52 protein-coding genes and 1 tRNA gene (1 of these 53 cut by a window edge) are annotated in these 57,671 nt (G+C 49.3%); 37 read left to right on the top strand and 16 right to left on the bottom strand.

What is annotated here, in order from left to right; translation table 11 throughout:
* The 8 genes from panB to D1627_RS14095 form a co-directional block, all read left to right on the top strand.
* Window positions 1–705, top strand: partial view of a 3-methyl-2-oxobutanoate hydroxymethyltransferase gene (panB, locus tag D1627_RS14130; RefSeq protein ID WP_119432892.1) — the 3' portion only. The gene continues 114 nt to the left of window position 1, outside the view; the window shows 705 of its 819 coding nt (coding positions 115–819); the start codon falls outside the window, past its left edge; its stop codon occupies window positions 703–705.
* 125 nt (window positions 706–830) lie between these two features.
* Window positions 831–1,502 carry an RluA family pseudouridine synthase gene (locus D1627_RS14125; RefSeq protein WP_119432891.1) on the top strand — a complete coding sequence of 224 codons (672 nt, stop codon included), beginning with the start codon at window positions 831–833 and terminating at the stop codon, window positions 1,500–1,502.
* Between the two features lie 168 nt (window positions 1,503–1,670).
* Window positions 1,671–2,435 (top strand): acyl-CoA desaturase, encoded by a 765-nt coding sequence (locus D1627_RS14120; RefSeq protein ID WP_119432890.1) that lies wholly within the window; start codon window positions 1,671–1,673, stop codon window positions 2,433–2,435.
* A 184-nt stretch (window positions 2,436–2,619) separates the two neighbouring features.
* Entirely contained in the window at window positions 2,620–3,162 is a 543-nt protein-coding gene (locus D1627_RS14115; RefSeq protein ID WP_119432889.1) for a 30S ribosomal protein S16, read from the top strand.
* A gap of 11 nt (window positions 3,163–3,173) precedes the next feature.
* On the top strand, window positions 3,174–3,761 hold the full coding sequence (gene rimM, locus D1627_RS14110; RefSeq protein WP_119432888.1) for a ribosome maturation factor RimM: 588 nt from the start codon (window positions 3,174–3,176) through the stop codon (window positions 3,759–3,761).
* Entirely contained in the window at window positions 3,761–4,441 is a 681-nt protein-coding gene (gene trmD / locus D1627_RS14105; RefSeq protein ID WP_119432887.1) for a tRNA (guanosine(37)-N1)-methyltransferase TrmD, read from the top strand. The genes rimM and trmD overlap by 1 nt, the downstream gene beginning before the upstream one ends.
* A 169-nt stretch (window positions 4,442–4,610) precedes the next feature.
* Window positions 4,611–4,964: a 50S ribosomal protein L19 gene (gene rplS, locus D1627_RS14100; RefSeq protein ID WP_119432886.1), complete on the top strand. Its 354-nt coding sequence runs from the start codon at window positions 4,611–4,613 to the stop codon at window positions 4,962–4,964.
* A 151-nt stretch (window positions 4,965–5,115) separates the two neighbouring features.
* Window positions 5,116–5,700 (top strand): inorganic diphosphatase, encoded by a 585-nt coding sequence (locus D1627_RS14095; RefSeq protein ID WP_119432885.1) that lies wholly within the window; start codon window positions 5,116–5,118, stop codon window positions 5,698–5,700.
* Window positions 5,701–5,818: 118 nt separating this feature from the next.
* On the opposite strand, the gene D1627_RS14090 is transcribed toward D1627_RS14095, so the two are convergent.
* Window positions 5,819–6,520, bottom strand: coding sequence for a DNA repair ATPase (locus D1627_RS14090; RefSeq protein ID WP_119432884.1), 702 nt, complete (start codon window positions 6,518–6,520; stop codon window positions 5,819–5,821).
* 212 nt (window positions 6,521–6,732) lie between these two features.
* Here D1627_RS14090 and D1627_RS14085 point away from each other — a divergent pair, with 212 nt between their 5' ends.
* The 3 genes from D1627_RS14085 (at window position 6,733) to D1627_RS14075 (ending at window position 8,839) form a co-directional block, all read left to right on the top strand.
* Window positions 6,733–7,140 (top strand): 6-pyruvoyl trahydropterin synthase family protein, encoded by a 408-nt coding sequence (locus D1627_RS14085; protein WP_119432883.1) that lies wholly within the window; start codon window positions 6,733–6,735, stop codon window positions 7,138–7,140.
* A complete protein-coding gene (gene folE, locus D1627_RS14080) occupies window positions 7,133–7,801 on the top strand; it encodes a GTP cyclohydrolase I FolE (RefSeq protein ID WP_119432882.1) in 669 nt (222 codons plus the stop codon). Before D1627_RS14085 ends, folE begins: the two co-directional genes overlap by 8 nt.
* Before the next feature lie 120 nt (window positions 7,802–7,921).
* Window positions 7,922–8,839 carry a TIGR01777 family oxidoreductase gene (locus tag D1627_RS14075; RefSeq protein ID WP_119432881.1) on the top strand — a complete coding sequence of 306 codons (918 nt, stop codon included), beginning with the start codon at window positions 7,922–7,924 and terminating at the stop codon, window positions 8,837–8,839.
* Between the two features lie 70 nt (window positions 8,840–8,909).
* On the opposite strand, the gene D1627_RS14070 is transcribed toward D1627_RS14075, so the two are convergent.
* Complete coding sequence (locus tag D1627_RS14070; RefSeq protein WP_119432880.1) at window positions 8,910–11,240, bottom strand: penicillin-binding protein 1A; 2,331 nt, start codon at window positions 11,238–11,240, stop codon at window positions 8,910–8,912.
* Between the two features lie 196 nt (window positions 11,241–11,436).
* Here D1627_RS14070 and D1627_RS14065 point away from each other — a divergent pair, with 196 nt between their 5' ends.
* The 4 genes from D1627_RS14065 (at window position 11,437) to D1627_RS14050 (ending at window position 14,270) form a co-directional block, all read left to right on the top strand.
* Window positions 11,437–11,943: a hypothetical protein gene (locus D1627_RS14065; RefSeq protein ID WP_119432879.1), complete on the top strand. Its 507-nt coding sequence runs from the start codon at window positions 11,437–11,439 to the stop codon at window positions 11,941–11,943.
* A 67-nt stretch (window positions 11,944–12,010) separates the two neighbouring features.
* The gene (locus D1627_RS14060; protein WP_119432878.1) at window positions 12,011–12,808 is read left to right on the top strand and encodes a class I SAM-dependent methyltransferase; all 798 of its coding nucleotides are present in this window, start codon (window positions 12,011–12,013) and stop codon (window positions 12,806–12,808) included.
* Window positions 12,809–12,866: 58 nt separating this feature from the next.
* Window positions 12,867–13,754: a UbiA family prenyltransferase gene (locus D1627_RS14055; RefSeq protein WP_233555637.1), complete on the top strand. Its 888-nt coding sequence runs from the start codon at window positions 12,867–12,869 to the stop codon at window positions 13,752–13,754.
* A gap of 42 nt (window positions 13,755–13,796) precedes the next feature.
* On the top strand, window positions 13,797–14,270 hold the full coding sequence (locus D1627_RS14050; protein WP_119432876.1) for a hypothetical protein: 474 nt from the start codon (window positions 13,797–13,799) through the stop codon (window positions 14,268–14,270).
* Window positions 14,271–14,777: 507 nt separating this feature from the next.
* Here the strand turns inward: D1627_RS14050 and rho are convergent.
* A complete protein-coding gene (gene rho, locus D1627_RS14045) occupies window positions 14,778–16,535 on the bottom strand; it encodes a transcription termination factor Rho (protein ID WP_119432875.1) in 1,758 nt (585 codons plus the stop codon).
* Between the two features lie 286 nt (window positions 16,536–16,821).
* On the opposite strand from rho, the gene serS reads away from it, so the two are divergent.
* Window positions 16,822–18,096: a serine--tRNA ligase gene (gene serS / locus D1627_RS14040; RefSeq protein ID WP_119432874.1), complete on the top strand. Its 1,275-nt coding sequence runs from the start codon at window positions 16,822–16,824 to the stop codon at window positions 18,094–18,096.
* Window positions 18,097–18,177: 81 nt separating this feature from the next.
* Here the strand turns inward: serS and D1627_RS14035 are convergent, their stop codons facing one another.
* A complete protein-coding gene (locus tag D1627_RS14035) occupies window positions 18,178–18,582 on the bottom strand; it encodes a hypothetical protein (RefSeq protein WP_119433041.1) in 405 nt (134 codons plus the stop codon).
* 107 nt (window positions 18,583–18,689) lie between these two features.
* Here D1627_RS14035 and D1627_RS14030 point away from each other — a divergent pair, with 107 nt between their 5' ends.
* On the top strand, window positions 18,690–19,793 hold the full coding sequence (locus tag D1627_RS14030; protein ID WP_147383313.1) for a PorT family protein: 1,104 nt from the start codon (window positions 18,690–18,692) through the stop codon (window positions 19,791–19,793).
* Window positions 19,790–21,517 (top strand): IPT/TIG domain-containing protein, encoded by a 1,728-nt coding sequence (locus D1627_RS14025; protein ID WP_119432872.1) that lies wholly within the window; start codon window positions 19,790–19,792, stop codon window positions 21,515–21,517. The genes D1627_RS14030 and D1627_RS14025 overlap by 4 nt, the downstream gene beginning before the upstream one ends.
* Here the strand turns inward: D1627_RS14025 and D1627_RS14020 are convergent, their stop codons facing one another.
* Window positions 21,518–22,489, bottom strand: coding sequence for a glycosyltransferase family 9 protein (locus tag D1627_RS14020; protein ID WP_119432871.1), 972 nt, complete (start codon window positions 22,487–22,489; stop codon window positions 21,518–21,520). It lies immediately after the preceding gene.
* A gap of 118 nt (window positions 22,490–22,607) precedes the next feature.
* Window positions 22,608–24,311, bottom strand: coding sequence for a DNA polymerase/3'-5' exonuclease PolX (polX, locus tag D1627_RS14015; protein WP_119432870.1), 1,704 nt, complete (start codon window positions 24,309–24,311; stop codon window positions 22,608–22,610).
* Between the two features lie 206 nt (window positions 24,312–24,517).
* Between polX and D1627_RS14010 the strand changes: the two genes are divergently transcribed.
* The 7 genes from D1627_RS14010 (at window position 24,518) to D1627_RS13980 (ending at window position 30,418) form a co-directional block, all read left to right on the top strand.
* On the top strand, window positions 24,518–24,910 hold the full coding sequence (locus tag D1627_RS14010; protein ID WP_119432869.1) for a hypothetical protein: 393 nt from the start codon (window positions 24,518–24,520) through the stop codon (window positions 24,908–24,910).
* On the top strand, window positions 24,903–25,349 hold the full coding sequence (locus D1627_RS14005; protein ID WP_147383311.1) for a hypothetical protein: 447 nt from the start codon (window positions 24,903–24,905) through the stop codon (window positions 25,347–25,349). The genes D1627_RS14010 and D1627_RS14005 overlap by 8 nt, the downstream gene beginning before the upstream one ends.
* Before the next feature lie 34 nt (window positions 25,350–25,383).
* A complete protein-coding gene (locus tag D1627_RS14000; protein ID WP_119432867.1) occupies window positions 25,384–25,794 on the top strand; it encodes an EVE domain-containing protein in 411 nt (136 codons plus the stop codon).
* 111 nt (window positions 25,795–25,905) lie between these two features.
* Window positions 25,906–27,393: a hypothetical protein gene (locus tag D1627_RS13995; protein WP_119432866.1), complete on the top strand. Its 1,488-nt coding sequence runs from the start codon at window positions 25,906–25,908 to the stop codon at window positions 27,391–27,393.
* A 202-nt stretch (window positions 27,394–27,595) separates the two neighbouring features.
* A complete protein-coding gene (pyrR, locus tag D1627_RS13990; protein WP_119432865.1) occupies window positions 27,596–28,144 on the top strand; it encodes a bifunctional pyr operon transcriptional regulator/uracil phosphoribosyltransferase PyrR in 549 nt (182 codons plus the stop codon).
* A 12-nt stretch (window positions 28,145–28,156) separates the two neighbouring features.
* Window positions 28,157–29,080 (top strand): aspartate carbamoyltransferase catalytic subunit, encoded by a 924-nt coding sequence (locus D1627_RS13985; RefSeq protein ID WP_119432864.1) that lies wholly within the window; start codon window positions 28,157–28,159, stop codon window positions 29,078–29,080.
* 321 nt (window positions 29,081–29,401) lie between these two features.
* The gene (locus D1627_RS13980; RefSeq protein WP_119432863.1) at window positions 29,402–30,418 is read left to right on the top strand and encodes an LLM class flavin-dependent oxidoreductase; all 1,017 of its coding nucleotides are present in this window, start codon (window positions 29,402–29,404) and stop codon (window positions 30,416–30,418) included.
* 191 nt (window positions 30,419–30,609) lie between these two features.
* On the opposite strand, the gene D1627_RS13975 is transcribed toward D1627_RS13980, so the two are convergent.
* The 3 genes from D1627_RS13975 to D1627_RS13960 form a co-directional block, all read right to left on the bottom strand.
* Window positions 30,610–32,028, bottom strand: a complete 1,419-nt coding sequence (locus tag D1627_RS13975; protein ID WP_158607189.1) for an OmpA family protein — start codon at window positions 32,026–32,028, stop codon at window positions 30,610–30,612.
* Between the two features lie 428 nt (window positions 32,029–32,456).
* On the bottom strand, window positions 32,457–33,746 hold the full coding sequence (locus D1627_RS13970; RefSeq protein WP_119432861.1) for an aminopeptidase P N-terminal domain-containing protein: 1,290 nt from the start codon (window positions 33,744–33,746) through the stop codon (window positions 32,457–32,459).
* A 640-nt stretch (window positions 33,747–34,386) separates the two neighbouring features.
* Window positions 34,387–35,391, bottom strand: a complete 1,005-nt coding sequence (locus D1627_RS13960; RefSeq protein ID WP_119432859.1) for a glycosyltransferase family 9 protein — start codon at window positions 35,389–35,391, stop codon at window positions 34,387–34,389.
* 173 nt (window positions 35,392–35,564) lie between these two features.
* On the opposite strand from D1627_RS13960, the gene D1627_RS13955 reads away from it, so the two are divergent.
* The 4 genes from D1627_RS13955 to D1627_RS13940 all read left to right on the top strand — a co-directional run bounded on the left by D1627_RS13955 (window position 35,565) and on the right by D1627_RS13940 (window position 41,004).
* Window positions 35,565–36,347, top strand: coding sequence for a hypothetical protein (locus D1627_RS13955; RefSeq protein WP_119432858.1), 783 nt, complete (start codon window positions 35,565–35,567; stop codon window positions 36,345–36,347).
* 97 nt (window positions 36,348–36,444) lie between these two features.
* A complete protein-coding gene (locus D1627_RS13950; protein WP_119432857.1) occupies window positions 36,445–37,677 on the top strand; it encodes a M16 family metallopeptidase in 1,233 nt (410 codons plus the stop codon).
* Between the two features lie 99 nt (window positions 37,678–37,776).
* Window positions 37,777–38,421, top strand: coding sequence for an O-methyltransferase (locus tag D1627_RS13945; protein WP_119433040.1), 645 nt, complete (start codon window positions 37,777–37,779; stop codon window positions 38,419–38,421).
* 300 nt (window positions 38,422–38,721) lie between these two features.
* On the top strand, window positions 38,722–41,004 hold the full coding sequence (locus D1627_RS13940; RefSeq protein WP_119432856.1) for a LysM peptidoglycan-binding domain-containing protein: 2,283 nt from the start codon (window positions 38,722–38,724) through the stop codon (window positions 41,002–41,004).
* 150 nt (window positions 41,005–41,154) lie between these two features.
* Here the strand turns inward: D1627_RS13940 and D1627_RS13935 are convergent, their stop codons facing one another.
* Window positions 41,155–42,483: an MFS transporter gene (locus D1627_RS13935; RefSeq protein WP_199688438.1), complete on the bottom strand. Its 1,329-nt coding sequence runs from the start codon at window positions 42,481–42,483 to the stop codon at window positions 41,155–41,157.
* Between the two features lie 421 nt (window positions 42,484–42,904).
* Between D1627_RS13935 and dnaE the strand changes: the two genes are divergently transcribed.
* Window positions 42,905–46,528, top strand: a complete 3,624-nt coding sequence (gene dnaE / locus D1627_RS13930; RefSeq protein WP_119432854.1) for a DNA polymerase III subunit alpha — start codon at window positions 42,905–42,907, stop codon at window positions 46,526–46,528.
* Between the two features lie 94 nt (window positions 46,529–46,622).
* On the opposite strand, the gene D1627_RS13925 is transcribed toward dnaE, so the two are convergent.
* A complete protein-coding gene (locus D1627_RS13925) occupies window positions 46,623–47,624 on the bottom strand; it encodes a hypothetical protein (RefSeq protein WP_119432853.1) in 1,002 nt (333 codons plus the stop codon).
* Between the two features lie 413 nt (window positions 47,625–48,037).
* Here D1627_RS13925 and trxA point away from each other — a divergent pair, with 413 nt between their 5' ends.
* On the top strand, window positions 48,038–48,364 hold the full coding sequence (trxA, locus tag D1627_RS13920) for a thioredoxin (RefSeq protein WP_114783039.1): 327 nt from the start codon (window positions 48,038–48,040) through the stop codon (window positions 48,362–48,364).
* Window positions 48,365–48,422: 58 nt separating this feature from the next.
* Here the strand turns inward: trxA and D1627_RS13915 are convergent, their stop codons facing one another.
* Both D1627_RS13915 and D1627_RS13910 read right to left on the bottom strand, forming a co-directional pair.
* Window positions 48,423–48,929 (bottom strand): DUF421 domain-containing protein, encoded by a 507-nt coding sequence (locus tag D1627_RS13915; RefSeq protein ID WP_233555636.1) that lies wholly within the window; start codon window positions 48,927–48,929, stop codon window positions 48,423–48,425.
* A gap of 42 nt (window positions 48,930–48,971) precedes the next feature.
* Window positions 48,972–50,903: a hypothetical protein gene (locus D1627_RS13910; RefSeq protein WP_233555635.1), complete on the bottom strand. Its 1,932-nt coding sequence runs from the start codon at window positions 50,901–50,903 to the stop codon at window positions 48,972–48,974.
* Between the two features lie 130 nt (window positions 50,904–51,033).
* On the opposite strand from D1627_RS13910, the gene D1627_RS13905 reads away from it, so the two are divergent.
* Complete coding sequence (locus D1627_RS13905; protein WP_119432852.1) at window positions 51,034–51,441, top strand: DUF5329 family protein; 408 nt, start codon at window positions 51,034–51,036, stop codon at window positions 51,439–51,441.
* A 68-nt stretch (window positions 51,442–51,509) separates the two neighbouring features.
* Window positions 51,510–51,866, top strand: a complete 357-nt coding sequence (locus tag D1627_RS13900) for a SpoIIAA family protein (RefSeq protein ID WP_119432851.1) — start codon at window positions 51,510–51,512, stop codon at window positions 51,864–51,866.
* Window positions 51,867–51,948: 82 nt separating this feature from the next.
* On the opposite strand, the gene D1627_RS13895 is transcribed toward D1627_RS13900, so the two are convergent.
* Window positions 51,949–52,980 carry an isoaspartyl peptidase/L-asparaginase family protein gene (locus tag D1627_RS13895; protein WP_119432850.1) on the bottom strand — a complete coding sequence of 344 codons (1,032 nt, stop codon included), beginning with the start codon at window positions 52,978–52,980 and terminating at the stop codon, window positions 51,949–51,951.
* Between the two features lie 103 nt (window positions 52,981–53,083).
* Between D1627_RS13895 and D1627_RS13890 the strand changes: the two genes are divergently transcribed.
* Together D1627_RS13890 and D1627_RS13885 are read left to right on the top strand one after the other, a co-directional pair.
* Window positions 53,084–53,632 (top strand): hypothetical protein, encoded by a 549-nt coding sequence (locus D1627_RS13890; RefSeq protein WP_119432849.1) that lies wholly within the window; start codon window positions 53,084–53,086, stop codon window positions 53,630–53,632.
* 191 nt (window positions 53,633–53,823) lie between these two features.
* A complete protein-coding gene (locus D1627_RS13885) occupies window positions 53,824–54,534 on the top strand; it encodes an OmpA/MotB family protein (RefSeq protein WP_119432848.1) in 711 nt (236 codons plus the stop codon).
* A 66-nt stretch (window positions 54,535–54,600) separates the two neighbouring features.
* On the opposite strand, the gene D1627_RS13880 is transcribed toward D1627_RS13885, so the two are convergent.
* Together D1627_RS13880 and D1627_RS13875 are read right to left on the bottom strand one after the other, a co-directional pair.
* The gene (locus D1627_RS13880) at window positions 54,601–55,119 is read right to left on the bottom strand and encodes a DUF6141 family protein (RefSeq protein ID WP_119432847.1); all 519 of its coding nucleotides are present in this window, start codon (window positions 55,117–55,119) and stop codon (window positions 54,601–54,603) included.
* A 122-nt stretch (window positions 55,120–55,241) separates the two neighbouring features.
* On the bottom strand, window positions 55,242–56,411 hold the full coding sequence (locus D1627_RS13875) for a cystathionine gamma-synthase (RefSeq protein WP_262697038.1): 1,170 nt from the start codon (window positions 56,409–56,411) through the stop codon (window positions 55,242–55,244).
* 196 nt (window positions 56,412–56,607) lie between these two features.
* Between D1627_RS13875 and D1627_RS13870 the strand changes: the two genes are divergently transcribed.
* Together D1627_RS13870 and D1627_RS13865 are read left to right on the top strand one after the other, a co-directional pair.
* On the top strand, window positions 56,608–57,330 hold the full coding sequence (locus D1627_RS13870) for a TVP38/TMEM64 family protein (RefSeq protein WP_119432845.1): 723 nt from the start codon (window positions 56,608–56,610) through the stop codon (window positions 57,328–57,330).
* Between the two features lie 64 nt (window positions 57,331–57,394).
* Window positions 57,395–57,468, top strand: a tRNA-Arg gene (locus D1627_RS13865).
* Window positions 57,469–57,671: the final 203 nt, after the last annotated feature.

Genomic DNA, 57,671 nt, shown 5'->3' with positions numbered 1-57,671 from the left:
ATTCTGGATGCGGCAGGTGTAGACGTATTATTGGTTGGCGACTCCGCCTCTAACGTGATGGCAGGCCACGAAACCACTCTGCCTATTACGCTGGACCAAATGATATACCATGCATCCTCTGTGGTGCGCGGTGTGAGCAGAGCTTTTGTAGTGGTTGATATGCCTTTCGGATCGTACCAGGGCAACTCTTCAGAGGCTTTGCGCTCAGCTATCCGGATCATGAAAGAGTCTGGTGGGCATGGTATAAAACTGGAAGGCGGCGCTGAGATAAAAGAATCTATTACGCGTATTTTGAGTGCGGGCGTGCCGGTGATGGGCCACTTAGGTCTAACGCCGCAGTCTATCTATAAGTTTGGCACTTACACCGTTCGTGCTAAGGAAGAAGCCGAGGCACAAAAATTGATTGAAGACGCACTGCTGCTTCAGGAACTTGGCTGCTTTGCCATTGTTCTGGAGAAAATTCCGTCGGAGCTTGCCAAGCGTGTGGCCGAGCAACTGACTATCCCGATTATTGGCATTGGCGCTGGCCCGCATGTAGATGGGCAGGTACTTGTAGTGCACGATATGCTGGGCATCAACAAAGAGTTTAAGCCTCGTTTCCTGCGCCGCTACGCCGACCTGCACACCATCATGACCGATGCCGTGCAGAACTATGTAAAAGACGTTAAGGCCAAGGATTTCCCAAGCGAGAAAGAAGCATACTAAAGTTTAGAAGTTAAAAAGTTAGAGAGTTACAGCCTGACATCTTTTGCGGTGTAGCTTTCTAACTCTATCCTATAATTTACCCCCTACAGCTATACTTTACCTTTTTCCGCTCCTGAATTATGCCTATGTTTTTAGACGTTCTTTTTGAAGACAACCATGTGCTGGCGGTAAACAAACCTGCAGGCCTGCTGGTGCACGGCGATGAGACTGGCGATGTAACATTAGCTGACCTTGCCAAAGAGTATATTAAGGAGAAGTATAACAAGCCTGGCAATGTGTTTATAGGCGTAGTGCACCGCCTGGACAGGCCGGTGAGCGGTGTGGTGCTACTGGCCAAAACTTCAAAAGCCCTCACGCGCCTGAACGAGCTTTTCCGGAGCAAGAAAACGGTTAAAACCTACTGGGCCGTGGTGCAAAACCGACCAAAGCAGGAACAGGGCAACCTGGTACACTGGCTAGTAAAAGACAGCTCGCGCAACGTAACAAAGGCTTTTGCCAAAGAGAATGCTGCCGGCTCACGCTCTGAGCTCAACTATAAACTGTTAAGCACAAACCAAGGCAAACACCTGCTGGAAGTAAACCCTATAACTGGCCGGCCCCACCAGATACGTGTGCAGCTCTCCTCGATGAACTGCCCGATTTTAGGCGATCTAAAGTATGGCGCAGCACAGCCCTTGCCCGATAAAAGTATAGCGCTGCATGCCCGCAAGCTGCAATTTGATCACCCTACGTTAAAAACACCTATAACTGTTAGTGCCCCACCACCGGCTGCTCCGGTTTGGGCTCCGTTCAGATAAAAGTTTAGGATAGCTACAACTAATGATTTTCGTCACTTTTCTGAACTTTTCATTAGGCATATCTATTTTACTATAAATTCGTGTTGTAGCTTTGCATTATAAGTGGCAGGGTTACCGCATGTCACCTATCGCACAAGAATCTTAACACACTATTTACCAGATACATTAATGGCAATACTCATCTTTTTTGTGGTGCACTGGTACCTGTCGCTTTTCGTTCAGACATTCTACCTGCACCGCTACGCAGCGCATAAAATGTTTACCATGAACCCATTCTGGGAGAAAGCATTTTACCTGCTCACCTACATTGCGCAGGGCTCCTCGTTCCTGTCGCCGCGTGCCTATGCTATTTTGCACCGCATGCACCACGCCTTCTCCGACACAGAGCGTGATCCGCACTCGCCGCACTTCTCTAACAACGCCTTCACGATGATGTGGAAGACGAAGGAGATTTACAATAACGTACTGAACCACCGCGTGGAGCCGGAGCGCCGTTTCGACGGAGACTATCCGGTATGGCCAGCTTTGGAAAAGCTAGGCGATTCATACTTCTCCCGCATAGGCTGGGGCGTATTTTACGTGTTGTTTTACATTGCCTTTGCCACGCAGTGGTGGATGTTCCTGCTGCTGCCGCTCCATTTCCTGATGGGCCCGGTACATGGCGCCATCGTAAACTGGAGCGGACACAAGTATGGCTACCAGAACTTCGATAACAACGATAAATCAAGAAACTCGCTTTTCTTCGACTTCCTGACAGGCGGTGAGCTGTTCCAGAACAACCACCATAAACTGCCTAACCGCGTAAACTTCGGAGTGAAGTGGTGGGAAGTAGACCCAACCTGGCCAGTTATCTGGACGCTCGATAAGCTAAGCATCATTAAGCTGAAGCCGGTGAAGGTGAAAGCTGAGAAACGAGCTAAAATAGCCGCTTAGGCTCTAACAAGTATAGAGAAAGCCCTCCCCCGAAACGGAGGGCTTTTTTCGTGCCTCATACTTTCCCTAATCCTCAGAGAATTAATAAATAACAAAGGGCTGTAGCTAATCAGAAATTATTTCCCTAATTTTGCGATTCTAAACAGGCGGACGGGTTCCGCCGACTGAAAAAACACATTATAAAATGGCAGTAAAAATCAGACTGGCCCGCAGAGGCCGCAAGAAAGCCGCTATCTACGATATCGTAGTAGCTGATGCTCGTGCACCACGTGATGGTAAATTTATCGAGAAACTGGGTACTTACAACCCTAACGCTAACCCTGCTTACATCGACTTCAACGAAGATAAAGCGTTCCAGTGGGTTATGAACGGTGCTCAGCCAACTGACACTGTAAAAGCAATGCTTTCTTACAGAGGTATCCTTTTCAAGAAACACCTGCAAATTGGTGTGGCGAAAGGCGCTATCACTCAGGAAACTGCTGATGCTCGTTTTAACGAGTGGAAAGAAACTAAAGACGCCAAAATCGAAGAGAAGCGCCAGAAACTGGGTTCTGAGAAAGAAGCCAAGCGTGCTACTGCTCTTGAGGCTGAGCGTAAAGTTAAAGAGGCTCGTGCAGAGGCTATCCGTCAGCGTGACGCTGAGAAAGCTGCTGCTAACGCTCCTGCTGCAGAGGCTACTGAAGCCCCAGCTGAAGGTGGCGAAGAGTCTACTGAAGAGCAAGCATAATTCGGTGTGCCATGCATATTGATGACTGCTTTCTATTAGGCTATATCGTCAAGACTCATGGCACCAAGGGGCAAGTAGTTGCGTTTTTCGACGTAGACTATCCTGAAGATTATGAAGATTTGGAATCAGTTTTCCTGGAGCAAAAGGGAAGACTGGTTCCTTTTTTTATAACGTCCGTTGAGACGCAGCCTAAAGGCCGGTTTATACTTAAGTTCGAGGACATACATACCATCGAACAGGCCGAGGCGCTACGCAACACCTCTATTTACCTGCCACTGGATGAGCTCCCGGAGCTTGAAGAAGGCCAGTTTTACTTCCATGATGTAATTGGCTACCAGGTAGTGGATGAGCAGCACGGCGCGATGGGAACCGTAAAAGAGTTTTACGACCTGCCACAGCAGCAGCTTATGGTAATGGAGTACCTGGACCAGGAAATGCTGGTACCGGTAATGGACGAGATCTTCCTGCACGCAGACCACGAGGCAAAGCAGCTGCACGTGAGCCTGCCAGAAGGCCTGCTGGAAGTATACACGCAGCCATCCAGCCCCGACGAAGCCGATGATATTGACGAAGAAGACACCGAGGAGGAGAAAAAATAATGCGCTTTGACATTATCAGTTGCCAGCCCGATTTGCTCGAAAGCCCCTTCAGCCATTCTATCCTGAAGAGAGCCCAGCAAAAAGGTTTGGTTGAGATCCACATCCACGACTTGCGTAAGTATGCCGTAAACAAGCATGGCCAGATTGATGACTATGCTTTTGGCGGTGGCGCGGGAATGGTAATGATGATCGAACCGATTGACAAGTGTATTTCGGAATTGCAGGCCGCGCGCACGTATGATGCCATCATCTACATGACGCCGGACGGGCAAACGCTTAACCAACGCATTGTAAACAAGTTTTCGCTGTTAGAGAACGTGATTATACTTTGCGGCCACTATAAAGGCGTGGATGAGCGTGTGCGCCAGCATTACGTTACGCACGAGATCAGCATTGGCGACTACGTACTATCGGGCGGAGAGCTTGGCGCAGCCGTTTTGGCAGACGCAATTATCCGCATTATTCCGGGGGTACTAAACGATGAATCATCAGCGCTTACAGATTCTTTCCAGGATGGGTTACTGGCACCGCCGGTATACACCCGCCCTGCTGAATACAAAGGCATGGCCGTGCCGGACATTCTTATGTCTGGCGACACGCCCAAGATTGAGCAGTGGCGATTTGAGCAAGCCATAGCGCGCACCAAACAGCGCCGCCCAGACCTGCTCAACGAGGAATAAGAATCTAAACCTAAACGGTTAAACAGAAAATACTTAGGCTATCCGCTTTATTTAGAAGATAGCCGCCAGAAATTACATTTTTTTTCTGCAAATGTTCTTATGTAATAAATATTTACATATCTTTGCAGTCCGAATTTTGAAGAAGATACTTTAAGAGAACATAGCCATCATGAGCGAACTAATTAAATTCATAGAGCAGGAATATACTGACAAGCGCGCCTCATTCCCAGCTTTTCAAGCGGGTGATACTGTAAACGTACACGTTAAAATCCGCGAGGGTAACAAAGAGCGTGTTCAGCAATTCCAAGGCGTTGTGATTCAGCGTAAAAACGTGAACACAAACGGTGAGACGTTCACAGTAAGAAAAGTATCTAACCAGATTGGCTTAGAGCGTATCTTCCCACTTCTGTCTCCATCTATCGAGAAGATCGAGCTGATCAGAAGAGGTAAAGTAAGAAGAGCAAGACTGTACTACCTGAGAGGACTTCAGGGCAAGGCTGCTCGTATCAAGGAAAGACGATAAGAATACCTGTTTTCATAAGTTTTCCATAATTATTGTGAAAAGGAGCCGATTCCCTCGGCTCCTTTTTTATTGCCCATGCTTCCGGTAAAGCCCTTTATACTTTATCACGCAGATCTGCTTACCTTTGTGGCCAAAGTATAAATCTACCCCCATGAAAGGCTACACATTTCTCCTGCTTTCGGCTTTTATCCTTCTATTGTCAGCCTGCAAAACCGACTATGCAAACTTACCAACCTACACAGGCAACAAGCAGCTACAGGCCGTAATCGAAACGCCTGCTGGTAATGCCCACAAGCTTATCTATGACTTAGAACAACAAGAGTTTATAGTTGACCAGGATGCCGGTAAGCAACGCGAGGTAAGCTTCCTGCCCTACCCCGCCAACTTCGGCTTTATACCATCCACGGAGATAGATAAAAGCGGAAAAGGCCTGGAAATAATAGTGCTCTCGGAACGCCAGGAGTCGGGCACGCAAATGGAGGTAATTGCCATTGGCCTGATGCAATTGGAAAACAAAGGGGAATTGCGTCATATTGTAGTGGCAGTGCCTGCGCGCCCAAGCGAAAGGCAAATACAGGCTACAAACTATAAGAGCTTCAGCACGGAATACCCGGGGGCAAAGGCCATACTTCAGATCTGGTTTTCAAACTATAATAAATCTGCCGGAACACGCTTTGTAGGCTGGCGCGATGAGAAGTTTGCGGAGAAAGAAATTCAGCGCTGGATGAAGCTGTAGGCACAGCAGGTCTATAGCAGTAGCTTACCACTCATAACAAGAGAAAAGGGCTGGTTTATACTTTATGGAAGTATAAACCAGCCCTTTTCTCTTGTTCACCAAGTATAAATTCTGCTGCCTAACGCGTTACTTCCAGTAATTTGGCACGCACGGCATCAACGGCCTTTTCCATGTCTTGCACCCGCTGGCGGCTTAGCTCCTGCTTTTGCAGATTTAGTTGCACGTTTTGCTCAAGCTGCTTCAGCTCGTCGGCGTTTTGTACTAACTCGGCTTCCAGCTCTTGCCGGCGCTGCTTATTCTTTTCTATACTTAGTTGTATGCTATTTGCTTCTTTTACCACGCGGTCTTGCTCGGCCTTGGTGGCTGCCAGTACATCCTCAGCAGCATTAATCTGCCGGAATACATCATCGCGGTAAAGCTTTTTCGCAAAGCCACGCAGGAAGTTCTCCGCTGCGGTATAGGCCTCTGGAGTTCCTGTTTTGTTAACGTAGGCCGTGCCCATGTCTAGGCTCCACCATACGTTGCTGCCCATGGCATCGCTGCTGACGGTGGAGAGCACCTGTATAGGCGCATCAGAAATTGTATCGATTACTGCATTTTCTACAGACAGCACACCTTTGCTACTCTTCACCCGGCCGGCCTTCTGCCCTAGGTAATCCTTCCATGTTTTCTCTACCGTTTTAGTATCCAGCTGCACCGAAAGCTGCTGCCCCCGCCTTTTAACGCCATTTACTTCCTGGTCTACCTCCTTCACCTGAACCGATTGCGCATGGCAGATACCAGTCATCATCAACAAAACCGCAAGTATAAATCCTCTCATGTGGCACTTAATTTATTGTACTATGTTTACTTCTGAATACGAAATTACAGAATACGGATGAGAAAGACCGAAGCCAAACGAATTAATTTAGCCTTGTTTTGGTTTGGGATTCGGGTTGACTGCACTAACTTTGTCAGCTTATAGCACCCGCAGTCAGAAGGTGGTCATACCTGGCGCCAAACATTGACACCATAATAGTTGTTAAACACACTATGAAAGTAACCGTTTGCCGAAAGGAACACTTTAACGCCGCACACAGACTTCACAACCCAGCCTGGACGGAAGAGGAAAACACCACGGTGTTTGGCTTATGCAATAACCCAAATTACCATGGGCATAACTATGAGCTAACCGTAAAGCTGAAAGGGTCGGTAGATCCTGAAACAGGCTATGTGTATGACATGAAGAAGCTGAGTACCCTAGTAAAGGAAGAGGTCATCAATAGATTTGATCATAAAAACCTGAACCTGGATGTTGAAGAGTTTAAGAACCTGAACCCTACCGCAGAAAATATTGCAGTAGTAATCTGGAACAAGCTCCGAGAAAAAATCAGCCCTGACTACGAGCTGGCTATTACCCTGTATGAGACAGAAAGAAACTTTGTGGAATATAATGGATAACCACGACCTGGAGAAAGAGGAGGCAATGGACGACCACATCATGAGCTCTTTGGAGACACCGTTGCGGGCTGACGCCTTTGACCTCTCTGATGACGAGAAAATTAAGATTATCGAGGGGCACTTCCGCGAGATCATGCATACGCTTGGCCTGGACCTGACAGACGACAGCCTGAAAGGTACGCCGCACCGCGTGGCTAAAATGTATGTGAAGGAAATCTTCCATGGCCTGCACCCGGATAACAAGCCGGTGGCGCGCCGCTTCGAGAATAAGTATAAATATCACAAAATGCTGGTGGAGCGCGATATTACCGTGTACTCTTCCTGCGAGCATCATTTTGTGCCAATTATTGGCAAGGCGCACGTAGCCTACATCCCGAACGAGCATGTAATTGGCCTGTCCAAGCTTAACCGTTTGGTGCACTACTATGCCCGCCGCCCGCAGGTGCAGGAGCGCCTTACCATGCAAATAGCCAACGAGCTAAAGCAGGCATTGCAAACCGAGAACGTGGCCGTACTGATTGAAGCCGACCACCTGTGTGTAATGAGCCGTGGCGTGAACGATGTGAGCAGCAGCACGGTAACCGCCGAGTACTCTGGCTTGTTTGAGCAAGAGCAGTACCGTGCCGAGTTTTTGGGCCACGTACGCGGCGGCAAACGTTAAGCCAAGCACAGGCCAGCTACCCTAAAATCCTGCTCTGTTTACTCCTAAGCTACATTAAAAAACTTAAATATACATAAGTTGCGTATAGGATAACTCCAGCGCAAAAATGCTTAAGATTCTATGCCAGGTAAGATATTAATTACAGGAGGTTCAGGTTTAGTAGGAATGCGTTTATCGGAAATGCTGATAGACCAGGGCTACGAAGTGGCGCACCTTAGCCGCAACCCAGAGAAAGTATCTACTTACAAGACTTTTCGATGGGATGTTGAAGCAGGCTATATAGATGAGAGCGCCGTTACCTACGCCGACTACATCATTAACCTGGCAGGAGCCAGTGTGGCCAGCGAGAAATGGAGCGAGGAGCGCAAAAAAGAGATCCTGCAGAGCCGCACCGAAAGCGTAAACCTGTTGCATAAGGCGCTAAGCAACGCCGAGCACCATGTAAAAGGCTTTATCTCTGCATCAGCCATTGGCATTTACGGCGACTCCGGCGACCAGCTTATGTCTGAAGAAAGCACCTACGCCGATGATTTTCTAGCTGAAGTATGCAAGGCATGGGAGGCTGCCGCCTGGCAAATGCGCGACCTACACCTGCGTACCGTTATTTTCAGGCTTGGCATTGTGCTAAGTATAAAAGGAGGCGCTTTGCCACAGATGGCGCGCCCCGTTAAGATGATGGCAGGCGCCCCGCTGGGCTCAGGCAAGCAGTACATGTCCTGGATTCATATTGATGATATGTGCAGCCTGTTTATCCGGGCCATAGAAGAAACCCAGTTTGAGGGTGTTTACAACGCCGTGGCGCCACATCCGGTTACAAACAAGGAGTTTACCAAGGAACTGGCCGAAGCCATGAAGAAGCCGCTTGTGCTGCCTAAGGTGCCAGCCTTTGCCATTAACCTGATGATGGGTGAGATGAGTGAGGTGGTGCTAGCTAGCCAGCGCGTTAGCGCCAATAAGGTACTGCACACTGGCTTTACCTTCGAGTACAACCATTTGGAGGAGGCACTGGAATCTTTTTACGAAGAGGAAAAAGATTAATCTCCCAAAGTATAAAAGCAAAGGGCCAGCTAAAGTATAGCTGGCCCTTCGCTTTTAGGCATAATTTCATTTAGAGCACATTCCCGATATTGAGCAGTTCCAGCACCGAATCCACAGCAGCAGAATCTGGGACGGTTTGCCTTGGCAGCACGGTGGTGCAGTTATACTTCTTGTTGATATCTACTGTTGGCTTCGGGAAACGGCCTAATGTATAGCCAAGCGCTTGGTCTTCGTAAATCCGCTCCATAAACAAGCCATAGATAGGCAAAGCGGTTTTAGAGCCCTCTCCGAGCTGCGACGTCCGGAAATGTATACTTCGGTCTTCGCCACCAACCCAAACGCCTGTCACTAAATCTTTGGTTACGCCCATGTACCAGCCATCCGAATGGTTAGAGGTAGTTCCTGTCTTGCCGCCAATCTCATTGCCTTGCTTCCAAAGGTCATATTCCCACAGCGCCTGCGAGGTACCACCGGGTTCTTCCATGCCGCCTTTCAGCATGTGCATCATCAGGAAAGCGGTTTCTTCGCTCAGGGCCTTTTTCTGTTTTGGGGTAAACTGATGCACTAAGTTGCCGTTTCGGTCCTCGATGCGGGTAATAAACATCGGCTCCGTATGGAAGCCATGGTTCGGAAATGTGCTGTATGCCCCTACCATCTCATACACTGAAACATCGCTTGGCCCAAGGCCGATAGACGGCACCGCCTGCAGCGGGCTGGTAATGCCAAGCTTGTGGGCATACTTTACGACCGTTTCCCAGCCAACTTTTTCGGTGAGCTGCGCGGTAACAGAATTAACGGATTTACCCATGGCACGGCGCAGGGTCATTGGGGCGCCCGTATACTCCCAATCCGCGTTGGTCGGTGACCAATCCTTCTTCTCGCCTTTCTCCACATAGTTTATAGTGATGCGCTTGTCCACGATCTTGTCGCAGGGTGCGTAACCGTTATCAATGGCCGCAACATACACAAAGGGCTTAAACGTGGAACCCGGCTGCCGGCGTGCCTGCTTTACGTGGTCATACTTAAAGTATTTAAAGTTGATGCCGCCTACCCAAGCCTTAATATGCCCGGTAAACGGGTCCATGGTCATCATGCCGCCGTGCAGGAAATGCTTGTAATACGCCAGCGAGTCTAGGGGGCTCATCGTCACGGTTTTCTCCAGCGAGTCGTTCTCCCAGGTAAACACCTTCATCTCGCGCGGCCTGTTCAACTCTCGGTTTATGGCGGCTACATCGTTGCCATACTTCTCTTTCAGGCGATGGTAGTAAGCAGTGCGCTTAATGGTTTCCTCAATGAAGCCCGGAATTTCTTGATCCTTCTCATCTACCCAGGGGTTGCGGCCTTTCCAATGGTTATCGAAGCGGCGCTGCAGCGAGCGCATGTGCTCTTCCATGGCCGCCTCAGCGTGCGCCTGTATCCTAGAGTCGATGGTAGTATAAATTTTGAGGCCGTCGCGGTAAAGGTCGTAGCCGTTCTCTTTGCACCACTCCTGAAGGTAATCGGCCACGGCTCCCCGGAAGTAGGTGGCAGGGCCATCGTAATGGTTCTCTACGCTGTAATCCAACACTAGTGGCAATTGGCTCAGCGAGTCGGCATCGGTTTTGGTCAAGTAGCCATACTTAGCCATCTGTCCCAGCACCGTGTTGCGGCGGCGCATGGCGTTTTTAGGGTTAAAGCGTGGACTGTAGTATGTTGGCGCTTTCAGCAAGCCTATCAGAATAGCGGCCTGCTCAACTTTCAGGCTATCCGGCGATGTATTGAAAAAGGTGTTGGAGGCCACTTTTATACCGAAGGAGTTTGATCCAAAATCCACCGTATTAAGGTACATGGCCAGTATTTCCTCTTTGGTATAACGTTGCTCCAATTTAATAGCCGTTAACCACTCCTTGGTTTTAGAGATAACGATGTTGAGGCCCGGCACATGGCCCAGCACGCCTTTCGAGTCGTTGGTTCTGGTTTTGTAGAGGTTTTTGGCCAGCTGCTGCGTAATGGTACTGGCGCCGCGGGCATCGCCCTTAAAGCTGCCATACACTGCAGACATAATCGCCTGTGGGTCGATGCCGGAATGCTCGTAAAAGCGTACATCCTCGGTGGCAACCAAAGCCTGTATGAGCTGCGGCGACATTTTACTGTAGCTGATAGGGCTACGGTTCTCCCGGAAGTATTTCCCGATCAGTTTGCCATCGGCAGTGTAAAGCTCCGAGGCTTGGTCGGAGCGCGGGTTTTCCAGCTTGTCAAGGCTTGGCGAGGCGCCAAATAAGTATAACAGGTTATACTCTACGCTCAGCAGGTACAGCAATACCACGGCAAAGCCCAGGAAAAACACTTTCCAGACAAAGCTTACTACCTTCCTGAATGCTGATATTTTAGGTTCTTGTACTTTCTCTTGCTCCTTCGGCATTGCTAACAAACAGAGGATTACCTCGTAAAATTCCCTTTCACACTTCAATCAAAACGACTGCAAAGATACTTTTTGTACACGATATCTAAGGATTATCGGATACAAAACTTAGCCAGAAGCTGTGCCTAAACTGGCATACTTAGGCATAGGCTAAGTATATTTGCCCCAGATGCTATCTTAAACATACTTTCAGGCCATGCAGCACACACTCCAGCAAGCTTTTGACAGGTTAATTGGGCTACCGCTTTCCAAAACCACGCGCACCGAAACTGTGCAGTATTTTCATTTTGGGCACACGCATTACGCTACGCCGCAAGGTTTGGTGCTGGATGTAGGCGAACTAACACTTGCCATAAACTGCGCCTGGCAACTGGAGCAGCCCGCAAACAATGTTATAAAGCATAGCGAAGTATATATCCGTAAGCGTGAGGCAGGCTTGCCCAACCCAGTCTGGGACTGGAAAAAGCCTGGCTCCAGCCTTTTAGACCAGCGCCTGATGGCCCTTGTAAATGATAATCCAAACCTGATTGTGGAGCGCGCCGAGCAGCAAGGCACATTTGGCCTGATGCTATACTTCAGTGATGGCACCACAATCTCGGTCATGCCTGAGCCAACCGAACAGGCGGCGGAGGAATCCTGGCAGTTTTTCAGCAACACCGGTGATGGCTTTAGCGTGGGCGCCAATAGCAACGGCATACAATAAGCTAACACGTTAGAAGCTGTGGGCAACCTTTAGCAAGGCGGTACAGTACGTTTACAAAAAAGAACGTTTGAAACTCCGCCTGCAACTTTTTGAACTGGAAGACCAGAAGTGGTTTCCGCATGTAATCCGTGAAGGCATGCAGGACTACCTGCGCTTCATGATTACTAAACTCAACACCTATGAGGCTGCATTGCCACAGCTGCAGGAATTACTGGAGCACTCGCGGCAACAACACATTACAGACCTTTGCTCTGGCGCAGGGGGCGGCATCGCCCCCATTCGGCTGGAGCTGAGCAAGCGCATGGGCACCTCGGTACACGTTACGCTCTCCGATCTCTATCCTAACATTGAAGCTTACCAGTATCTCAGCAACAGCTCATACGGCACCATCAACTTTATACCTGAACCCGTGGATTGCACCAATGTGCCGCCGCAGGTAAGCGGCGTAAGAACCATATTCTCATCCTTTCACCATTTCCCACCGGAAACCGCACAGGCCATACTTCAGGATGCTGTTGAGAAGGGCGCCTCCATCGGGATTTTTGAGGGCGCACGCAAAACCTGGGCCGAGCTGCTGCTTCTGTGGCTCGTCTTCCCGGTGATTATACTTTTAATCACGCCTTTTATCCGCCCTTTTAAGTTTAGCAGGTTGTTTTTCACGTATATCATTCCGCTTATTCCGCTCGGGATTATTTGGGATGGTACCGTGTCGCTGCTTCGCATATATCCTCCGGAGATGCTGAAACGCATGGTAGCAAACCTAAATGCCCCAGGCTATACTTGGCAGGCTGGTCGTGTTGGCTCTGAGTTGGGCAAGCATGTTATTTACCTAATAGGTTACCCAAAGGAGAAAGAGAATGTATAATGATGCCCTTGACCATGCGGCAAAAAAGCATACCAGAAAACCACTTAATCAGCACCCCTTGAAGTTCCCAGAAAAGTATAGCAGCGCCTTCACGCTTATGCGCATTCCGTTTTCGGTATACCTGATGCCCGTTTTCTGGTTTGCCTTAAGCACCCTGCAGCATGTCGTTTTTTGGCAAGCCGTAATCGTGTTCCTGATCTTGCATGTGTTGGTTTACCCGGCCAGCAACGGCTATAACTCATACTACGACCGCGACGAAGGCAGCATAGGAGGCCTTAAGAACCCGCCCAAAGTTAACCGGCAGCTGATGCATCTGGTGTTGCTGTTCGATGCACTGGCCATACTTTGCAGCCTATTGCTCTCGCCGCTGTTTGCTGCGCTTGTAGCTTTATACCTAGTTATCTCTAAGGCTTACAGCTACGAGGGCATCCGTCTGAAGAAATACCCTATCGCCAGCACCTTTGTGGTTACCTTTTTCCAGGGGGCCTTTACGTATGCGATGGTGCAGGTAGGGGCCGGGCTGTCATGGCACTTGGTGTTAGCGCAGCCCAATATCTGGTTTGCATTGGTGAGCACGCTTTTTTTGTGTGGCTCTTACCCCCTTACCCAGATTTACCAGCACACCGAAGACAGCCGCCGCGGCGACCGCACGCTTAGTTTGCTGCTAGGGATAAACGGCACTTATCTGTTTGCGGCGCTCAGTTTGCTGACAGGTTCCGGGCTGTTACTTTGGTTATACTTTAGTACCCACCAGGTGCAGAATATTATTGTTTTCTTGGTTTGCACCGCTCCTGTTTTATACTTCTTTACAGGATGGGTATTGCGTGCCCAAAAGGATGCAGGAGAAGTGAATTACGAAAACACCATGCTGATGAATAAAATATCCTCTCTGTGCATCAGTGCGGCCTTTCTATTGATGATTGCCTTAAAAATGTGGCAAACTTAACCTTGCTTGCGTAGTATGGAATAGCTCTAAAATGCTAAGCCTATGAAGTTTCTAGATGCTGTAGTAGCAGGCATCATCGGTACTGCCGCCATGACTGCCTTTTTATACTTGCTCTCGTTCATCACGCACCGTGTTATGAAAGTGGTACGCATCTTAGGCACCATGCTGCTTAACCGCACACAACCTGACGGCAGCCTCTCGCAACTGGCGGGCACTAAAGTGGCTGGTACTATCGCGCATTATGCAATAGGTATTTTCTTTGCGGTAATCTACCTTGCTCTCTGGGATTCTAGCGTTGGCTTGCCTACAGCCTCCTGGGGCCTGTTGTTTGGCCTGGCGCATGGCCTTATAGCTATGTTAGCGTGGTACCTATTCTTTATGGTGCATCCACACCCGCCGCTTATCACACTTAAAGTCTACCTCATCACACTGGTTTTCGCGCACATCGTATTTGGTTTCTTCGCATCCTACACCTACTATTTGCTGCTACGCCCAGGCTATGAGTTTTGGTGGTAAAAGATAAGCTCAGGTATTTGATTGGAACTTCTAGTCCGTCTGGCATCTCCCCTATCCGAATCAAATTCAGGTTCTGCAATGTATGAGTAGGGTTTGAGATAATCATGTTAATCTAAGTATAAGCTTTGTAGCTCGAGGTCTTGTGAAAGCTGCCCCGAATGGGAAACAGTTTACCCTAAGCATTTCGGGGAGCCCCTGCGGGCTTGAGCGCACCAAAGCAAGATATGAAACAACAGGCACTTAGGGCTGAGGATAAATAGTAGACAGAAAGTATAGCACAAGTATAAATACGCGGATTAGGAAATCCGCAGCAGGAAAGTTCCGCACAGGGCTGTCCGGATCAGCGGATATGATTGAAAGCTAATGTTACCTCACACTACCTTCATCAGGTACAGAAATCATACTTTGCTACATCTACACCCCAGACCAGCAAGTATAAAAAACAAAACAGCCTGCCATACACAAGGTATGGCAGGCTGTAAGTATATGACAAGCTAACGCTCGTTCTTATCCGTTCATCGAGATTAGGAACTCTTCGTTGCTCTTGGTACCCTTCATTCTTTCTTTTAGGAACTCCATAGCCTCGATTGAGTTCATGTCCGACATAAACTTGCGCAGAATCCAGATACGGTTCAGCTCGTCGCGATCCATGAGCAGGTCCTCGCGGCGTGTACCAGAAGCAGGCACATCGATAGCCGGGTAAACTCTGCGGTTGGCCAGTTTGCGGTCCAGCTGCAGTTCCATGTTACCGGTACCTTTAAACTCTTCGAAGATTACCTCATCCATCTTAGAGCCTGTATCGATCAGGGCTGTGGCGATGATGGTAAGCGAACCGCCGTTTTCCACGTTACGAGCCGCTCCGAAGAAGCGCTTCGGCTTATGCAGCGCGTTGGCATCCACACCACCTGATAGAATCTTACCAGATGAAGGCACTACGGTGTTATAGGCGCGCGCCAAACGCGTAATGGAGTCCAGGAGGATAACTACATCGTGGCCACATTCTACCATGCGCTTAGCTTTATCCAATACAATGCTGGATACTTTTACATGGCGCTCTGCGGTCTCATCAAACGTAGAAGCAATTACTTCCGCTTTCACGCTACGGGCCATATCGGTAACCTCTTCCGGGCGCTCGTCAATCAGCAGGATCATCAGGTATACTTCCGGGTGGTTTTCGGAGATAGCGTTGGCGATCTCTTTCAGCAACACGGTTTTACCTGTTTTAGGCTGCGCCACAATCATACCACGCTGGCCTTTACCGATTGGGGCAAAGAGGTCAAGAATACGGGTTGATAACTGGCTTGGGCGGGTTGTTAGTTTTAAACGCTCTTCCGGGAAAAGCGGCGTTAGGTGCTGGAACGGGATACGGTCGCGGATTTCCTCGGTGGTGCGTCCGTTTACTGTTTCAACCTTTAATAGGGCAAAATACTTTTCGCCTTCTTTTGGTGGGCGGATCTGGCCTTTCACGGTATCTCCTGTTTTCAGGCCAAAAAGCTTGATCTGGGAAGGCGATACATAAATATCATCCGGAGAGGCAAGGTAGTTATAATGCGTGGAGCGCAGGAAACCATACCCATCCTGCATCAGTTCCAGCACACCCTCGTTCAGGATAATGCCATCAAACTCTTTAAAGTTATTGGTGTTGGCAGCGTTTTGCTGGTTGCTACGGCGCGTGTTATCGCTGCTGCGGCTCTCTCTGCTGTCGTTGCCGCGGTTATCATTGCCACGGTTATCGTTGCGGTTATCGCGGCTATCGTTCCCACGGTTGTCGTGGCGATTCTCACGCTCTCCTTTGTTATCGTTGCGGGGTTGGGTTTCCCTGCTGGTATCTCTGTTATCGTTGCGGTTATCTTCTCTGTTCTCGTTACGGTTGTCGCGGCGTGGGCTGCGCTCGCGGTGATTTTGTGCGCCATGGTCTTTCACCGGAGATTCAGTAACGACAGCTGCCTGTGCGCGGTCTTCGCGGCGCGGCGCCGTTTGGATGCGTGCACGCTTCTCTTCCTTTGCAGGTGCAGGCGCTTCGGGTGCACTTTCTTCTACCACAACTGTACTTTCAACTGTTTCGGTGGTGCCAGAGGCGGCTGCTTGAGTAGCGGGCTTGTACTTTTTTGAGATGCTTTCGGGAGGAGTAACAGCTTGCTGATCTAGTATCTTATAGATGAGGTCTTGTTTGCTAAGTTTTTTAAAGTTCTTAACGCCCAGTTGTTCAGCAATTTCTTTGAGTTCTGAAAGAAGTCTATCTTTCAATTCTTCAATTTTGTACATAAATAATGGTATGGTAGTTAACTAACCTGCCAGGTTTCGCGGTTGGCGAACAAAGCGAGAGATTATCTTTTTAATTCAGGAAAACAGAATAGGTTGCGAAAGAGTCAGATAGGCACGGGAAAAAGGGCCTTCGTCAATTGTACCGCAATGTTATTGCAATGCCTCTTAATTAACAAATATTACGGGGTATTTTAGACAAAAAGTTTCAAAATCAGCTTAAAAGATTTGCAAAAAGCCGCTAAATACCCAAAAAAGTATATTTTTGTGTTCATACTTAACACAAAATATGCTACAGCTACCAGTTTTAAGAGAGCAGACCGAGCAGGTTATTGCCGGTTTGACCAAGAAAAACTACAAAAATGCGGCCACAGAAGTAGCCGCTCTGCTGGAGCTCGACCAGCAGCGACGCCAGATCCAGAACGAGCATGATTCACTTCAGAGCCGCGCCAACTCTATATCCAAAGAGATTGGTATGCTGATGAAGAACGGGGAACGTGAGAAGGCCGAAGCCGCCAAAGCCGAAACCTCTGAGCTTAAGCAGCAGACTAAATCTCTGGCTGAGCAACTCTCCTCGATAGAAGAAGACATTCAGAAAGCGCTTTATAAGTTGCCTAACCTGCCGCACGATAGCGTGCCCTTTGGCAGAAGTGCCGAAGACAATGAGGTTGTGCTGGAACATGGCCAGATTCCACAACTGCATGAAGGCGCGCAACCGCACTGGGAACTGATCCAGAAGTATGATATCATTGACTTTGAACTGGGCAACAAGGTAAGCGGCGCTGGTTTTCCGTTTTATAAGAAGCAGGGTGCCCGTTTACAGCGTGCCCTGATCAACTTCTTCCTGGACGAGGCCATGAAAGCGGGTTATATAGAGGTACAGCCACCTATTCTGGTAAACGAGGCTTCCGGGTACGGCACCGGTCAGTTGCCTGATAAGGATGGACAAATGTATCATGCCACGGCAGATAACCTGTACCTGATCCCGACGGCGGAGGTTCCTATTACGAACATGTACCGCGATGAAATCGTTCCGGTGGAGAAACTGCCGATCAAGAACACCGGCCATACGCCATGCTTCCGCCGCGAGGCTGGCTCTTGGGGTGCCGATGTGCGCGGCCTGAATCGCTTGCACCAGTTCGACAAGGTAGAGATTGTGCAGGTAACGCTGCCGGAGAAGTCTTATGAGGCGCTGGAGGATATGAGCAGCTACATACAGGGGCTGTTGCAGAAACTGGAGCTGCCTTATCGCGTGCTGCGCCTTTGCGGCGGCGATATGGGCTTTACCTCTGCCCTGACCTACGACATGGAAGTATACTCTGCCGCACAAAACCGCTGGCTGGAGGTAAGCTCGGCCTCTAACTTCGAGACCTACCAGGCCAACCGCCTGAAGCTGCGCTACAAAACCGAGAGTGGCAAAACACAGCTGCTGCATACGCTGAATGGCAGTGCCCTGGCCCTGCCACGCATTGTGGCCGCTATTCTGGAGAATAACCAGACGCCGGATGGCATTAACATGCCAAAGGTGCTGCACCCGTACTTAGGATTCGAGAAGATTTCTTAGTTCAGAGAAATTATAGCTTTATAAACAGAAGGGCCACTGAGTGATCAGTGGCCCTTCTGTTTATACTTTATTCCGTGTTACTTATTCTCCCCCGAACTGCTCCAGGTATGCCTCGTATTGGCTTTTGAGTTTATACTTCTTGATCAGGATTTTAGGCTCGTCCATGTTTTCGGCTTGCAGGCTTCTGCCTTTCAGCAATTGCATTAGGGCCTCTTCCTCATCTTCCGCGCCCATAATATCATCGTAATCCTGCATAAAGGCGGGCGTTAGAAGCAGCTTGTTTTTCTGGATCATCACATACCCAACCGACATCAGCTTTTCGAGCCCTTGCTCCAGTTCTTCATGCGTTAGTACGGTGCCATCCACGGCATCGGCCATCAGCAATATCTCCTGCAACGGAGCACCTCCCTCACCACCTGTTGCCAGCAGCAAGGCTTCGAGTAATTGCGCATCTGGCTTCTGCCATTCTAAGTTATACTTGGCCATAGTTTTCTTGTTCAATAGTGTTTCTATACCGTGCCGGCAGAAATATTTTCCTTGCAATATATAATTTTGTATCTATATTTATAGTTTATTACTAGCTCCAATACCACGTGTTACTATTCAGAAAACAAACAATTCTGCTGCTCCTTTTACTTACGCTGAGCTTTAATGTGCTGCAAAGCTACGGCCAGTCCAAGGGAACCATCATCATGAAGGATGGTCTTAAAAGCCAAGGGTTTATAGACTTTGATCCTAAATTGCCAGATCATGTGCAGTTCAGCCGCATGCGCAATGGTTCTTCTCTAACATACAACTTACAGGAACTTGAAGGGTTTACACTGCAAAACGGCAAAAAGTATGCTGTAAAAACCGTTAGCGTTGATGGCACCCCCCTGTCTCTTTTTGTAGAGGTTATAGGCGATAGTGCCTTTTTCTACCTTAAACGCGATAAAGTCTTCTTTAAACCATCTAATATTTCCGAGCAAATAACAGAAAAAGAGCTGTTGCCCTATCTTCAGTCAATCACAGCTTCTTCTGCCAAGTGGCATGATGACCTGCACCTGTTCAAACTTAAGCCTAATTCGCTGCGGTATTTCGCTAAAAACATAGAGGCAAGTAAATCGCCTACGGTTTTATTTCCCAGCGCAGGCGTGTTCTCTTCCTTCAACCGCTCTGTCATTACCATTCAGCACTCATGGCTTAATGTAGCTCCGCTAAGCCCGGCAGAGGCAACATCATACAACATCGGTGCGGGTGCCTTTGCAGACCTTCCTCTCTGGAAAGTTAACAACCTTTCGGTGCAAACCGAGGCTAGCTATGGCAAAATGAGGTTTAACGGAACCCTTGCCTCCGAAGATGCGCGCTATGATTATAAAGTAAACCTAGACTTTGCCATGCTCTCACTCCTGCCAAAGTATAGCCTTAGTTTGCCAAAGTTCCGTGTGTTTGCACAGGCAGGCCTGAATGTAATGCATATCCTGGAAAGTGATAGCCACGCGATGGAGGCGTTGACCGAGGGAGACAACGTATGGCTTCGCGACATATCATCTTCCCCAATTGAATCAGAGACCTTGTACGGGCTTGGAGTAAGTGCAGGTATCAGCTATTTCTACCGCCCCAAACATTACATATCGTTGGGGATAAGCCAAAATAAGTTTTATAGCAAGCATTTCAATATTAGCAACCAATCCGTAACGGCCAGCATCAACTTATGAAAACCCGCTTAACCTATTACCTGCTGTACCTGGCTTTGTTTTGCCTATACAGCTGCGCCAAGGAGGAAGAATTTCCGAATGCACTCGAGTACCCGTACTTGCAAATGCAATATGCCAACGCAGATAGCACAGGAATAAGAGTGTCGGCAGAGATTTTGCACCCCGGCAAAACCGCTGCAACAGAGTATGGCTTTGCTTATAAAGTTGTTTCCGCAGACCAGCAGTCGGAGATAAGAATACCCGCCCCTATGGTTAATAATGCCTTTAGCGCCGTGTTATCCGAGAGGCTCACCAAAAAAAGCACCTATGAGATACGAGCTTATGCCATTGTGAATGCGAAGACCGTATACAGCACGCTCCTGGTGGCCACAAGCACAATATTCAGCCCGCCTGTTATTACAGATTTCTTTCCTAAAGAGGGCCCTGACTTTACTGAGGTTACTATTTCTGGCTTTAACTTTGCATCGGATAAGTATAACCCCGAAGTCTATATTGGCTCTGTAAGAGCCTACCTATTATCAGCTACCCCCGACAAGCTGGTTATAAGAGTTCCTGAATCACAGACGTTCGGCTCTTTTCCTATTCAGATAAAGTGCAACGGCCAGACAACGGTATCAGAGGAGTCTTTTAAAATCTGGGGGCCTGAGATAACAAAAGTATCAAAGCTCGATGCCATACCCGGCGACACATTAACTATATTTGGCAAGCGTTTTAGTGGCGGCAGATGGGGGCCATATGTGACCGTTGGCGGAACAAGCTACAAGGTACTATCCTCCTCAGACACCAAAATACTCGTAGAGGTGCCCTTTCCTAAACCCGATCAGTTCGACAAGCCATTATCCATTTCGGTAAGAGCCGGTGAAAAAACAGCATTTTTTGGCTCTTACTTGTATATACACTCTAAATTTAGCCAAGTAACCTCACAGCCACAGTCATTTCAGTCATGGTATCTTCCGGCTTTTGAAGCTGATGGGAAAGGCTACTTTTTTGACCGCGATCGTGTGTTGAGCTATTCAACAGCTACTGGCACATGGCGTGAGGAGAGTAAGTTTCCTGGCCCGCCCCGTACTTACCCTATTTGGAACCGTGTGGGCGATAAGGCTTACCTGATAGGCGGCACTGAGGGGATTTACTACTATGGCGATGTATGGGAATATGATTTTAGAGCAGCAACCTGGCAGAAGAAAACAAGCCCTACATTTTCAGTGAAGCAGGCTGCCAGCTTTGTGCTGAACGGCAAAATATACTTTACAGGAGGCACCAACAGCCAAAGCGCCTATACTCTATTTCGTTACGACCCGAAAACAGATCAATTTACGGCACATAGCAGGGTGCCAGGCTATACTTCTTATGGCAAAGCTTTTATCCGCAGCGGCAAAGCTTATGTGCTAATTAACAATAATGTAATAGAGTATAACCCAATTCTGGATTCTTGGGAGACACACAGTCAGTTCAGCCAGAGCAGTACCTACGCATTTACTGTAGGGTACTCTGAGGCATATTTGCTCACTCAGTCACAGAACCCAACACTCTATCATTATCAGGCCTCCACTAACACGTGGGAGAAAGCTGCATTTTACCCAGGCTGTATGTCTGACCCATATAATAACAATGATGGCATGGCATTCGCCGGTTTCGCTACAGATAATACGCTGTATGTCGGCATGTTTAAGGTTAACTCAATGCTAAGCTGCTTTAACAGCTTTTATAAGTATACGCCTTAACTACAACGTATCAAACGAAATATCGCGCATGCATTTAAAATGCCCTTTGGGGCACTTGTTGTAACCGATTTTGGAGCAAGGGCGGCAGCTGAGGCCCTGCACCTCCAGCACTTTATACTTTGTCCGGAACGGGTACATGCCAAACTCCGGAATAGTGTTGCCCCACACGCTGATAATATCTTTGCGAAAAGCTGCCGCAATGTGCATCAGGCCGGTATCGTGGCTTACCACTTTGCTTGCCTGCCTCACCAACGAGGCAGAGCCGTTTAAGTTATACTTGCCGCAGGCGTTGTAAATGATTGTTGGTTGCTTGTTATTAACTGTTGAGAAATGCAAGGCAATCTCTTCGCCGGCAGCGGCGTCTTCCTTTCCGCCTAAAAGTATAACAGGCTGCTGCAGGCGCTCACACAGCTCAATTATGCGTTGGGTTGGCAAACGCTTGGTATAGTGCTGCGCCCCAATGGCAAAAGCCACATACCCATTCTGGAAGCCTTGAGGCAAGGTATGAACATCCACTTCGTCCTGCACCGGAATAAAGTAGTCTAACCCCTGTCCATCATCTTCTACGCCAAGCGCGGTGGCGGCATCCAGGTAGCGCTGTACAATATGCACGTCGGGCAGGCGGTTGCGTTTAAAGTTCACCATCAGCCACTTCTCGTAATTGAGTTTATTGAAACTGCTGCTTGGCTTGCCTAGCCTGGCCTTGATGATGCGGGTGCGCAGGTTGTTATGCAAATCCACCACGTAGTCAAAGTTTTCGGCTTTCAGGGTGCGTACCATTTCCTTCAGGCTATCGCCTAGTACATGCACCTTATCCACGTGCGGGTTATTGGCAAGTATACTTTGGAAGGCTTTTTTAGTGCAGTAATGCACTTCCGCCCCCGGCACCTGCTGCTTTATGCAACGGATAACCGGCGTTGTCAGCACAATATCGCCGATGGATGAAAAACGAAGTATGAGAATTTTGGGCATTTTATACTTACAACTATAGCGCAAGCGTCCGCTTGTGCTGCTAACTCTTGTCACCGTAACAAAGATAGAAACGGCACAAGCGGATGCGCTCGCCAGATCTAGGTTTATACTTTGCTAGTTACTTTACCTTTTCTTTCCGCTCCCTGAAATACTTCTCAACCTCCTCCGCTGATTTAGTATTAAAGGTCATTTCTTTGGTAAGCCCGCCTTTTCGGCCGACCAATACGCCATACTTCATGTCTGCGTAGCCGCTAGTGTGGTGGGCATCCGGGTTTATACTTAGCATCACGCCTTTTTCCAGGGCATACTGCACATGTCGCCAGTCCAAATCCAGGCGCCACGGGTTAGCGTTAATTTCAATGATGACATTATTGGCAGCGCAGGCATCAATTACCATTTTGTGGTTGATCGGGTAGCCCTCGCGGCGCAGCAGCAGCCTGCCTGTTGGGTGGCCAAGTATGGTGGTATAAGGATTCTCGATGGCAGTGATCAGACGCGTGGTGGCCTTTTTCTCATCCATGTTCAGGGTGCTATGGATGCTGGCCACTACAAAGTCAAAGGTTTTCAGGATATCCTCCGCATAATCCAGCGACCCGTCGCCCAGAATATCCGACTCAATGCCTTTGAATATCTTGAACGGGGCCAGTTTTTTATTGAGCTCGTCGATCTCTTTCTGCTGGCGTAGCACATCGCCCTCGCGCAAGCCACCGGCATAAGACGCGGTTTTGCTGTGGTCTGAGATGCCTAGGTACTCGTAGCCTTCATCCTTTAAGAAAGTTGCCATTTGCTCCAGGGTATGCGCCCCGTCAGAATAGGTACTGTGGTTGTGCAGGCTGCCTTTCAGGTCAGAGAGCTCCAGCAGTTTAGGCAGCTTGTTCTCCAGGGCCAGCGTTAGCTCGTTGGTGCCTTCGCGCAGTTCGGGTTCAATGTAGGCCATCCCCGCCGATTTGTAAATATCCGCTTCGGAGGCATAGCCTTGCTCGCGCGCCACAGTCAGCAGGTTAGTGCTGCTGGTAAAAAACTGCGCCAGGTGCGCTGGGGCAGCCGAGTGCAGTAATACTTCGTTTGCAAAACGCTCCGGTGCAACCAGCTTAATTTCTACATCCAGCTTGCTTGCCGTGTGGCTACCGCGCCAGGCAAAGGGCCCGGAGTTCTTTTCGTCCTCCTGCAATTCCGGCATCTTGTTCAGGGCCGCGTGGGCGCTTACCGGCGCATCGGTGGCAAGTATAAACTGCAAACTCTCCACAATCTCCATGCGGCGGCGCACCTCTCCCACCAGTTCTATCTGCGCATCGGGTGCGGCGTTTTTTATACTTTGCAGTAGGTCCAAAGCCATACTTTCGGCTTCGGCGTAAAGCAGTTTGCCACGGTTTTGCTGCGTGAAAAGTAGCGCCTGCTTTATGTTCTCCTGGGTTTTTGCCCCGAAGCCCTTTAGCTTGCTAACTTTATCCTGCTCGCAGGCTTCCAGCAGTTCTTCCACGGTCTCGGCGCCCAGCTCTTTCCAGAGGTTGCGTACCTTTTTCGGGCCGATGCCTTTGATGCGCAGCATCTCCACCACGCCCTGCGGCGTTACCTCCAGCATCTGGTCCAGCTCGGCAAAAGAGCCCTTTTCGTTTATCTCAATTATTTTGGCGGCAATGCCTTTGCCCACACCCTGAATGCCTTCCAGCTGGGCTTGCGCCATCCCTTCGAGTGGCTCCTCCACTAGTTCCAGGGCTCCCACGGCATTGGTGTAAGACCGGATCTTGAAAGGATTTTGGTCGTGCAGCTCCATTAGCTCGGCAGCCAGCTTAAACAGTTTTATGATCTTCTTATTTTCCAAAGCTTACGTCTTGTCTGTGCGTTACAAAGATAGGAAAAGCGACCGAACCTTGGCAGTTGCCCTCCGCTTGAATAGGCCCACAAGCGCCTGCTTTATAAAATCCAATTAATCTGCTTTTAATTTCCAACATACAAATAGTTACATTGCAATACTTACATGTGTAGCCAGAAATACCTATCTTAGCATATAAACTCATGATGGTCCCTATGAAATACGCTTCATTTATTTGCCTGATTGGCCTGCTGTTTATGGCCGTAACGTGCAAAAAAGGAGATAAGAAAGCTGCTGAACTAGTGGGCAAAACCTGGCTGCACTCTTTCGAGGAAGACGAAGATGGCGTATGGGTTTACCGCCCCAACACCTTCGACTTTCCTCCGTCTAGGGGCCGCACGGGGTTTAGCTTGGAACCGGGTGGCGTAATTAAGCGCTACGAGATTGCCCCAGCCGATGGCCTGCAGGAAGAGGAAGGAGAATGGGAGCAGCTAGATACAAACCTGTACCGCATACAAATGGGCGAAGGAAGCAACCCGCCCGTGCAGTATCAGATCAGGATTTTGGCGCAGGATAAGACTATCCTAAAGTTAAAGCGCATTGAGTAGAGAACTCTTCAACCAACCCGAAACGCTTATGCTGAACTACGAAAAGCTCACCAAATCAACCCGCACTATGGTTGCCACGGTTTTGCTGATGGTATTTATGGCGCTTGTGGTTACAGACCTTTTCATCAGTTTCTTTGGAGGTGTGCTACTGGGCGTGCTGCTGATGCAGTTTGCACTGGAGGTCCGCATATTTTTCAGGCACAGGTTACAAGGCACTGGCAGGCCATCCGTGCTAATCCGCTCCTACGAAAGCCTGCCAGATAAATACAGAAGGCTGCTGCGGCTTATGCTGCTGGCTCTATTAGTTGTCCTCGTTATTTTTGAGGTTGCAAATACTTTCTGGGGAGGCTTGGTGCTCGGTATACTTTCAGGCCTGATCGCTAACGAAATTCTAATGTACCGCCAGTCCCGCAACCCTAAGGCCATTGCACGTAAGTAATACCTAAAACTTTACATCTATAACAACTTTACTCATGCAACACTGGTTAGTAAAATCAGAACCTGAAGCATACTCCTGGGCTAATTTAGTGAAAGACGGCCGCACCATGTGGGACGGCGTGCGCAACTACCAAGCCCGCAACAACATGCAGCAAATGCAGCCCGGCGATCTGGTGCTGTTTTACCATAGCGTATCCGAAAAAGCCATTGTGGGCATTGCCAAGGTAGACAAGCCCGCCTATCCCGATCCAACCGCCGCAGAAGACAAAGGCAAATGGGTGGTAGTGGACCTGATACCTTTCCGGGATTTTAAGGAGCCTGTAACATTGGAGCAGATCAAAAAAGACGAACGCCTCCAAGACATCGCCTTGCTGCGCCAGTCGCGCCTCTCGGTGATGCCACTAAAACCCGAAGAGTTTGATATTTTGCTGGCAATGGGCAACTAAGCCACAAAAATGCTTGCATCAACAACGAATAGCAGCTATTTGCAGTAAAATGCAGTAGCTGCTATTTTTGTTATTATTCCGCCCTTGTATAGCACAAACACCTGAAACCCTATGCCATACATCCGTACCCTGCTCACCCTGCTGCTGCACGTAGTTATACTCATACCTGTATTGGCCCAGGAACCCTCTCAACCGGTGCGCCTGGAACTGCCCTTTACAAGCGAGAACATCGATGTAGAAGTAATTGCGTTACCAGACAGCAGCTTATTAGTATACCATAAAAGCAGCAACGCCTGGCAAACTAAAGCGTCTTTTCACTTTACAAAGTATAACAGTCAGCTAGAGCAAGTATGGTCCGATACGGCATCCCTCTCACCCGACAGTTACTATATCCGATCCTATACCGAGCAGCCATACACCTACATGGTTTTTGGGGCCGATGACCAGCAAGAGTATACCTTTGTGCAGCTCCATAACGCTACCGGACAGCTCGCGCATAAAAGGTATGAACTGGACCCACTGGATGCTATCTACGAGTACCAGGTGCTGCACGGAAACTTCTTTGTCATTGGCCGCAACAAGAAAGACCAGAAACAACTGATGCTCTACCTGAACCCTGCCAACGGCCATTTAAAACCGCTGCCATCAGTTTACGGAGATGAATCCAGTTTCTCGGACTTGCTCACAGACCCTGAGTATAACCGCGTGGATGCCGTAATCACGGAGTCGAATGGCAGGATATCCAGGCTGCAAGTAAAGAGTTTCGACACAAAAGGGAAGCTGCTTAACAACTATTTTATACTTCAGAAAGAAGACAAAAGCCTGCTCAACGCAGAAGTGACACCCGGCGACAGTACGCAAAAATTACTGATCGGCACGTATGGCACACGCGACCTGCGCTACAACCAGGGTTTCTTTACAGCTCCGCTTGGTGCTACAGCCATCGCTGATGGCGAATTTTACAACATGCTGCAGCTCAAAAACTTCCTGAAGTATATGAAGCCGCGCCGTGAGGAACGCACCCGCCGCCGCGAGGCCAAACGCCTTAAAATGGGCCGCACGCCACGCTACCATTACCGCCTGCTACTCCACGACCTGATTACCACTCCAACAGGCTATGTACTGGCCGCCGAAGCTTATTACCCTCAGTATAGCAGCAACACCCGCAACATGGGCATAGACCGCACCATCACCCTGGGCCAGCTACAGGATGGTTATAAGCGTACGCATGCCATTGCCCTGGGCTTCGATAAAAATGGTGTCCTGCTCTGGGACAATACGTTTCCGCTGGTTGGTGTATCCACTTACGAGCTTACACATGCTGTGGAGGTGCAAAGCCTGCCCGATGGGCGTGTGCTAATGGCCTACCCACGCGATAACACCATCATCTACCACCTGATGGATGAAGACAAGTATGACCGCGAAGAAACTGAACTGGAGTTACTCACTTACGAAGAAGATGAGAAGGTTATTGACACCGACCAGGCAGGCATCATCCGGTGGTACGGCAATAGTATGGCAGCCTTCGGTTTTCAGCGCATCAAGCCGAAAAACGGTGATAATCGCATGGTTTTCTATATTAACAAGCTCACTTTTTAGCAACGGCCATACGTGGCTGGCGCTATTTTAAGCGTTTGTCTTATGCCTGTAATGGGAGTATTATGTTTTTAAAACCCGCTTTACAACCAACGTATGGCACAGGGCCGAGTAAATCTCAACCGAAAACTCCTGGCTGCTAAATCTCTTAAAACTTTCGCTTCTTCACCAGGAAAGCTATATTTGCACGTAACATCTTCCGGCTATGCAGAAAAGACTTATCGTAAACCAGCAACTGCTCGAAATTATGGTGACGCGCCTGTGCCACCAGCTCATCGAGAACCATGGTGATTTTTCTGATTCTGTTATCCTGGGCCTGCAGCCGCGCGGCAAGTTTGTAGCGCAGCGCATTCAGCATACCCTAGCTTCCATACTTGGCAAGCAAGTACCTACGGGCTACCTCGATACCACGTTTTACCGCGACGATTTCCGGAGAAGGGAAACACCGCTTACCGCCAACGCCACAAAGGTTGACTTTCTGATAGAAGGCAAAAAAGTGATCCTGGTGGATGATGTGCTGTATACGGGCCGATCGGTGCGCGCAGCCCTGGATGCCATGATAGCCTTTGGACGCCCGGCAAACGTGGAACTGCTGGTGCTGGTAGACCGCCTGTATACGCGCCACCTGCCCATACAACCAACCTATGTGGGCCACCAGGTAAACTCCCTGCAAAGCCAGCGTGTACTGGTAGAGTGGAAAGAGCAGCAAGCCAACGAAGATGCCATCTGGCTAGTAACTAAATCCGACGAATAAATATTCTTACCCATGCAAGAGCTCAGCGTCCGGCACCTGTTAGGCATCAAAGACATTACCCCGCAAGACATCCAGCTCATTTTTGAGATCGCGGATAATTTTAAGGATGTAATTAACAGGCCGATTAAAAAAGTGCCTTCGCTGCGCGATATTACCATCGCCAATGTGTTCTTCGAGAACTCCACGCGAACCCGGCTTTCATTTGAACTGGCCGAGAAACGCCTTTCCGCCGATGTGATCAACTTTAGCAGCAGCGGTAGCTCTGTAAAAAAAGGCGAAACCCTACTGGACACGGTAAATAACATCCTGGCCATGAAAGTGGACATGATCGTGATGCGCCACTCCAGCCCAGGTGCCCCGCACTTTCTGAGCAAGCACATACCCGCCAACATTGTAAACGCCGGCGATGGCACCCATGAGCACCCTACGCAGGCATTGCTGGACTCTTTCTCTATCAGGGAGAGACTTGGCGAGGTGGCCGGCAAAAAAGTAGTGATCATCGGGGATATTCTGCACTCGCGGGTGGCGCTCTCCAATATTTTCGCGCTTCAGAAACAAGGTGCCGAGGTTATGGTTTGCGGGCCCATCACGCTATTGCCTAAGTATATTCAGGCACTTGGCGTGAAAGTGGAAACCGATGTGCGCAAGGCTCTGGCCTGGTGCGATGTTGCCAACGTGCTGCGCATACAGTTGGAGCGCCAGCAAATGAAGTACTTCCCGTCGTTGCGCGAGTACACCTTATACTATGGCATCGACAAAAAAATGCTAGACAGCCTGGACAAGGAGATCGTACTGATGCACCCAGGCCCGATTAACAGAGGCGTAGAACTTAGCTCCGATGCCGCCGACTCGCACCATTCCATTATACTTAACCAGGTTGAAAACGGTGTGGCTGTGCGCATGGCTGTATTATACTTGCTTGCGCAGAAGGGTTGAATTTTCCCGGACATGAGTCGCTAAGTCCCATAATTGGAAAGGTTTACTCGCCTTTTACCAGTAATAGTGGCTAAATATTACGCTTCGCAAATATTTAGTGTTTGGCATAAATATTGGCAAAGCCCATCAAAAGAAATAATTGAACTGTTTATGCTGGCTGTGCGGTCAGAGTAGGTTCTTAAATGTGCATAGGGTCAGTTTTCCAGCCGGGAGAACTGACCCTATTTTTTTTCACCGTCTTTTATACCGATAACAGAAGTATAAGTCGGGTGCAACAATTCTGAACATAGCCTGTTATATCCCCCAACATATAAATTGCACATGAGCACCTCCCGAAAACTAAAGCTAAGCATACTTGACCAATCCCCTGTAAGAAAGTTGGGCACGGCGAAGCAGGCTATCCAAGAAACGGTAAAGCTGGCACAAATGGCCGAGCAGTGGGGCTATACACGTTTCTGGGTATCAGAGCACCACAACACCCGATCGCTGGCTGGCTCTACACCCGAAGTGTTGCTAGCACACTTAGCTGCCAAAACAGAGCATATCCGGCTTGGCTCAGGAGGCGTGATGTTGCCACACTACAGTGCCCTTAAAGTTGCTGAGAATTTTAAAATGCTGGAAACGCTTTACCCCGGCCGCATAGACCTGGGCATTGGCCGCGCACCGGGCAGCGACCGCCTAACCGCGGCAGCGCTTAACCCGCACAACGAGTTTAATGAGGCTGCCTTTATGCAACAGCTCAAGGACCTGGGCCACTACCTGCACGACACCTTCGAGCCCGGCGACATCACCGAGAAAATACGCGCAAACCCTGCCGCACCTTCCGCGCCTCCTGTATACATACTCAGCAGTAGCGGGCAGAGTGGCTTGTTTGCCTCTCATTTTGGACTCGCGTTCTCGTTTGCGCATTTTATAAACCCTATCGGGGGGCCACAGATGGTGCAGGCTTATAGGCAGCATTTTGAGCCTTCAGCATTTTTAAGTGAGCCGGAAGCGAATGTAGGTGTGTTTGTGCTGTGCGCCGATACTGAGGAGAAGGCATTGGAACTGCAGGCAACCATGGATTTACTGATGCTGCGGATAGAGAAAGGTATTAGTGCCGGCGTGCCGCCTTACGAAGATGTACAGCGCCAGAACTATACGGAGGCCGAGCAGCAGCGCATTGCTTATAACCGCCAGCGTGTAATTTGCGGCACGCAAGCGCAGGTAAAGTATAAACTGGAGGAGTTGGCTGTCCAGTACGGCGTTGAAGAGCTGATGCTTGTAACAATTACATATAGCTTCGAGGATAGGCTCCGCTCATACGAGTTGCTTGCCGAGGCTTTTGAACTGAGTTAAATAAGTATGGCCGCAACTGCCATTTTCTCCAAAGTTATAGTGAACGTTGATTTTCTGGATGGGCAGGCTGCAAGGCTTGCCTTTCTTGTTAGCACCCTGATAAGGAAGCTATACTTTTATACTTTACGAAACAAAAAAAGCGGCCCAGGCGATTTGCCCAGGCCGCTTTTCAGTAAGTTATACTTTAACTTTTATTCCATGTTCAGCTGCATGTCAGGTGTGTTCAGCTCGAAGCCTACACGTCTGTTTTTCGCTCTGGCAGACTCAGTTCTACGTCTTGACAAGCGCTCGTTAACTTTTACGAGTGGCTGTGTTTCGCCGTAGCCTTTTGTTACCAGTCTGTCTGGGTTCTGTACGCCTTGCTGAATCAGGTATTCCTTCACCGCTTCTGCTCTGCGCTCAGACAGGGCTTGGTTGTACTCCTCAGAGCCGATGTAGTCAGCGTGGCCTTTGATCAACAGTACGTGATCTGGGTATTTCTGAAGTGCTACAGTAATGCTGTCAAGCAGTTGCTTGTAAGAATCCTGCACACGGGCTCTGTCGAACTCAAAACGCACTTTTTCTTCGATCAGCTTCATGGTGGCAGCATCTACTTCTGGGCAACCTTTAGTAGCGGCAGTACCGGCAGAGTTAGGGCAAGCATCTTCGTTATCCGGAACACCGTCACCGTCTGAGTCAACTGGGCAACCATCGGCACCTACTTGTACACCAGCTGGCGTATCAGGGCAGTTGTCGTTGGCATCGGCCACACCGTCACCGTCAGCATCTGGGCAACCGTTTGTTGCAGCTGTACCAGCTTGGTCAGGGCACTGGTCGTTCTTATCAGCGATACCATCGCCATCACTGTCAGGGCAACCATTCAGGTTAGCAACGCCAGCCTCAGTAGGGCACTCATCCTGGTAGTCAGCTACGCCATCGCCGTCCGTGTCAATTGGGCAACCGTTTTTGTCTACCTGCACACCGGTTGGAGTATCAGGGCAGTCATCACGTCTATCCGGCACACCGTCACCATCTGTGTCTTTTGCTTTGCCTAAGTTAAACCCAAGGCCCACATTGTGCATCAGGAAACGATCATTTTCACCTTCATCGAAGCCGTCAATCTTATCCTGGCCAATAAGCATGTAGTTTGACTCTACAAACGCGCTTACCGCATCAGAAAAACGGAAACGAAGACCGGCGCCGCCTTTTACGGCAGAAGTGAAGAACTTGTCATCCTGCTGCGTAGTTCCGTCAGCGCGCATAACATCAGTCTTGGCCCAAGCACCACCACCTGCTATTTGCAGGTACGGCCCAATGAAAGCATCTTCTTTCAGGATAGTGCCATACATTTTCAGGCGTAAAGCAAGCATGGCAGTACCCATCTGGGCATCGAACATGTTGCCGTTTTGGTTAGCTTCTGTGCTACCGTAGGTCAGGTGCAAACCTCCATCAAAAGAAGGGCTGATATAGCGGTTTAAGTTAAGACCTCCACCCCACTCAAGCCTGTTGCTCTCGAAGTGCTGGTTCTCAACCTCGCCTCTATATTGTAAAGCGCTTCCATATATCTGAAGATTTGTCTTTTGATCAGAGCTTTGCGCCATTAGATCAGAGCTTGCTATCAGCAAGCACATGAGTGCGAAAGCGAGTCTACTAATTTTCGTTAATTGTGTTCGCATAATTCTACAAAGTATATTTTGATATGACAATACGTGCATGTTTGAAACGAGTTTATTAAATAGAAAAAAATAATCTCGATACAGGAGCCTCTGATTGCGCCCTGGCACGTCGCTTTATAGAGTGGTATTTGTAATCCATAGGCATGTTCGCTTATCAGGTTATACTTAATCCCCTGTGGTCCATTAAATAAAATTGCACTCCTTTTTCACCTGAAATGCATAGGCTCCACACGCTTATACTTCAAACTTAATCTATCTTGCAAGGTTGTATTCTGAAAAAAATTTTGATGCAAGGGCAATAATTTTAGAGTAAGCACAATAAAAAAGGTTGCCGATAGTTTTACGGCAACCTTGCGATAAGTTCTATATATGCTGCTGTACGGTTATCGCCGCATCAGTTCCTCTATTTCATCTGGCTCAATCGGGATGTGATCCATTAGGTCTTTTGGCCCGTTGCTCGTAATTAAAACATCATTTTCCAGGCGTATGCCAATTCCTTCCTCCGGTATGTAGATCCCTGGCTCACAGGTAAAGACCATACCCGCCTCAAACGCACGGTATTTGTCGGCTACATCGTGCACATCTAAGCCCAGGTGGTGCGAGGTGCCGTGCATGAAGTACTTCTTATATAGAGGCTGCTCCGGATTTTGCTGGCGCACATCGCTTTCGCTTAGCAAGCCAAGTTTTATCAGCTCGTTTTCCATAAGCGTTCCTACAAACTGGTGGTATTGGTTTAAGGTATTGCCTGGCACAAGCATGCGCGTGGCGGCTTTCATCACGGTAAGCACTGAGGTGTATACTTCGCGTTGCCTTGCCGTGAAGGTGCCGTTTACAGGTATAGTGCGTGTCAGATCGGAGGCGTAATTAGCATACTCTGCACCAAAATCCATCAGCACCAGATCACCGTCCTCGCATTCCCGGCTGTTGTCGGTGTAGTGCAGGATGCAGGCGTTCTTACCGGAGGCAATGATCGGCTCGTAAGCTGGGCCGCGTGAGCGGTTCCGCAGAAACTCATGGTACAGTTCCGCTTCAATCTCATACTCCATCACGCCAGGCTTGATAAAACCCAGAAGCCTTCTAAAGCCCTTGCCGGTTATTTGGCAGGCCTGCTGTATCAGTTCTACCTCACGCTCCGATTTTATAGCACGCAGCCGGTGCATAATTGGGGCGCTGCGCTCATACTTGTGCAGCGGGTATTGTTCCTTCATTTTTCTGATAAAGCGGGCATCGCGGGTCTCTACCTCCACTACGGCGCGCAGGTGTTCATTTGTGTTCAGGTACACGTGCTCTGCTTCGAAAATCAATGAGTGCAGGATTTGCTCGAACTGATGCGTCCAGAATACAGTTTGTACCCCTGATGTTTCGCGGGCTTGCTCCTTTGTTAACTTATAACCTTCCCACGTCAGGATATGGCTGTTGGTTTCGCGCACAAAAAGTATTTCCTGGAGCTTCTCAGCTTTAGCATCCGGGAAAAGCAATAGGACACTTTCTTCCTGATCCACGCCCGATAAGTAAAACAAATCACTGTTTTGCCGGAAGGGCGTAGTGCCATCAGCGTTGGTGGGCATTATATCGTTCGAGTGGAAAATAGCGATAGAAGAGGGTTTGAGCTGCCGCGCAAAGTTTTGCCGGTGCCGGATAAACAGCTCCTGCCCGATAGGCTGGTATTTCATGTAGTTTTATTCTGAGTTAGCAGTACGAATTTTACTCCTAATTTACTAAAAACTACAGGTGAGTCAAACATAGCTTGTTGCTAGCACTTAATGCTTTACGCTTACCCAAATATCCATATTTACGCCTAACCCAACTAGGATTTGCCAAGCAATAAAGAATAGCCCGGGGTTCTCTATTAAATTCGTAAAAGAGTTTGAGCTAGGCAACTACAGTTCAATGGCCTGAACAATAATTGGGACTATAAGACCTAGAATAGCCGTTATGACCAGGCTAGTCTTCAAACGCTTTATATCGAAGTATAGGCTATTCACTAAAAACATAAGCCCTGCTGACATTGCTGAACTTACGGCTATTACTACCTGAGCATTGTTCAGTGTTTGCGTAACCCCAACTCCTGCTAATACAGACACAAAAAACACAGGCAAGGTTAGCATCAAGCCTAGTCCAACAGCTTATAGCTTATTAATCTTCACTCGATCAAAATTAGCCAGTATAAAAAGCAACGTAAATAATAAAGGGCTGACAAATGGTACAATGTCTTGGCTAACTATCATAAAAGCGCTTAATGCCAGTATAAAACACGCTACTGTAGCTAGAAAATCCTTTTTATATCGGCCGTCACCTTTACTCCTAAACCCTCTAACTTTCTAACTCTCTAACTTTCAATACTTCCAGCAGTTGCTCGTTCCGGATTTCATGAGCGCATTTAAAATGGCCCTCGGGGCAGGCTTTGTGACCATGCAAACCGCACGGGCGGCAGTGTAGCGGCTCGGTACGCTCCACTACCTGCGCAAAGTCAGCCAGCGGGCCAAACCCAAAGCGGGGCACGGTAGAGCAGTAAATGGCACACGTAGGGGCGTTCAGCGCTGAGGCAAGATGCATTGGCCCAGAGTCGTTTACGTAGTTCAGGACTGCATCGCGCATTAGCGCCGCCGACTGCAACAAGCTTAGCTGCCCGCATAGGTTCTCTACACGCTGGTTTATACTTTGGGCAATTATCTCATCGCAGTGCTGCTTGTCGGCTGGCGAGCCTAAAAGGTAAACTTTATACTTTGGATCAAGGCTGTTGATCAGGGTAACCCACTGCTTTTTGGGGAACTGCTTGGTAAACCATACCGAGGTTGGTGCCATGCAAATGTACGGTTCCTGCTTCCTGTGCTGCACGTGGGCAAAATCTACCTGGCTTGGGTACAGCTTCGGCTTGTCCGCGATAGCATTGGTTACACTCTGGATTAGCATGTTGTTGCGCTCTACCTCGTGCGTGCCAGAGCGCACATCGTGTACGTAACGGCGCGTAAACAGCCTAGAGAAAGGGTTCTTCTCGAAGCCAACCGTTTCTTTTGCCCCCGAAAAAGCGGTCAGGAAACCCGTGGATCCGAAGCGCTGCACGTTCACAACCAGATCATACTTCTCTGCCCGTATCTGCGAGAGCAGGCGCAGCAGGCTTTTATACTTTCCTTCCTTCTTGTTCCAGACCATAACCTGGTGCAGGAGCGGGTGGTCTTTCAGTAAGCCTTCGTTGCCTTTGCGGAGCAAGAAGCCGAGCCGGGCTTCGGGGTAGAATTTATGCAGCTTTTCTACCAGCGCCGTTGCCAGCACCACGTCTCCTAGAAAAGCCGTTTGTACGATCAGTATTTTTTTCATGCCAATGTATCTGCCTAAGGCAAAGCTACACCAAACCGGCCTTAGTTAAAAATGCAAGGCGGTAAGTATACTTTTCGCTCAGAATTGTGCGCGTTTTACAAAATCTATCGTTAAGGCTTTGTAATTGGGGCATCCATTGGCTAAGTTGGTTGCTCTGTGCTTAATTATACTTTATGAATACACCCTTTACGACCTCCAATCTTCTAAAAAGCATAAAATGGGCGCTGCTGCTGGTGGCACTGCCGCTACTGGCCGGCTGCGGCACCTCTACTTACATGCCCAATGTGCCGAATGTGCCCATGTTCACTAAAAAGGGTGAGCTGAGCGCCGGCGGGCACGTTACCCTGAAGGGCAACATCACCTTTAATACGGCCTATGCCGTTTCAGACCATTTTGCCGTGCTGCTGAATGGCTCCATGCTGAGCAGCGAGCGCAGCAAACGCGACATGCGCCACAACCTGCTGGAGGCTGGCGGCGGCTACTTTACTACCTTCGGCCCAAACCATAATCGTGTGCTGGAGATTTACGGTGGCTTTGGCGGCGGCAGCTCCGACCGCACCGAGAAGGACGAAGACAAGGAAACCGGGGATATGACATATGAGCGCCACGAGGCTAACTTCAACAAGTACTTTGTGCAGGTTAACTTTAGCTCCAAGCGTAAAAAATCGTTGCATGTGCTGGGTAAGGATTTTCCGCTGAATTATGGCACGGCCCTGCGCGCCAGCTATGTAAACATGCATGACTACACGCTGAACAACGTGCCCGGCAAAGAGGAGGACAACATCTTCCTGGAGCCAATCTTTTACACCCGCCTCACCCTTAACCCCGCCGTGCAGTTGCAGTATACTTCGGGCACCAACATCGGTTTAAAAAACCGCGACGAGCTAACAGCGGCCTATTCGGTGTTCTCACTGGGTTTTGTAATTAACGTGGGCAGCCTAGACAAAAAGCGATAAGGTGTTGTGCCGGCCATAATACTTGCCTTTGCCTAAACTCTCCACTTTTAACTCCTAACTCTTTGCTGTACCTTTGCAGGCTAATTACTTCAATTGAATGCCTGATTATCATATCCATACCTTACCCAACGGAATAAGAGTTGTACACAAGCAGGTGCTGCACACCAAGATAGCCCACAGCGGCTTTATCATGGATATTGGCAGCCGCGATGAATTATCGGACCAAACCGGTATTGCCCACTTCTGGGAGCACATGGCTTTTAAGGGCACCGAAAAGCGCAAGTCGTTCCATATTCTTAACCGGTTGGAGGCCGTAGGCGGCGAACTGAACGCCTATACTACCAAAGAGAAAATCTGTTTCTATAGCTCTGTGCTGGATAAGCATTTCGAGAAATCCTTTGAGTTGCTGACCGATATTACCTTTCACTCTGTTTTTCCGGAAAAGGAGATAGAGAAAGAGCGCGGCGTGATACTGGAGGAAATGGCCATGTACCTTGATACGCCCGAGGAAGCCATCGTGGATGAGTTTGATGCAGTGGTATTTGACGGGCACCCGCTTGGCAACAATATACTGGGCACGCGCGAGAGCGTTTCCAGTTTCCAGAAGGAGAATTTCCTGAGCTTTATTGAGCGCAACCTGAGCACCGATCACCTGGTGTTCTGCTCTGTGAGCAACCTGCCATTCGAGAAGGTGCTGAAGCTGGCCGAGAAATACCTGAGCGAAGTGCCGCGCATCCAGAAACATCGCACACGCACGCCGTTCACGGGCTACCTGCCTAAGTCGGTTACCATCGAGAAGCCTATCTCGCAGGCGCACTGTGTTATTGGCTGCCCGGCCTATGCCTTGGCCGATGACCGCCGCATTCCGTTTTTTATGCTGAACAACCTGCTGGGCGGCCCAGGCATGAACTCGCGCCTGAACCTGGCTGTGCGCGAAAAGCACGGCCTCGTGTATACCATCGACTCAAGCTACGCCACTTACATAGATACCGGCCTGCTGAGCATATACTTTGGCACCGAGAAAAAACAGCTGAAGCGCACTACCACCCTTGTACTTAAAGAGCTGAAAAAGCTGCGCGAGAAGCCCCTTGGCTCCATGCAACTGCATACCGCCAAAGAACAGCTTATGGGCCAGCTGGCTATGGCTGAGGAAAGCAACATGGGCCTGATGATGCTGCTAGGCAAAAGTATACTTGACCAGGGCAAAGTGGAGTCGCTGAACGAGATTTTCGACAAGATCCGAAGTATAACCGCCAACGACCTGACCGACATCGCCAACGACGTGCTCCGCGAAGAAAACCTGAGCATCCTGAATTATGTGCCTGTTTAATTGCTGATTGCTTATTCTTGATTGTTTGATAAACTTTACATACCGCAGGCAGTCTTCGACAAAGCAACACCTAAAAACACTTACCAATCAACAATCAGAATGGAGTTTATAGACGAAGAACTGCTGCGCTACTCCGAGGAGCATACTACCGGAGAGAGCGAGCTGCTGCATAAGATAAACCGCGAAACGCACCTGAACGTGATGAAGCCGCGCATGCTCTCCGGGCATTTGCAGGGCCGCTTGCTATCGCTGTACTCTAAAATGATACGCCCGCACCAGATACTGGAGATAGGCACCTATACCGGCTACTCGGCGCTTTGCATGGCCGAGGGCTTGCAGGAAGGCGGCACGCTGCACACCGTAGACAAGAACGAGGAACTGGAAGACCGGGTGCGCGGCTACTTTGATGAGTCGGGTTACGGCAAGCAGATGAAGCTATACATTGGCAACGCGTTGGAGATTGTGCCTACTATCGACGCCGTTTTTGACCTCGTGTTTATTGATGCCGACAAAATAAACTATGGCCGCTATTACGACATGGTGATCGACAAGGTGCGCCCCGGCGGGTACATAATTGCAGATAATGTGCTCTGGAGTGGCAAAGTGCTGGAGAAGTATAGAAAAAAGCTGGACGAGGACACCAGAGCCGTCATGGATTTTAACCTGCACGTGCACCAGGACGAGCGGGTGGAGAACATCCTGCTGCCCGTACGGGACGGCCTGCTGATCGCCAGAAAAAAATAGCTATTTAAAGCGGAAGGCATAAACAACCTTCCGCTTTTTTTATACTTGCTTAACTCCTTATACTTCTGCTGCTTAGCTAGCCATGCCCGCTCATATCCAAATATCCGAAGAATTTATCAACAAAAAATAATGCAAGAACTTTGCGAAGCGTTTTAAAATGCGAAGCTTTTTGCGTTAATTTTGCAACTGCTATATTACCTTCTGAACATATTAACATAGAGCCATTTATCTATAGTTAACTCAACAGAAAGTAGAGCCCGCGTATCCATCAGTTTTAGCCATACTTTAGAGTACCTTACCATGAGAAAATCCTTTACCACGCTTCTCACGCTATTGCTTCTGCCGCTGCTTGCGCTGGCGCAGGGGGTTTCTGTCCCTAAAAACATTTACTTTGCCGATATCCACCTGAAAATTTCAGACGGGGCCCAGGCCGAGATTCAAAAAAAGGTAGATGCCCTGCACCGCAACCAATCATACTTTAAAATCAAGGTGGATTTGGCCGATGCATACTTTCCGGTGATTGAGCGCGTGTTTAAAGAAGAGGGTGTTCCGGATGATTTCAAGTACCTGGCACTACAGGAAAGCGGCCTGATTGGCGATGCCGTTTCTACCTCTAACGCTGTGGGTTATTGGCAATTTAAACGCGAGGCGGCTATGGATTTTAACCTGCGCATGGATAAAGCCGTGGATGAGCGCCGCCACATTATAGAGGCAAGCCGCGGCGCTGCGCTATACTTCAAGCGCAGCAACAACTATTACAACAACTGGTTTAACTCCCTCCTATCATACTATCTAGGCTATACTGGTGCCAAAGCCTATACAAAAGCGTCTGATAACGGGGCACGAAAAATGGATATTGAGGCGAACGCACACCCTTACGTTATCACCTTTCTAGCACACAAGGTGGCTTATGATAGCTTTGTAGGCAAGGCAAACCCGCCGGCGGTGTCGCTGCGCGAGCTGCGCGCCAACCCAGGCCAAAGCCTGTCAGAGATTGCATTGGCTACTAAAACTGATTACGCGGAGCTCGAGAAGTATAACAAATGGCTCCTGGGCAGCTCCATCCCGTCGGATAAGGATTACTACGTGATGATACCGGTACGCAACGGCAACCCAGGCAACTTTACGGCATCTGTGGCAGAAACTACGCCCTTGCCCACCCGGCAGTCGGCCACTAAACGAGGTGCCGCTACTATGGTGGAGCGTAATAACCTCAACGCGTTAGTGGCCCGCGAAGGCGACACGAAGGATAAGCTTGCCCTACAAGCGGGCCTTTCTACACGGCAGTTTCTGAGGTATAATGATATGTACAGCTTCGACAAGGTTGTGCCGGGCACGGCATATTACATCGAGAAAAAACATGCCAGCGCCAACACTGAGTACCACGTGGTACAACCCGGCGAAACTATGCAAATGATATCGCAGCACTATGGCGTGCGCCTGACCTGGCTGTTGTTCAAAAACCGCATGCAGCGCAACGAGGTGCCGGTACCAGGCCGTGTGTTATGGCTGCAGAAACGCCGCCCAGCCGGCTCGCCTGAGGTTCGTGAAATCAGCAAGCAGGGTACCCCTGTGGCAGAAAAGCAAACGTACAAGCCAGCCACACAAAACCCTGAGCCAAAGCAGGAGAATATGCTCACGCGCTTCGTTAACAGCCTGAAAGGTGGAACACAAAACGAAGCGAAAGCAGCACCAGCAGCGACAACGCCAGCCAAAACAGCTGCTCCCGATAATACTGAGGAAGAAGAGGAGGAAGTAGTTGAGTCTGTTATCTACAACGAGCCAGATGCAGAGCCTGTAGCCACGACCCCAAGAAACGCTGGCTTGTACCCTGGCTCCGGCAAGCCGGCAGCAGCCAAGGCCAGCGCCACAACACCAGCAATAAGTGTAAACACACAGGCCACGAAACCCGAGCCGGCAACTGCAAAAGTGCCTGCTCAGGTTAAAACCGCACCTGCCGAAGCCAACACCTTGCCTGCCGCAAAACCACAGGCTACTGAAGGCCAGACTACGCACGTAGTTAAGCAGGGCGAAACATTATACAGCATTTCCAGAATGTATGCCGTAACCGTAAACGACCTGACGCGCTGGAATGACTTAGGTGATGCGCCCCTGAAAATGGGCCAGGAGCTGTTGATTGCCGAGCCTCTGATGCAGCCAGAAACATCACCTTTTACAGATACCGACGAAGACGATGCCGAAGATGTGCCTGCCACCATGTTAAGCACCAGCACCGCATACCACACTGTTATAGCCGGCGAAACACTATACAGCATTTCCAAGAAGTATAACGTGTCGCTGGAGCAATTGCGCCAGTGGAACAACTTGCCCGACAATAGCTTAAAGCTGGGCCAGGAACTACGCGTTAAAGCTCCTGCCAAAGCAGCCAATACCCTAGTTCCTGCATCTGCCGCTCCGGCTGCCAATAGCAGTGCGAATAGCTACCACGTGGTGGCCGGCGGCGAAAGCATGTACCAGATATCGCGCAAATATGGCGTTACCATCAAAGACATCATGGAGTGGAATAATAAATCTGATTTTTCAGTAAGCGTTGGCGAAAAGCTGTTGATCAAGAAGAAGTAATTGCTGGATGGTTTAATTGTTGGTTGTTATATTATTTATTGTTGGTGTGAGTCTATACTATGCTTTTGAACATAGCCACGTATACTTAGCCTGCCACAAAGCGGTGACTAACTTTTACAAACAATCAACAAGATAACAATCAACAATTTATCAATCCCCCCTTCCCTCTGAGGGGGTGCTGCTGAGGTTGGATGCGGATTGCAGCCCGGAAGCGATCTGCGGAACGATGCCAAGCCGCTCGTAAATGGGTTGCACCATTTGCCGCAGCTTAGGCCTGTTCATGGCAAAGGGTATGACGCTGATAGCGCACAGAAAACCACAGCCCGCCAAGGTATACCCTACACCAACTTGCTCTGCTACCGAGCCTGCAAGCATACTGCCGATCGGGGCCATACCCATGAATGCGGTGGCATACAGGCTCATCACGCGGCCACGTTTGTCGTCGTCCACAATAGTTTGAAGCAATGTGTTGCAGGAGGCCATCGTAACGATCATACCAAAGCCACTGAACAGCATCAGCAGCAGCGAGAGCGTGAATACCTCTGAGAAAGAAAAGGCGATAAGGGCACAACCGAAAAGCAGCATGGTATAGATAATCACCTTGCCCAAGCCCTCCACGGATTTGCGCTGTGCCAGAAAAAGCGCGCCGCTCAGTGCTCCTAAGCCGGAAGCGCCCATCAGGTAGCCCAGCGTGTTGGCGCCGCCGTGCAGGATATCCCGGGCAAACACCGGCAGCAGTACCGTAAAGGGCATTCCGAACAAACTCAGCAAGGCCACGATTACGATCAGCGCCCGGATTGGCGGGAACCCGAAGGCATACCGGAAGCCGTCTTTCAATGACTCCCATACCTTGCGCTGCTGCTGCACCTGCTCAAAGGGCTTCAGGCGCATCAGCAGCAAAGAACCCAGCACCGCCAGGTAACTAACCGCGTTGATCAGGATGCATACCCCCTCGCCCACCGCCGCAATCAACAGCCCAGCGATAGGCGGTCCGGCCAGCCGCGCCATGTTGAACATGGAGGAGTTCAGGGCGATGGCGTTGCTCATGTCCTCGCGCTTCTCCACCAGCTCCACTACAAAGGCCTGTCGGGTGGCAATGTCGAACCCGTTGATGGTGCCGAGGAAGGCGCTCAGGGCCAGCACGTGCCATATCTCGATGGTATCGGTTAGCACCAGGGCGGCCAGTGTAAAAGCCTGCACCATCGAAAGCGTTTGGGTGAGCAGCAGCACTTTGTGGCGGTTAAACTTGTCGGCCAGCACGCCGGCAAAGGGGCCAAGGAGAAAAGAAGGAATCTGGCTAGAGAAAGTAACAGCGCCGAGCAGGAACACAGAATCGGTGAGGCGGTATACCAGCCAGCTTAACGCTACTTGCTGCATCCAGGTACCGATCAAGGAGATTCCCTGCCCCACAAAGAACAACTTGTAGTTGCGCGAGCGCAATGCCCTGAACATGTCTCCCAATCTGCTTACTGCTGCCATAGTTTCATTCGCTCCTGCCCTGTGCTGGCCTTGTCTATACGTGTGGGTGGTTTTAGTTTGATGGATTTTTATGGAAAGCACAAAAGCCAACTCCAGGCGCCACGGGAAGGCTTTCCTTGCCTGGCACTTATTTCTGTCCTCGCCGAGACTATTGTGCCAGCTATTTTGTTACAGCTAAGGCCGCATAAGGTTTGGGAGGTGGGCCGTTTTTCCGTAATTTTAACATCCCATTAATGGCTTGTGCCAAGCTGAATTAAAAATTAGAAATTAAAAATTATGAGGGTGAGGCTTAGCTGTTTTTGCTTTGTTGATCGTCATAGTTTGCCTCTAAAATTCTTCGGTTTGGATATAGTTGGAACTACTTATTCTAGCTTTAAAGCCATTTCTAATTCATATTTTTTAATTTCTAATTCCTAGAGATTTGCCCGTTTTTTCGCATTTACATACCCATACCCAGTACTCGCTGCTCGACGGCCAGGCCAGCATCAGCGCGCTCATGAAAAAGGCGCAGGCCGATGGCATGCCCGCTGTGGCCATGACAGACCACGGAAACATGTTCGCCGCCTTCAACTTTGTGGCTGAGGCCAACAAGTATAACGTGAAGCCAATTGTGGGCTGCGAGTTTTACCTTGTGAAGGACCGTCACCTCAAAACCTTCAGCAAGGAGGTAAAGGATGTGCGCCACCACCAGTTGCTGCTCGCCAAAGACCAGGAGGGCTATCAGAACCTGGCCAAGCTCTGCTCGCTTTCTTACATCGAGGGCGTGTATAGCAAGTGGCCGCGTATTGACAAGGAACTGCTGCTGAAGTATAGTAAAGGCCTGATTGCCACCAGCTGCTGTATTGGTGCCGAGGTGCCACAGGCCATCCTCTGGAAAAGCGAGGAAGAAGCCGAGGAGATTTTTAAGTGGTGGCTCGATGTGTTCGGAGAGGATTACTATATCGAGATTCAGCGCCACGGCCTGATGAACATTGATGGCACCGGCAAAAGCCAGGAAGACATTAACCAGGTATTGCTGAAGTGGGCGCATAAGTATAACGTAAAGGTTATCTGCACCAACGACTCGCACTACGTGGACCAGGACGACTGGAACGCGCACGACATTCTCCTCTGCGTGAACACCGGCGAGGACCAAAGCACACCGGTGGGTGACTTCCAGACGAAGTATTACCGCTTCCTGTCGGATGACCAGAAGGTGATCTACGACACGGTGGAGAATGTGCGCAACAAGTATGGCAACCAGTCCAGCGTGCGCCAGATGCTGAACCGCATTGACGAGGCCGGACCTAAAACGCGCTTTGGCTTCCCCAACGACCAGTTCTACTTCAAGACGCAGGCCGAGATGAACGAACTGTTCAAGGACGTGCCGCAGGCCGTGGACAATACCAATGAGATCGTGGACAAGATCACGCCGCCCAAACTCAAGCGCGACATCCTGCTGCCCAACTTCCCGATCCCGCCGGAGCATGCCGGGCCGGATGCTTTCCTGCGCCACCTAACCTATGTGGGTGCCAAGAAACGCTATACCGACATTACCCCAGAAATTGAAGAGCGCCTGGATTATGAGCTGCGCATTGTAGAAACGATGGGCTTTGCCGGTTACTTCCTTATTGTGCAGGACTTCATTAACCGTGGCCGCGACATGGGTGTGTTCGTGGGGCCGGGCCGTGGCTCGGCTGCTGGTTCGGCGGTGGCCTATTGCATCGGTATCACCAACATCGACCCGATCAAGTATAACCTGCTCTTCGAGCGATTCCTGAACCCGGAGCGTGTATCCATGCCCGATATCGATATTGACTTTGACGACGTGAACCGCCAGCGCGTGATTGACTACGTGGTGGAGAAGTATGGCAAAACGCAGGTAGCCCAGATCATCACCTTTGGTACCATGGCGGCTAAATCGTCCATCAAAGACGTGGCTCGCTCAACCTCTTTGCCGCTTGCCGAAGCCAACGAACTGGCCAAGATGGTACCGGATACCCCGGGCACTACGCTGGCCAAGGCCTTCATGGAGAACCTGGACCTGGCCGCTATCCGTGAGGGCAATGATCACCGCGCCGCTGTACTAAAGCTGGCCGAAAAGCTGGAAGGCTCGGTTCGTAACACTGGTATACATGCGGCGGGTGTAATCATTGCCCCGGATGATATTACCAATTACATTCCGGTTTCTACCTCCAAAGACGCTGACCTGCTAGTGACGCAGTTCGATGGGAAGGTGATTGAGAGCGCGGGCATGCTGAAGATGGACTTCCTGGGCCTGAAAACCCTAACCATCATCAAGGACGCCATGGAACTCATCAAGAAAAACCATGGCGTTGAGATTGACATCGACAACATTCCGATAGACGACGAGAAAACCTACCAGCTTTACCAGCGTGGCGACACCATCGGTACGTTCCAGTTCGAGTCGGAGGGGATGCGCATGTACCTCAAGGACCTGCAGCCCACCAACATTGAAGACCTGATTGCGATGAATGCCCTTTACCGCCCGGGCCCGATGCAGTTCATCCCGAACTTCATTAACCGGAAACATGGGCGCGAGGAGGTAGAGTACCCGCACGAGCTGCTGGAGCCGATCCTGAACTACTCCTATGGTATCATGGTATATCAGGAGCAAATCATGCAGACGGCCCAGATTCTGGCCGGTTACTCGCTGGGCGGTGCCGACTTGCTGCGCCGCGCCATGGGTAAGAAGGATATGAAGAAGATGGCCGAGGAGCGTGAGAAATTCATTGCCGGAGCCGCCGAAATTCATAAAATCCCCGCTAAAAAGGCCTCGGAGGTATTCGACGTGATGGAGAAGTTTGCCCAGTACGGCTTTAACCGCTCCCACTCTGCCGCCTACTCCGTGGTGGCTTACCAGACCGGCTACCTGAAGGCGCACTACCCTGCCGAGTACATGGCCGCGGTGCTCACCAACAACATGAACGACATCAAAAAGGTGACGTTCTTTATTGAGGAGGCGCGCAAGCAGGGCGTACAGGTGCTTGGCCCGGACGTGAACGAATCCTTACTGAAATTCAACGTGAATGAGGAAGGCAACATCCGTTTTGGCTTGGCAGCGATAAAAGGAACTGGCGAATCGGCTGTGGATGCGATCATCTCTGAAAGAGAGGCTAACGGCCCATACCAGGATATTTTCGATTTTGCCAAGCGCGTGAACTTGCGTGCCGTGAATAAGAAAACCTTCGAAAGTATGGCCCTGGCCGGCTGCTTCGACTCGTGGGAGCTATACCACCGCGCCCAACTGATTGAGGTGCCCGAAGGCGAGACCATGCCGTTGCTGGAAAAGGCCGTGCGCTTTGGCAACAACTACCAGGCAGAGCAACAGGCCGCGCAGCAATCCTTATTTGGAGGCGGAGCCGCTGTGGCAGCCCCCATGCCAAAGGTACCGGAAGTACCCGTTTGGACGCAGGCTGAGATGCTTCGCCGCGAAAAGGAAGTGGTGGGTTTCTATATGTCGGGTCACCCGCTCGATCAGTTTAAGCTGGAGATTGACTCCTACTGCACTTGCCCGCTGGATAAGATCGAAGAGTATAAAAACCGCGATGTGAACGTGGCCGGTATGGTAACAGATGTCGTGATCCGTACCGCTAAAAATGGCAACCCGTTCGCGCTGTTCACCATCGAGGATTACGACACCTCCATGCAGATGGCGCTGTTTGGGGAAGACTACGTGAAGTTCTCGCCTTACCTCAAGATGGGTTTATACTTGTTCATCCGAGGCAAAGTGCAGCTGCGTTACAAATCCGAGGACCAGTGGGAGCTGAAACCACAAAATATCCAGCTGCTCGGCGATATTACCGATAAAATGGCGCAGGGCGTGCAGCTCAACATTAACCTGCAGCACTTTACGCCCAACTTGGCCGAAGCGCTTGAGAATGCCATCATCGCCAGCCCAGGCCAAAAACGTTTGGAAATTACCTTGCTTGTGCCTGATGAGCAGATGGCCCTGCCAACGTATTCGCGCAAGTATAGAATTGACCCGAAAGTGTTTCTTACATCCATTAAAGACTTGGGCTTAGGTGCCTGCAAGCTAATTTAGGTTTAGCTAAGTTAAAAGTTCACCTGGCTATAAATATGCAAAAGCGCCCCAGTAATATTACTGGGGCGCTTTTGCGTTAATAATGAGAAACCAATTACTGATGCAGGTAAATGGCTGCTGCACCGGCCACATTTTTAGAATAGCCTGGCATCGGGTTTCCGTTAGAAGTTGGCATTTCAAAAATTAGCACTTTGCCGCCTCCGTTGGCCCTTTCAGCCACATAAATATACTTGCTGTCTTCATCGTAGGCTACATCCACGGGGTTGCCTAGCATGGTGTTGCTACCTGCAATTCTTACCTGGGCATTTGCTCCTATAGTACCGCCGTTAGCTGTGCCACGAAACACTGAGCTAAAGTTGCTGATCACCACTATTGCGCCATCGTCTGCCACGGCTCCGTCGCCTACATCCGTCAACACCATCTTATCGTCTGCCTTAGAATAAGTAATGCCATGTGTCCTTACGATACCTTCTATAGTTACGCGCTTGGTAGGCTGAATCATACCATTCGAGTTAGAGAAAAAGTTCTCGAAATATACGATGTCGCCGGTGTTATCTGCCACAGCCCATAGAGCACTACCTTCGGCATGGATACCCCATAGGTTAAAGCCTACATTATAGGTGTTGCGGTAACGAATGCCGCTTGGGGTGCGCTCGTAAACGTACAGGCGGTTCATGTTGCCATTTAGTGCCGGGTCAGCGTCCTGTGCCACTACAATCATATTTCCGCTTACAGCAATTTCGCGGGCATTGCTAAAATCCGGAGTACTGGTAGTTTTGATTTCCAAAGAGCCATTTTTTTGCTTCTGGTAAGCCTCCAGCCTGTTGGTAGTGCGCGATGCCAAAATGATTTCGTTCCGCTTATCGTTGTAGTAAATGCCGTCAGCATCCATGGAGGCAATCTTTTTCTGCTTCACGGATACATCTGTTAAGCCATCGGCATCTATCATTGTAACCATGCCGCTGGTGTTACTGCTGACATAAGCCATGCTGCCGGTATCAGGGAAGTTAAAATCAATTTCGTCGTCTTTGTCGCAGGAGGATAAAGTTAACAAGGCGGTAGCAAACAATGTGCTGTAAGTTAATAAGTGTTTCATAGTATGATAGTTATAAGATGAATCCTACTTACGATGCAGCCTATTCACTGAGATTTTGCATTCGCTCCATAAATTAGTCTATTCACCACTTCTTTGCTGCCATTTGTGGATCAACTTGCAATCACCTGCCCCTGAGGCGTTAGCTTTTCTATGGCTTTCAAAAATTTCAGGTGTTCTCCAGGTTTTATACTTCTTTGGCTATATTATTTGCTTTCAAAACTTTTATTCACAACATTTGTTGATACAAACAAACAGTATCTTATACTTCGCATTGTCGTAAGTATATCAAACATGGTTGGCTGGCCCGAAACAAGACAGCCTGTCAGGGTGAACGAGTTTGGAGCCATATTTGCCAAACCTACAATTGTTATTATATTTAACCATTGAAATAAACACAACAAAACAATAAAGTTATGGCTAACAAAGCGATAGAAATTACAGACGCAAATTTTGATGAGATCATCAATTCAGATAAACCAGTACTTGTAGACTTTTGGGCAGAGTGGTGCGGACCATGCCGCATGGTAGGTCCGATTGTAGAGGAACTGGCTGGCGAGTACGAAGGCAAAGCCGTTATCGGTAAAGTAGACGTAGACGCAAACCCGCAAACATCTGCTAAATTCGGTATCCGCAGCATCCCAACGCTTCTTGTTTTCAAAAACGGCGAAGTAGTAGATAAGCAAGTGGGCGCCGTTCCGAAGAACGTACTGTCTCAGAAGCTGGATGCTCAAATGGCGTAAGTATAAATAAGTTTATTAGAAGGCCTCTTCTGCTTCTGCGGAAGAGGCCTTCTATTTTTCAGGAGTTACAGTTAATGCTGATGTCGCCGCTGCGCTCTAGATAGGCTGCTTTTATATTGCTGATATCCGGGCTGTGTCCGGCACTGCGCAAAGCCTCTAAGATATCGTTCTCAGTAACGCTGTTACTCCGCATTACCTCACGCTGCAGCTTTCCGTCTTTTACAAGAACGCGCGCCTTGCCTTTTATCAAGTTTCCTACGCCGATGTTGGTATGGTAAGCCAGCGCGGCAAGGCCTTTATGCAGTAAAACCAGCGTTAGGGCAGCAACAATGGTAGGCCAGAAGGGGGCATTGCCTGTTATGGCTCGGCTGAGCACCGATCCATAAATAATACCAAGTATAATATCGAAGGCTGTGTTTTTGCCAAAGATCCGGTGGTTACCGATCCGGATAATAAAAAGAGCCGCAAAGAAAACCCCAACGGCCCTAAAAGACATTTGCCACCAGCTCAGGGTCTGGTCGTCAATGCCAAACAGTAAGTTAAACGTGTCCTGTATTTCGTGCATACTTCAGAAAACGCGAGCTTTTTCTGAAGGGTTATACTTGCGTTAGCTGGCATCGCCACAGTTGCAGAGGTTTTTATCCAAGCTGTAGAGCATGCTAAAGTTGTTTTCTACCTCATCTATCAGGTGTTGTAGGCGCGCGTTATACTCCTGCACCTTCAGCAATTTCTCGTCAGCTACCTCCAACTTGTTCAGGCTATCTAAAGATTTTATAGACTTGCCAAGCTCGCTGTTTTTCTCATACATGCGGCTGATGTACTGATCCAGGGCTTGGTTAGTGGTAGAAGAAACCGTTTGCAGGTTATTGTCGATGCAAAGCTGGCGCTTCAGGTACTTAAATACTGTGGCTTCGGCGGCCAGGTTAAGCTCGTGTTTCTTTAATAGCGCCTGCTTCAGTTTATAGCTGTCGTAGCGTTTGTTGTAGTCGGTAACAGCCTCGCGTACTTTGTCGCGGCAGCTTTGGCACTTGCTGGATGTGGCCTTATCGAGCAGGGCATTGCGCTTGCCAACCGTTTCGTCGGTTGCATCTGTGTTGCTTAGCTCCTGCACTTCCTTCCGGAAAAGCTCGTTATACTGCTCCTCTTCCAATTTTTTAGTCAGCCGCACAATGGCCTCGCCTTCCACGGAGGCGGAAAGGTATTCTGCCTTCGGCAACTCAACAGCGTATAAACGGGCAAGGGCATCCTCGCGCTTCTCGGGCGTTTTCCAGGTTTTGGCATCCGACTCGATATCGCGGAGCGTGTTGACCAGCAGCTTCCCGTTTTTGAGGTTATGGTCTGCCTCTAAGTATAGATCGGCATTGCTAAGTATGGCTGCGTACTCTGCCCTGAAGATGTTGTGGTAGGTGCTGTTGCTTGCAAACTCTTTCTCGCGGGCATCGAAGGTGCCTTTCAGGCGCTTATACTCCTGCACTATACCGAACAGGTTTTTGGCGTTAATCTCCGGGCTGTTGTTGCGGTAGTTCAGGCGATACGTGTTCAGGTTCTGCTTCATGTCGGCGAATACGCGCAGAAACTCGACATATAGCTTCTCCTGCCTGAAGGTTTCGTCGTTGATCATTTTTTGCTCATAGGCTGCCTGTATCTTCTGTTTGCGCTTCTCGATCAGGTCCAGCGTCACTTCATCGCCGGTGAGCACATCCATTTTATACAGCGATTTATAGTTTGCGACTACCATAAAAGGGTAATCCTTGTAGCCAGTCATCTCTTCCAACTGCCGTCGGTCCAGCTTGTTTGGGTTCTTCTGCAGGTAGTCAGTCAGCTTCACGGTTTTAATGTCCACCTTCTTCACATCGCTCGGCACGAACACATAAATGCGCACCGAGTGCAGGCGCGTATCAAAGTCCTGGCCTTCGTAGAGGCGTATGGTAGAGCTGAATTTATACTCTTTTTTCGAGGCGCGGGCATTAAGCAAGCTTCCAAACTCTCCTACCAGCGATAGCACGGCGCCTGTAGGCGTAGTCAGCTTGGAAATGTTCATCAACTGATTTGCCACCATGCTAAAAACCTGGTCGCTTTCGCCATTGGTAATAGCTTTGGCGTTGATAACGGCATCGATGCTGTTGTTACCCGAGCCGAGCGGCATCTTATCAATAATACGCACCACCTCCTGGTGGTCACTCACCTGCGTTTTGTAGTCGCGGTTATTCTGCGTGATAGAGAAGTTATAGAGCGGGTACACGATATCATCGTTGCCGAAGAGCTTCATATTCTTTAGCTGGGCCGTTATAAGTAGGTACTCCAGCACATTGCCATATTTCTTTTTGGGCTTGCGCGCGCCATGCTCCAGCTCGTTGAGCACGCGAGTAAAGCGGTTACCATTGTACAGATAAATGTCTGTGGAGAGGTACTGCCACTCATCCGAAAACTGAAAATCATCGTTGTAACTATACCCTAGGCGTGTTTCGATGTTTCGCTGTGCTAAAACTGCCTGTTGGGAAACCAGCAAAAATGCCAGAGCTAAAACTATTGTTCTCATAAATACGCTATTGTCTTTGAGTTGGGGCTGCCGGGCAAGGCAAGCCATGGGCTGAGTCCACTAAACGCTCAAAATTGAATATAAGTGCACTAAAGTTGCTAATAATAACGCTATAATCATAAAAATTAATATGAAAACGAAGATATGGAAAAACCTACTGCTTAGCTTCGCCCTGTGTGCTGGGGCCGCAACCTTTACCGATGCTAAGGCACAGATGCTCAATAAATCCGCTGTGGAACGAGCCAGCGAAAAGTATACCGAAGAGCAAAAGGTAAATTACCTCATCCAGTACATCGCCAAAATGGAAAATGCCACGTTTATTCGTAACGGCAGCGAGCATACCTGCAAGCAGGCCGCAGAGCATCTGGAGTCGAAATGGGAAAAGCATAAGGATGATGTCAAAACCGCGAACGGCTTTGTGGAAGAGCTTGCCTCCCGTTCCGGCCTGACTGGCGAGCCTTATAAGATCCGGTTTGCCGACGGCACAACTAAAACTACTAACCAGGTGCTCTTAAAAGCTTTACAACAGCTACAGTAATTGCGCCTTTCATTTAACGCTGGCACCTTTAAGCGCGTAGGCCAACGCTAAACTGTTTATACTAAACTATGGTACAACTATTCGAACAATCAAAAAACGACTTGGTTGCTTTCAGGGTATCCGGAAACGTAAACCGCAGCGACTATGATATGATGTTACCAGTGCTGGAAGAGCGCATCAGGCAACATGGCAAGGTACGAGTATACGCCGAAGTACAGGATGTGGAGGAGTACACCTTACAGGCGCTTTGGGAAGATATTAAATTCGACCTCAAGCATGCCACGGATTTCAGCAAGGTAGCTCTGATAGGTGACCGGAAATGGATTGACTGGCTCACTACCATGGCTAAGCCGTTCACCTCTGCCAAGCTCAGGTATTTTGACTATAGCGATCGCAACGAGGCCTGGGAATGGATAAATACCTAAGTGTAAACTACCAATAAACAGCAAAGGCTGTGGATGCGCATCCACAGCCTTTGCTGTTTATTGGTAAACAATTTGCTTGAACCTAGTCTTTGTAGATATATACTTCTGCCTTGCCGTTTTTCATAAATCCGCGGTACATCCCCGCCGAGTTAAAGGGCATGGCCACATTTCCTTTTTTATCTAGAGCAATCACGCCACCTTCGCCGCCGCGCTCTACCAGCTTCTTTATCACAACTTCCTCCGCCGCTTTTTTCACAGGGTATCCTTTGTAAGCAACCAGTGCGGCAATATCGTAGGCTACTACATTGCGGATAAAGTACTCGCCGTGGCCAGTGGCCGAAACTGCGCAGGTATTGTTATCGGCATAAGTACCGGCCCCAATGATTGGCGCATCGCCTACGCGGCCGTAGCGCTTATTGGTCATGCCGCCCGTAGAGGTTCCTGCCGCCAGGTTACCGTAGGCATCCAGCGCCACGCACCCAACGGTTCCAAACTTCTTGCCTTCGGTAAAGATGTTCTCGTTACTGCTGGTGCCGCCATCATGGTCTAACTCAGTTTTCTCCTTGTCCTTTATTTTCTGGAGTTGGTTAAAGCGGGTTTCAGTATGAAAGTATGATGGGTCAACGAGTTCAATGCCCTGTGTTTTGGCGAACTTCTCGGCGCCGCTGCCTATCATCATCACATGCTCCGACTTTTCCATCACGGCGCGTGCGGCAGTAATTGGGTTGCGGATAGTGGTAACGCTGGCCACGGAGCCTGCCTGTAGAGTTTTTCCGTCCATTACGGCGGCGTCCATCTCATTTTTGCCTTCGTTGGTAAAAACAGCCCCTTTGCCTGCGTTAAAAAGGGGTGAGTCTTCCATCACGTGGATGGTAGCTTCCACGGCATCCATGCTGGTGCCTCCTTTTTTCAGCACATCATAGCCAACCTGCAGCGCTTCGTTCAGTTTTTCGCGGTAGGCTTTTTCTTTCTCCGGCGTCATGTTCTCGCGGGTGATAGTTCCGGCACCACCGTGTATCACTAGCGTAATTTTGCTGTAGTCTGGTTTTGCTTGTGCCAACGCGGCAACTCCCGCCAGCACAAACAAGCAAATAAGGTATAGGCTCTTTTTCATAATCGGTTATAAGTGAGAGTGAATAGCAATGTTAATATAGTGCTTTTTAGTGTATCTAAGGCAAAATACACAACTTGCAGCCTACAATATACTTTGGCTACACATGTTTTTACTCCGGCTCCGGCACTGGCAGGCCTTTCTGCTGCTTTTTATACTTCCCTTTTTATTGCAGCAAGCTATACTTGCCTTATTAAGCGTCTCTGATGCGCGGCTTGGCCCGGCTTCTGCTATGCTGATAGATGCCATACCGGCTACAGTATTTACGCTCTGGATGTGGCGCGTGGGTATCTGGCTTTTCCGCAGGTTACCCGAAAGCATCAAAATAACGCCTTTATACTTCCACCTGAGCACGCTTTACATCCTGCTATACACGCTACTGTTCGTGTACACCTTGGCTGTTGTACTGGACAGTGTAGCGGGTGGCACACTACCGCTGGGCATGCTTATACTTATACTGCCAATGCATTTGTTCGCGACATTTGTATATCTATATATAGTATATTTTATGGCGCGATTATTGTTAAGTGTAGAAGAGCAACGGGTGGTGGATTTTGGTGCGTATGCGGGTGCTTATTTTTACTTCCTGCTGCTGCCGTTGGGCATCTGGTTTTTGCAGCCGCGCTTGCGCAGGTTACACTTATTAGAGGCTTAGCGAACGCCTGGAAAATTATTTTTTTGAGAAACATAGGCGCTGTACAATATTCTAAAAAAATCACCGTTTAGAAGCAATCGCAATCGGTAGTTTATTGGTTTTTATAGAGTTTTGCTGGCGTTCAGGCTGATCTTTTACCATATTTGTAATCTATTCTCAAACATTATTCATACAACCATTAACAATCATCCATGAAATTCAATTTCTTCAAAGCATCTCTGGCGCTGGCACTAGGCTCCTCTATGATGGTCTCTTGCGTTTCCTCTAAGAAGTATGAAGACTTGCAGGCAAGCAAAGAAGCGCAAGAGCGCGAACTGGCGGCTTCTAAGTCTAAAGTAGATCAACTGTCTGCCTCCCTGAAAGAGCGCGAGCAAAAGCTTGCCGATATGGAGCGTGCTATGAACGAGCAGCAAAAAGTTCTTGATAACCTGAAAAACGAGGTTAACACAGCACTGCAAGGCTTTAACCAAGGCGACCTGAGTGTATCCGTGAAAGACGGCAAAGTGTACGTGTCTATGTCTGATAAGCTGTTGTTCCCTACTGGTAGCACGAAAGTAAACCCAGGCGGCAAAAAAGCTATTGACCAGTTGGTTAGCGTGTTGAAGAAAAACCAGGAAGTTGGTGTAATGGTTGAAGGCCACACAGATGATGTTTCTGTAATGAACGGCATGAAGTACCTGACTGACAACTGGGACCTGAGCGTACTGCGCGCTACTGAGATTACTCGCCTGATGACTGAGAAAGGTCTTTCTCCTGACAGAGTAACTCCAGCTGGCCGTGCATTCTATATGCCGGTTGACACAGGCCGCTCTGCTGATGCAAAAGCTAAAAACCGCCGTACAGAGATCATCCTGACTCCAGACTTTACTGAAGTATACAAAATTCTTGGCATCAAAGCTTAGTTCTGATATTTTACAGATAAGGGAAGCCGGCAACGCTAAGTTGCCGGCTTTTTTTGTTGATGTTACTTATGGCTGCTGCCTTAATTCCTTTGCCTGCGCTATGGCTTGGTACAGCTCGTCGGGGCGCTGCGAGCCGATCAGCAAAGGCTTGTGGTTGTAAAAGTATAGCTTTACGCCCCTGTTTCCCGACATATTGTAGGCCTTGCCTTTAAAGCCCCACCGGATGCCCCAGCCGCCGTAATCCTGAATGGGATTGTAGCTGATGCGCTCATACTCCCGAACCAGGTGCAGCGGTATTTTAACAGGCCGCAAATGAAAGGGCCTGAACCGCACCCACAGCTCGCCGGGCAAAACTTCGGTGGTAAGCGACATGCGGAAGAAGAAGTATGGCAAGCCTACCCCAAACAACAACACCAGCACCACCAACTGCACCGACGACACCGGCCTGCTGCCAAACGTATGGCCCAGCATAACCTGCGCTACAAACCCAGCCCAGAACAAAGCAGCCACGCCCAGCACAACCGCCCACAGCCAAAACTGCCTGAACCGCTGGCGCTCCCGGTAAAGTATGGTTTTCTTAGACATAAAGTGCTAGACGTAGGACGTTAGATATTAGACGTTAGATTACTCTATACAAGTTGTTAACACGCAGGTATGCGAAGTATAGACAAAGCAAATCTTGTGTCTTATATCTAACGTCTAATATCTTAAACTGAGATAGCTTGGGCCAGGTCATCAATCAGGTCTTCGGCATCCTCTACCCCTACGCTCAAACGGATAAGGGTATCGCTGAGGCCGGCATTCATGCGGTCTTCGCGCGGAATGCTGGCGTGCGTCATGGTGGCCGGGTGCCCGCATAGCGACTCCACCCCACCCAGAGATTCAGCCAACGCAAACAGCTTCAGGTTTTCCAGCACGCGCACTGCATCGTCCACGTTGTCGCCCTTCAGCTCAAACGAAACCATCCCCCCGAAATCAAGCATCTGTTTTTGGGCTATTTCGTAGCCTGGATGGCTCTCAAAACCTGGCCAGTATACTTTGCCTACCTTCGGGTGCTCTTTTAAGTACTCGGCTACCTTGCGGCCGTTTTGGCAATGGCGCTCCATGCGCAGGTGCAGTGTTTTGAGGCCACGCAGCACCAGGAAGCAATCCTGAGGGCCTGGCGTGGCACCGCATGCGTTCTGGATAAAGGCCAGTTGTTTCCTCAATTCATCGTCGTTTACAATCACAGCGCCCATTACCACATCCGAGTGGCCGCCCATGTACTTGGTAAGCGAGTGCATCACAATATCGGCCCCCAGATCAAGCGGCGTTTGCAAGTATGGCGTGGCAAAGGTGTTATCGGCTACAAGAAGCAGCTTATGTTTCTTGGCCAGGTCAGCGTAGGCTTTTATATCAATGATGTTCAGCAAGGGGTTTGTCGGGGTTTCCACCCAGATCATTTTGGTGTTCTCGTTGATGAGCTTCTTCACATTAGCCGTGTCCTGCATGTTTGTGAAGTGGAACTTGATGCCAAAATTCTGGAACACCCTTGTGAAGATACGGTAGCTGCCGCCATACAAGTCGTTGGTGGAGATCACCTCATCGCCGGGCTTCAGCATTTTGATGATGGCATCTATGGCAGCCATACCTGACGAAAAGCAAAGGCCGTGCTTGCCGTTTTCCAGCGCTGCCAGCGCGTTTTGCAGTTGCGTGCGGGTTGGGTTGTGCGTACGTGAGTATTCGTAGCCCTTATTGTCGCCGGGGGAGCGCTGAACGTAGGTTGATGTCTGGTAAATCGGCGTCATGATAGCGCCTGTGCTTGGGTCTGGCTCCACGCCAGCATGTATAGCTTTCGTCCCGAATTTCATAGTCTGTCTTTTAAACTTATATACAATTTTGACAGCCCGCTTCGCACTAGGTAAGTGTAAGGCTGGCTACTAAAGCGAATACTGCAAATTAGAGAAATACCTGCGAAGTATAAAAGTGTACGTGCCGCTACCCTGCTTCTCTGTAAAGTATACTTTTAATACCGTAAAAATCTTTTGTCCTTTGTCTTTCGTCTACTTCCTAACGAAGCCAATACTTAACTACATGAGATCGCTCCCCGTTTTAAGAAATTTTATACGCGAAAATGCCTCCACCTTTATCTCTATGCTTTTGCTGGTAGTGGTTCCTGTTGTGGTAAGCTCTACTGCAGCCGTTATCCTGTACAATTATCAAAACCTATTGCAAGGGCTCACGCTGGGAGAAATGCTGCTATACTTTGCCATTATTTCTATCACCATGGCCTTGGCGCTTACGCCTACCACTTTTGTAGCCCTGGTAAGCGGCTTTTATTTAGGCTGGAATGGTTTTGCCGGCATTGTGGTATCGTATGGCATTGCCGCGCTTATAGGCTACAGCATTGCGCAGTTCGTAGACCATGGCAAGATGATGGCCTTCCTCAACCGTTTCGAGAAGGCACGCATACTTATGCAGGAGCTGCGCAACGACAGTTGGAGCCTGATCTTCCTGACCCGGATTTCGCCAGTGCTTCCCTTTGCCCTAATGAACTTCGTGCTCTCGCTACTGCAGATCGATAAGCGAAAATTTTTCCTTGCAAGTATAGTTGGCATGTTGCCGCGTACGCTTTTCTTCTTTTGGGCAGGTACGCAGGCACGTGATATTGTGCAGGCATTGCAAGACCCAGATAGCGGACGCAGCGGACAAATACTTATGATTGCATTAATTTTAATTTCTATCGGAGGGCTTTACTTCCTGTTCGACAGGGCTTTAAAGCGTTCCCTGCGCAAAGCAGCGGCTAAAAATGAATAATTTTTTTGAACAGGTCTTGCGTATAAAGAAAAAAGGCCTTTACTTTGCATCACAATAACGGATTGGTCACGTAGCTCAACTGGATAGAGCATCTGACTACGAATCAGAAGGTTAGGGGTTCGACTCCCTTCGCGACCACCGAAAAGCCTCTCAGAAACGTCTGAGAGGCTTTTTTTATTTTGTGGGTGCGGTACCCATCAAATGTATCACAACATCCGCAGCTCAAGTACAAAACTTGAGCTTGTTCCGACTTTTTGCTTCTTGAGAACCCATCGGCTGAAGTCTAGCTTAAAACCGCAGCCATATCTTTGTGGTTCTTCATTATTAAGAACACCAATCCT

The sequence above is a fragment of the Pontibacter oryzae genome (assembly GCF_003576375.1).
GTDB lineage: Bacteria > Bacteroidota > Bacteroidia > Cytophagales > Hymenobacteraceae > Pontibacter > Pontibacter oryzae.
The sequence above is the reverse complement of the archived record's forward strand: the minus strand, read 5'-3'. Positions and strand labels throughout refer to the sequence as shown.

What these genes read in the sequence shown, in the direction of transcription:
- D1627_RS14125 (WP_119432891.1), top strand. Translation starts at nt 831, where the DNA reads ATGTTTTTAGACGTTCTTTTTGAAGACAACCATGTGCTGGCGGTAAAC.
- D1627_RS14120 (WP_119432890.1), top strand. Translation starts at nt 1,671, where the DNA reads ATGGCAATACTCATCTTTTTTGTGGTGCACTGGTACCTGTCGCTTTTC.
- D1627_RS14115 (WP_119432889.1), top strand. Translation starts at nt 2,620, where the DNA reads ATGGCAGTAAAAATCAGACTGGCCCGCAGAGGCCGCAAGAAAGCCGCT.
- rimM (WP_119432888.1), top strand. Translation starts at nt 3,174, where the DNA reads ATGCATATTGATGACTGCTTTCTATTAGGCTATATCGTCAAGACTCAT.
- trmD (WP_119432887.1), top strand. Translation starts at nt 3,761, where the DNA reads ATGCGCTTTGACATTATCAGTTGCCAGCCCGATTTGCTCGAAAGCCCC.
- rplS (WP_119432886.1), top strand. Translation starts at nt 4,611, where the DNA reads ATGAGCGAACTAATTAAATTCATAGAGCAGGAATATACTGACAAGCGC.
- D1627_RS14095 (WP_119432885.1), top strand. Translation starts at nt 5,116, where the DNA reads ATGAAAGGCTACACATTTCTCCTGCTTTCGGCTTTTATCCTTCTATTG.
- D1627_RS14090 (WP_119432884.1), bottom strand. Translation starts at nt 6,520, where the DNA reads ATGAGAGGATTTATACTTGCGGTTTTGTTGATGATGACTGGTATCTGC.
- D1627_RS14085 (WP_119432883.1), top strand. Translation starts at nt 6,733, where the DNA reads ATGAAAGTAACCGTTTGCCGAAAGGAACACTTTAACGCCGCACACAGA.
- folE (WP_119432882.1), top strand. Translation starts at nt 7,133, where the DNA reads ATGGATAACCACGACCTGGAGAAAGAGGAGGCAATGGACGACCACATC.
- D1627_RS14075 (WP_119432881.1), top strand. Translation starts at nt 7,922, where the DNA reads ATGCCAGGTAAGATATTAATTACAGGAGGTTCAGGTTTAGTAGGAATG.
- D1627_RS14070 (WP_119432880.1), bottom strand. Translation starts at nt 11,240, where the DNA reads ATGCCGAAGGAGCAAGAGAAAGTACAAGAACCTAAAATATCAGCATTC.
- D1627_RS14065 (WP_119432879.1), top strand. Translation starts at nt 11,437, where the DNA reads ATGCAGCACACACTCCAGCAAGCTTTTGACAGGTTAATTGGGCTACCG.
- D1627_RS14050 (WP_119432876.1), top strand. Translation starts at nt 13,797, where the DNA reads ATGAAGTTTCTAGATGCTGTAGTAGCAGGCATCATCGGTACTGCCGCC.
- rho (WP_119432875.1), bottom strand. Translation starts at nt 16,535, where the DNA reads ATGTACAAAATTGAAGAATTGAAAGATAGACTTCTTTCAGAACTCAAA.
- serS (WP_119432874.1), top strand. Translation starts at nt 16,822, where the DNA reads ATGCTACAGCTACCAGTTTTAAGAGAGCAGACCGAGCAGGTTATTGCC.
- D1627_RS14035 (WP_119433041.1), bottom strand. Translation starts at nt 18,582, where the DNA reads ATGGCCAAGTATAACTTAGAATGGCAGAAGCCAGATGCGCAATTACTC.
- D1627_RS14025 (WP_119432872.1), top strand. Translation starts at nt 19,790, where the DNA reads ATGAAAACCCGCTTAACCTATTACCTGCTGTACCTGGCTTTGTTTTGC.
- D1627_RS14020 (WP_119432871.1), bottom strand. Translation starts at nt 22,489, where the DNA reads ATGCCCAAAATTCTCATACTTCGTTTTTCATCCATCGGCGATATTGTG.
- D1627_RS14010 (WP_119432869.1), top strand. Translation starts at nt 24,518, where the DNA reads ATGAAATACGCTTCATTTATTTGCCTGATTGGCCTGCTGTTTATGGCC.
- D1627_RS14000 (WP_119432867.1), top strand. Translation starts at nt 25,384, where the DNA reads ATGCAACACTGGTTAGTAAAATCAGAACCTGAAGCATACTCCTGGGCT.
- D1627_RS13995 (WP_119432866.1), top strand. Translation starts at nt 25,906, where the DNA reads ATGCCATACATCCGTACCCTGCTCACCCTGCTGCTGCACGTAGTTATA.
- pyrR (WP_119432865.1), top strand. Translation starts at nt 27,596, where the DNA reads ATGCAGAAAAGACTTATCGTAAACCAGCAACTGCTCGAAATTATGGTG.
- D1627_RS13985 (WP_119432864.1), top strand. Translation starts at nt 28,157, where the DNA reads ATGCAAGAGCTCAGCGTCCGGCACCTGTTAGGCATCAAAGACATTACC.
- D1627_RS13980 (WP_119432863.1), top strand. Translation starts at nt 29,402, where the DNA reads ATGAGCACCTCCCGAAAACTAAAGCTAAGCATACTTGACCAATCCCCT.
- D1627_RS13975 (WP_158607189.1), bottom strand. Translation starts at nt 32,028, where the DNA reads ATGTGCTTGCTGATAGCAAGCTCTGATCTAATGGCGCAAAGCTCTGAT.
- D1627_RS13970 (WP_119432861.1), bottom strand. Translation starts at nt 33,746, where the DNA reads ATGAAATACCAGCCTATCGGGCAGGAGCTGTTTATCCGGCACCGGCAA.
- D1627_RS13960 (WP_119432859.1), bottom strand. Translation starts at nt 35,391, where the DNA reads ATGAAAAAAATACTGATCGTACAAACGGCTTTTCTAGGAGACGTGGTG.
- D1627_RS13955 (WP_119432858.1), top strand. Translation starts at nt 35,565, where the DNA reads ATGAATACACCCTTTACGACCTCCAATCTTCTAAAAAGCATAAAATGG.
- D1627_RS13950 (WP_119432857.1), top strand. Translation starts at nt 36,445, where the DNA reads ATGCCTGATTATCATATCCATACCTTACCCAACGGAATAAGAGTTGTA.
- D1627_RS13945 (WP_119433040.1), top strand. Translation starts at nt 37,777, where the DNA reads ATGGAGTTTATAGACGAAGAACTGCTGCGCTACTCCGAGGAGCATACT.
- D1627_RS13940 (WP_119432856.1), top strand. Translation starts at nt 38,722, where the DNA reads ATGAGAAAATCCTTTACCACGCTTCTCACGCTATTGCTTCTGCCGCTG.
- D1627_RS13935 (WP_199688438.1), bottom strand. Translation starts at nt 42,483, where the DNA reads ATGGCAGCAGTAAGCAGATTGGGAGACATGTTCAGGGCATTGCGCTCG.
- D1627_RS13925 (WP_119432853.1), bottom strand. Translation starts at nt 47,624, where the DNA reads ATGAAACACTTATTAACTTACAGCACATTGTTTGCTACCGCCTTGTTA.
- trxA (WP_114783039.1), top strand. Translation starts at nt 48,038, where the DNA reads ATGGCTAACAAAGCGATAGAAATTACAGACGCAAATTTTGATGAGATC.
- D1627_RS13915 (WP_233555636.1), bottom strand. Translation starts at nt 48,929, where the DNA reads ATGCACGAAATACAGGACACGTTTAACTTACTGTTTGGCATTGACGAC.
- D1627_RS13910 (WP_233555635.1), bottom strand. Translation starts at nt 50,903, where the DNA reads ATGAGAACAATAGTTTTAGCTCTGGCATTTTTGCTGGTTTCCCAACAG.
- D1627_RS13905 (WP_119432852.1), top strand. Translation starts at nt 51,034, where the DNA reads ATGAAAACGAAGATATGGAAAAACCTACTGCTTAGCTTCGCCCTGTGT.
- D1627_RS13900 (WP_119432851.1), top strand. Translation starts at nt 51,510, where the DNA reads ATGGTACAACTATTCGAACAATCAAAAAACGACTTGGTTGCTTTCAGG.
- D1627_RS13895 (WP_119432850.1), bottom strand. Translation starts at nt 52,980, where the DNA reads ATGAAAAAGAGCCTATACCTTATTTGCTTGTTTGTGCTGGCGGGAGTT.
- D1627_RS13890 (WP_119432849.1), top strand. Translation starts at nt 53,084, where the DNA reads ATGTTTTTACTCCGGCTCCGGCACTGGCAGGCCTTTCTGCTGCTTTTT.
- D1627_RS13885 (WP_119432848.1), top strand. Translation starts at nt 53,824, where the DNA reads ATGAAATTCAATTTCTTCAAAGCATCTCTGGCGCTGGCACTAGGCTCC.
- D1627_RS13880 (WP_119432847.1), bottom strand. Translation starts at nt 55,119, where the DNA reads ATGTCTAAGAAAACCATACTTTACCGGGAGCGCCAGCGGTTCAGGCAG.
- D1627_RS13870 (WP_119432845.1), top strand. Translation starts at nt 56,608, where the DNA reads ATGAGATCGCTCCCCGTTTTAAGAAATTTTATACGCGAAAATGCCTCC.